This window comes from Leptolyngbya sp. AS-A5 (genome assembly GCF_039962495.1).
Classification (GTDB): domain Bacteria; phylum Cyanobacteriota; class Cyanobacteriia; order Leptolyngbyales; family Leptolyngbyaceae; genus Leptolyngbya.
Genome location: NZ_JAMPLL010000008.1, coordinates 115,344 through 173,014, shown reverse-complemented (window position 1 = coordinate 173,014; position 57,671 = coordinate 115,344). Strand labels below are relative to the sequence as shown.

The 57,671-nt window shown below is 47.7% G+C and carries 42 protein-coding genes (2 of these 42 cut by a window edge); 21 read left to right on the top strand and 21 right to left on the bottom strand.

Going from position 1 to position 57,671, the window contains the following annotated elements; genetic code table 11:
* The 8 genes from NC980_RS12470 to NC980_RS12435 all read left to right on the top strand — a co-directional run.
* On the top strand, positions 1-31 hold the end of the coding sequence (locus tag NC980_RS12470; protein ID WP_190375323.1) for an ATP-binding protein. The gene continues 1,469 nt to the left of window position 1, outside the view; only the last 31 of its 1,500 coding nucleotides appear in the window; its start codon lies beyond the left edge, outside the window; its stop codon occupies positions 29-31.
* Positions 32-107: 76 nt separating this feature from the next.
* Positions 108-482 (top strand): response regulator, encoded by a 375-nt coding sequence (locus NC980_RS12465; RefSeq protein ID WP_190375322.1) that lies wholly within the window; start codon positions 108-110, stop codon positions 480-482.
* A gap of 171 nt (positions 483-653) precedes the next feature.
* On the top strand, positions 654-3,929 hold the full coding sequence (locus NC980_RS12460; protein WP_190375321.1) for a type 2 lanthipeptide synthetase LanM family protein: 3,276 nt from the start codon (positions 654-656) through the stop codon (positions 3,927-3,929).
* 256 nt (positions 3,930-4,185) lie between these two features.
* A complete protein-coding gene (locus tag NC980_RS12455; protein WP_190375320.1) occupies positions 4,186-4,491 on the top strand; it encodes a Nif11 family protein in 306 nt (101 codons plus the stop codon).
* Between the two features lie 105 nt (positions 4,492-4,596).
* A complete protein-coding gene (locus NC980_RS12450) occupies positions 4,597-4,902 on the top strand; it encodes a Nif11 family protein (protein ID WP_190375319.1) in 306 nt (101 codons plus the stop codon).
* A 90-nt stretch (positions 4,903-4,992) separates the two neighbouring features.
* A complete protein-coding gene (locus NC980_RS12445) occupies positions 4,993-6,036 on the top strand; it encodes a hypothetical protein (protein ID WP_190375318.1) in 1,044 nt (347 codons plus the stop codon).
* A gap of 10 nt (positions 6,037-6,046) precedes the next feature.
* Entirely contained in the window at positions 6,047-8,230 is a 2,184-nt protein-coding gene (locus tag NC980_RS12440) for a peptidase domain-containing ABC transporter (RefSeq protein WP_190375317.1), read from the top strand.
* On the top strand, positions 8,227-8,820 hold the full coding sequence (locus tag NC980_RS12435; RefSeq protein WP_190375316.1) for a hypothetical protein: 594 nt from the start codon (positions 8,227-8,229) through the stop codon (positions 8,818-8,820). The genes NC980_RS12440 and NC980_RS12435 overlap by 4 nt, the downstream gene beginning before the upstream one ends.
* A 33-nt stretch (positions 8,821-8,853) precedes the next feature.
* Here the strand turns inward: NC980_RS12435 and crtL are convergent, their stop codons facing one another.
* A complete protein-coding gene (crtL, locus tag NC980_RS12430; RefSeq protein ID WP_190375315.1) occupies positions 8,854-10,083 on the bottom strand; it encodes a lycopene beta cyclase in 1,230 nt (409 codons plus the stop codon).
* Positions 10,084-10,129: 46 nt separating this feature from the next.
* Entirely contained in the window at positions 10,130-11,344 is a 1,215-nt protein-coding gene (gene purT, locus NC980_RS12425; RefSeq protein ID WP_190375314.1) for a formate-dependent phosphoribosylglycinamide formyltransferase, read from the bottom strand.
* Positions 11,345-12,512: 1,168 nt separating this feature from the next.
* Between purT and NC980_RS12420 the strand changes: the two genes are divergently transcribed.
* From NC980_RS12420 to NC980_RS12400, 5 genes are read left to right on the top strand one after another with little or no spacing between them, the layout of a single operon-like run.
* Positions 12,513-13,382, top strand: a complete 870-nt coding sequence (locus tag NC980_RS12420) for an alpha/beta hydrolase (protein WP_190375312.1) — start codon at positions 12,513-12,515, stop codon at positions 13,380-13,382.
* 47 nt (positions 13,383-13,429) lie between these two features.
* A complete protein-coding gene (locus NC980_RS12415) occupies positions 13,430-15,283 on the top strand; it encodes an AMP-binding protein (RefSeq protein ID WP_190375311.1) in 1,854 nt (617 codons plus the stop codon).
* Positions 15,284-15,302: 19 nt separating this feature from the next.
* Positions 15,303-17,549, top strand: coding sequence for a 3-hydroxyacyl-CoA dehydrogenase/enoyl-CoA hydratase family protein (locus tag NC980_RS12410; RefSeq protein ID WP_190375310.1), 2,247 nt, complete (start codon positions 15,303-15,305; stop codon positions 17,547-17,549).
* A 10-nt stretch (positions 17,550-17,559) separates the two neighbouring features.
* Complete coding sequence (locus NC980_RS12405; RefSeq protein WP_190375309.1) at positions 17,560-18,735, top strand: acetyl-CoA C-acyltransferase; 1,176 nt, start codon at positions 17,560-17,562, stop codon at positions 18,733-18,735.
* Positions 18,736-18,759: 24 nt separating this feature from the next.
* Positions 18,760-21,204: an acyl-CoA dehydrogenase gene (locus tag NC980_RS12400; RefSeq protein WP_190375308.1), complete on the top strand. Its 2,445-nt coding sequence runs from the start codon at positions 18,760-18,762 to the stop codon at positions 21,202-21,204.
* Between the two features lie 11 nt (positions 21,205-21,215).
* Here NC980_RS12400 and NC980_RS12395 read toward each other — a convergent pair whose 3' ends face one another.
* Entirely contained in the window at positions 21,216-21,833 is a 618-nt protein-coding gene (locus NC980_RS12395) for a hypothetical protein (protein WP_190375307.1), read from the bottom strand.
* A gap of 554 nt (positions 21,834-22,387) precedes the next feature.
* On the opposite strand from NC980_RS12395, the gene NC980_RS12390 reads away from it, so the two are divergent.
* The 4 genes from NC980_RS12390 (at position 22,388) to NC980_RS12375 (ending at position 26,341) form a co-directional block, all read left to right on the top strand.
* Entirely contained in the window at positions 22,388-22,651 is a 264-nt protein-coding gene (locus NC980_RS12390; RefSeq protein WP_190375306.1) for a hypothetical protein, read from the top strand.
* Positions 22,652-22,794: 143 nt separating this feature from the next.
* Entirely contained in the window at positions 22,795-23,898 is a 1,104-nt protein-coding gene (locus tag NC980_RS12385; RefSeq protein WP_190375305.1) for a catalase family protein, read from the top strand.
* 650 nt (positions 23,899-24,548) lie between these two features.
* A complete protein-coding gene (locus NC980_RS12380; protein ID WP_190375304.1) occupies positions 24,549-25,193 on the top strand; it encodes a hypothetical protein in 645 nt (214 codons plus the stop codon).
* 551 nt (positions 25,194-25,744) lie between these two features.
* Positions 25,745-26,341: a hypothetical protein gene (locus NC980_RS12375; RefSeq protein WP_199298373.1), complete on the top strand. Its 597-nt coding sequence runs from the start codon at positions 25,745-25,747 to the stop codon at positions 26,339-26,341.
* Between the two features lie 261 nt (positions 26,342-26,602).
* Here NC980_RS12375 and NC980_RS12370 read toward each other — a convergent pair whose 3' ends face one another.
* Positions 26,603-27,823, bottom strand: coding sequence for a saccharopine dehydrogenase NADP-binding domain-containing protein (locus tag NC980_RS12370; protein ID WP_190375303.1), 1,221 nt, complete (start codon positions 27,821-27,823; stop codon positions 26,603-26,605).
* A gap of 30 nt (positions 27,824-27,853) precedes the next feature.
* Positions 27,854-28,645, bottom strand: a complete 792-nt coding sequence (locus NC980_RS12365; protein WP_190375302.1) for a peroxiredoxin-like family protein — start codon at positions 28,643-28,645, stop codon at positions 27,854-27,856.
* Between the two features lie 659 nt (positions 28,646-29,304).
* Between NC980_RS12365 and NC980_RS12360 the strand changes: the two genes are divergently transcribed.
* Complete coding sequence (locus NC980_RS12360; RefSeq protein WP_190375301.1) at positions 29,305-29,826, top strand: O-acetyl-ADP-ribose deacetylase; 522 nt, start codon at positions 29,305-29,307, stop codon at positions 29,824-29,826.
* 109 nt (positions 29,827-29,935) lie between these two features.
* Here NC980_RS12360 and NC980_RS12355 read toward each other — a convergent pair whose 3' ends face one another.
* On the bottom strand, positions 29,936-30,256 hold the full coding sequence (locus tag NC980_RS12355; protein WP_190375300.1) for a hypothetical protein: 321 nt from the start codon (positions 30,254-30,256) through the stop codon (positions 29,936-29,938).
* A gap of 283 nt (positions 30,257-30,539) precedes the next feature.
* On the opposite strand from NC980_RS12355, the gene NC980_RS12350 reads away from it, so the two are divergent.
* Positions 30,540-36,374: a HAMP domain-containing protein gene (locus tag NC980_RS12350; RefSeq protein ID WP_190375299.1), complete on the top strand. Its 5,835-nt coding sequence runs from the start codon at positions 30,540-30,542 to the stop codon at positions 36,372-36,374.
* A 104-nt stretch (positions 36,375-36,478) separates the two neighbouring features.
* Here NC980_RS12350 and NC980_RS12345 read toward each other — a convergent pair whose 3' ends face one another.
* The 7 genes from NC980_RS12345 to NC980_RS12315 all read right to left on the bottom strand — a co-directional run bounded on the left by NC980_RS12345 (position 36,479) and on the right by NC980_RS12315 (position 45,927).
* Positions 36,479-36,772: a hypothetical protein gene (locus tag NC980_RS12345; RefSeq protein ID WP_190375298.1), complete on the bottom strand. Its 294-nt coding sequence runs from the start codon at positions 36,770-36,772 to the stop codon at positions 36,479-36,481.
* 145 nt (positions 36,773-36,917) lie between these two features.
* On the bottom strand, positions 36,918-37,145 hold the full coding sequence (locus tag NC980_RS12340) for a hypothetical protein (RefSeq protein WP_190375297.1): 228 nt from the start codon (positions 37,143-37,145) through the stop codon (positions 36,918-36,920).
* A 6-nt stretch (positions 37,146-37,151) separates the two neighbouring features.
* The gene (locus tag NC980_RS12335; RefSeq protein WP_190375296.1) at positions 37,152-37,574 is read right to left on the bottom strand and encodes a hypothetical protein; all 423 of its coding nucleotides are present in this window, start codon (positions 37,572-37,574) and stop codon (positions 37,152-37,154) included.
* Between the two features lie 244 nt (positions 37,575-37,818).
* The gene (locus NC980_RS12330; protein WP_199298372.1) at positions 37,819-40,095 is read right to left on the bottom strand and encodes an adenylate/guanylate cyclase domain-containing protein; all 2,277 of its coding nucleotides are present in this window, start codon (positions 40,093-40,095) and stop codon (positions 37,819-37,821) included.
* A gap of 25 nt (positions 40,096-40,120) precedes the next feature.
* Entirely contained in the window at positions 40,121-40,900 is a 780-nt protein-coding gene (locus tag NC980_RS12325; protein ID WP_190375295.1) for an MBL fold metallo-hydrolase, read from the bottom strand.
* A gap of 212 nt (positions 40,901-41,112) precedes the next feature.
* Positions 41,113-41,883 carry a DUF928 domain-containing protein gene (locus NC980_RS12320; RefSeq protein WP_190375294.1) on the bottom strand — a complete coding sequence of 257 codons (771 nt, stop codon included), beginning with the start codon at positions 41,881-41,883 and terminating at the stop codon, positions 41,113-41,115.
* A gap of 165 nt (positions 41,884-42,048) precedes the next feature.
* Positions 42,049-45,927, bottom strand: a complete 3,879-nt coding sequence (locus NC980_RS12315) for a CHAT domain-containing protein (protein WP_348253930.1) — start codon at positions 45,925-45,927, stop codon at positions 42,049-42,051.
* 346 nt (positions 45,928-46,273) lie between these two features.
* Between NC980_RS12315 and NC980_RS12310 the strand changes: the two genes are divergently transcribed.
* Positions 46,274-48,016 carry a ShlB/FhaC/HecB family hemolysin secretion/activation protein gene (locus tag NC980_RS12310; protein WP_348253929.1) on the top strand — a complete coding sequence of 581 codons (1,743 nt, stop codon included), beginning with the start codon at positions 46,274-46,276 and terminating at the stop codon, positions 48,014-48,016.
* A 182-nt stretch (positions 48,017-48,198) separates the two neighbouring features.
* A complete protein-coding gene (locus tag NC980_RS12305) occupies positions 48,199-49,188 on the top strand; it encodes a cyclic nucleotide-binding domain-containing protein (protein ID WP_190375291.1) in 990 nt (329 codons plus the stop codon).
* A 68-nt stretch (positions 49,189-49,256) separates the two neighbouring features.
* On the opposite strand, the gene NC980_RS12300 is transcribed toward NC980_RS12305, so the two are convergent.
* The 8 genes in view from NC980_RS12300 to NC980_RS12265 are tightly spaced (at most 19 nt apart) and all read right to left on the bottom strand, a layout consistent with a single transcriptional unit that may run on beyond the window.
* Positions 49,257-50,318 (bottom strand): cupin-like domain-containing protein, encoded by a 1,062-nt coding sequence (locus tag NC980_RS12300; protein WP_190375290.1) that lies wholly within the window; start codon positions 50,316-50,318, stop codon positions 49,257-49,259.
* Positions 50,315-51,226, bottom strand: coding sequence for a GNAT family N-acetyltransferase (locus tag NC980_RS12295; protein WP_348253928.1), 912 nt, complete (start codon positions 51,224-51,226; stop codon positions 50,315-50,317). Before NC980_RS12295 ends, NC980_RS12300 begins: the two co-directional genes overlap by 4 nt.
* Positions 51,208-51,984, bottom strand: coding sequence for a hypothetical protein (locus NC980_RS12290; RefSeq protein ID WP_190375289.1), 777 nt, complete (start codon positions 51,982-51,984; stop codon positions 51,208-51,210). The genes NC980_RS12295 and NC980_RS12290 overlap by 19 nt, the downstream gene beginning before the upstream one ends.
* Positions 51,981-52,862 (bottom strand): GNAT family N-acetyltransferase, encoded by an 882-nt coding sequence (locus NC980_RS12285; protein ID WP_190375288.1) that lies wholly within the window; start codon positions 52,860-52,862, stop codon positions 51,981-51,983. Before NC980_RS12285 ends, NC980_RS12290 begins: the two co-directional genes overlap by 4 nt.
* Positions 52,863-52,870: 8 nt before the next feature.
* Positions 52,871-53,416 (bottom strand): aspartyl/asparaginyl beta-hydroxylase domain-containing protein, encoded by a 546-nt coding sequence (locus NC980_RS12280; RefSeq protein ID WP_190375287.1) that lies wholly within the window; start codon positions 53,414-53,416, stop codon positions 52,871-52,873.
* Between the two features lie 19 nt (positions 53,417-53,435).
* Positions 53,436-54,155, bottom strand: coding sequence for a hypothetical protein (locus NC980_RS12275; protein WP_190375286.1), 720 nt, complete (start codon positions 54,153-54,155; stop codon positions 53,436-53,438).
* Complete coding sequence (locus tag NC980_RS12270; RefSeq protein WP_190375285.1) at positions 54,152-57,466, bottom strand: type 2 lanthipeptide synthetase LanM family protein; 3,315 nt, start codon at positions 57,464-57,466, stop codon at positions 54,152-54,154. Before NC980_RS12270 ends, NC980_RS12275 begins: the two co-directional genes overlap by 4 nt.
* 6 nt (positions 57,467-57,472) lie before the next feature.
* Positions 57,473-57,671: the 3' portion of a radical SAM family RiPP maturation amino acid epimerase gene (locus tag NC980_RS12265; RefSeq protein WP_190375284.1), read on the bottom strand. Its footprint extends 995 nt past the window's final position; the window shows 199 of its 1,194 coding nt (coding positions 996-1,194); its start codon lies beyond the right edge, outside the window — the gene reads right to left on this strand; the stop codon is at positions 57,473-57,475.

Below are 57,671 nucleotides of genomic sequence, written 5' to 3'. Positions count from 1 at the left end.
ATTCTATATTGAATTGCCACTCAACATTTAATTAATTCAACCGTGTTTCCCCGACTTCTCCCCGATTCAGCGATACCTTATAAGCATTAGGTTGTTAGAGGATTGCGATGCATAAGCAAATTTTGATTGTGGATGACGAAGAAGATGTGCGAGCGATCGCAACACTCGGTCTCCAAATGGGAGCGGGCTGGGAAGTTCTCACTGCTAGCTCCGGAGCACAAGGAATTGCGATCGCAGCTCAACATCACCCCGATGCAATTCTGCTCGATCTGATGATGCCGAATATGGACGGTCGCGCCACTTTACAGCACCTCAAGCAACAACCTGAAACTCAATCCATTCCTGTAATTCTAATGACCGCTAAAGTGCAAGCCTCGGAGCAGCACAATCTCTATGATTTAGACGTTGCAGCTATTTTTACGAAACCCTTTCGTCCGCTTACCCTTGCCCAACAGATTATTGATGCTTTGACTTGGCGCTAAGTCGTTTGAGTGCCTTCGCATACTAACAGCCCGGTTTCGAGATCAGTCCGAAACGCCGGGCTTTGTCTGTTTAGCCCCAAATTTCAGTCATCACGACCCTAACCAATCACCCCGATTTCTCCCTGATCTAGCGCTAATCTGTCAGCATTTACTTTCTCAAGGAGTACTGTAGTGAACCATGCTGACTTCATGCAAATTGCATTTCAAGCAAGCTCTTTATGGGAGCAATTCAATCATCATTGGGGGCAACCTCCCCTAGAACATCAAACTCAGCAGACCGATGCAATTTTACAACGGTGGTGTGAAACTGCCGCTCAAGGGAATTGGGAAAAGTTTGAGAAACGGTTAGCGTGGGATGGGTTAGACAGCGCAACTGTAAAGGCTGTTTTGGCAGCATCCACAGTCAATCCAAAGGACGAACCAGTAAGCCTCTTACCTGACTCCAGCTGGATAGAAACACTCCAGGCGATCGTTCGAATGGCTTTAGAACAAAGCTTGAACGATCGTAAAACCGTCGCACTTCCTATAGAGCCAGAAAAACCGCTTTCGTTTGAAGACATTTTGCTCCCCGTTCTTTTAGCTGCTCGTCAAAAGCTATGGGCACAGATAAACCCAACCGCCATGCAGGTTCTATCGGAAGGTGCTTATCTTCAGATAGAACGCCAATTTTTGCATCAACTAATCGCACTTTGCACTCCTACCTTGGATGTTGAGTTTTCGCGCTTTCGTCCACTCGGACAGACCTTACTGAATCGATTCATCACGCCTCAAGAACAGCTCAGTACAACCTATTACCGTGCCTTTGTTGAAAAACAGTTATCAGATGGACTGCTCACTCTGTTCCAAACCTACCCAGTTCTAGGGAGATTGATTGCGACAACAGTTGATTTTTGGGTGAGTGCGACCGCGGATTTTCTTCAGCACCTCAATACCGATTGGGCTGATTTGCAACATACCTTCGCAGAATCATTACCCCTCGGACAAGTGACGCAAGTGGAATCGTCGCTTTCTGATGCCCACCATCAAATGCGAACAGTGATCGCGCTGACCTTTGATTCAGGATTAAAACTAATCTATAAACCGAGAGATCTAGGATTGGAAGTTGCCTATCAATACCTCCTCGCTTGGTGCAATGAACAGAGTGAATTACTTCCGTTCAAAGTGTTGCGCGTTCTCGATCGCACCACTCATGGTTGGGTCGAATATGTAGAGCAGTTACCGTGTCAGGATGAACTTGCTGCCCAGCGTTTTTATCAGCGATCGGGAATGTTGCTCTGTCTGCTCTACGTCTTGCGAACGACCGATTGTCACTATGGTAATTTGATCGCGAGCGGAGAGCATCTCGTCTTAGTTGACATGGAAGCATTGATGCATCCTACTGCTGATCCCTTGGTTGAAAGCTGGAACTCAACCAATGCTCAGAATGGCAGTGATCAACAATTTTGGGATTCGGTGCTGCGAACAGGACTTTTGCCTCAATGGGAACTCAATAAGCAAAATCGAGTTGCCTTTGATATTAGCGGTTTGGGCAGTGTTGATCCTCAACAAGCACCACGAAAGATGCCTTGCTGGAAAGCAATTAATACCGATGATATGCGGCTAGTATATGAATCCGTGACCTTGCCGCTAGAAGCAAATGTGCCAGTCTTAAATGGGACACCGCTCTCCCCTAACAATTATCTTCCCCAATTGCTCGAAGGGTTTGAGGAAATGTATCGTTTCTTGCTACAGCAACGCGCCTCATTGCTGGATAGTAATTCGCCTTTAAGCAACTTAAAGCACCAACGGGTAAGATTTGTCTTCCGCGCGACTCAAATTTACGATGCGATTAAGCAAAAGTCGCTATCTCCTCAGTTTCTCCGCAACGGCATCGATCGTAGTATTGAACTAGATGTTCTTAGCCGTGCTTTTTTAGTATCACCGACTAAGCCAAAAGCATGGGCGATTCTACAGGCAGAACGGAAATCATTAGAACAGCTTGATATTCCTCATTTTGAAGTCAGGGCAGAAGACGTTGCGTTAATGTCGGGTTCGCAAACTGTTGTAGAACAATACTTTCAGCATTCTAGCTTTAGCGAGGTAGAAGCGCAGCTTCAGCAACTGAGCGAGGGTGATCTAGCGCGGCAAGTAACATTGATTCGGGGTGCCTTTTGTGCGCGAATTGCCCGTGTTCCAAACCGCGATCGCACGTCTCCGATCCAGACGATCAACAATATTGCATCTCCTACGGCTGAATTGTTTTTACGCGAGGCAGAAGCGATCGCAGCGGAAATCGAGAATGCTGCGCTGCTCGAACCAGATGGCAGTGCCAGTTGGATTGCCCTAACCTATTTGCCTGAAGTCGAGCGATTCCAGTTCCGTCCTCTGGGAGACACACTGTACGATGGCAGGAGCGGAATTGCCTTATTTTTGGCGGCAATGAGTATGATAACAGGACGATCGCAGTATCGTTCCTTGGCACTCAGCGCACTAGGATCCCTGCGATCGTGGATGCATCATTCCGATATTGAGCTTTCTCAAAAAGTTGCAAACAGCTTGGGAATCGGCGGTGCAACAGGTTTAGGGTCTTTAATCTACGCCTTAGTTCGGATCAATCAATTCTTGCAAGAACCGACGCTGTTAGAAGATGCAGAGCGGATTGCGCGCTATATCACTCCAGAACTGATCGCAACAGATCATCAACTAGACATTCTTGGAGGTGCGGCTGGTGCAATTTTGGGATTGCTCACACTATACGAGATCAGTAGCGATCCAAAAGTCTTAGCAGCAGCAGAATACTGTGGTCATCACCTCCTCACGCATCAAGTTAGCATCAATGGTTTGCCCAAAAGCTGGAAAACAATTAGTGAGACACCGTTGACTGGCTTTTCTCATGGAGCAGCAGGCATCGCCTATGCTCTGTTAAAACTTTATCGCGTAACCCGAAATCGCTGCTATTTTGAGGCTGCCCAAGAAGGGATAGCATACGAGCGGCATCACTTCTCCACAGAGGTGAGAAACTGGGCAGATCTGCGGCACAAGCAGCCCAGCTTCATGACGAGTTGGTGTCATGGCGCTCCAGGAATTGGATTGGCTCGGATGGGAAGCTTATTGATGCTAGAAACCGATTCAGAACGGAATGAGGCACAGCAAGAGATTAGAATTGCACTAGAAACGACAATGAACTATCCACAGGCGATCGATCATCTTTGCTGTGGCAATTTTGGTCGAGTTGAGGCACTATTGCTAGCTGAACAACTTGATGCCCGATCAGGCTGGAAAGAGAAAGCTAAGCAACAGGCAGCTTGGACAATCTCAAAATCAGAGCAAGCTGGCGGATATCAGCTATTTTTAGATTTGCCAACGATGTTTAATCCTGGTTTCTTCCAGGGAACGGCTGGGATTGGCTACCAGTTGTTGCGCTTAGCGAATCCAGAAGCATTGCCATCAGTGCTACTGTGGCAGTGAACTCAACCAAGTAGCATTTCTTCAAATGACCCGAATAGCAAAGCTATTCGGGTTTTCTATTGCGGTAGTGCTTTCGGAGCTTATTGCCTCCCCCAGAACTACTCTTTTTAACTGAATTATCTCCTCTAGTTCTTCCCTTTCCTTCTCTATTGTTAAAAGCATCGAAGCCAAGAGGTTACGCAACAGACAAAAACCATCTGCAACTCAAACGTTTCGATATTCACTTACACACACATTCTGTACAAGGAGTTTCATCATGGCAAAGAGCCTAGAACAATTCAATCAAGTTCTTCTGAACGACTCGACGATTCAAGAGCAACTGAAGGTTTCAATTGACCAAGCAGGGTTTGCAAAGCTGATGGTTAAGCTAGGAGCAGAAAAAGGCTATAGTTTCACCACTGCTGATGTAGAAAAACAGATTTCTGCGGGTCAAGCGCTAGGAGTACGAGATCTCTGCAACGAGGAGTTAGAAGCAGTTGCCGGAGGACTGCAAGCTGCCTATACCGGAGGCTGTGATGGTCGGGGCTGGACAAGTTTGTTTGGTTGGTGCCGCGAAAACTAATCGATCGAAGATCGAGCAGTAGATATCCCTCGATCTTTCCTTTCTCCCCAAGAAGCTTGTTTATCTAATTGACTGACATACCCATTCTGTACAAGGAGTTTCATCATGGCAAAGAGCCTAGAACAATTCAATCAAGTTCTTCTGAACGACTCGACGATTCAAGAGCAACTAAAATTTACGGCTGATCAAGCAGGATTTGCAAAACTCATGGTTGAGCTAGGAGCAGAAAAAGGCTATAGCTTCACCACTGCTGATGTAGAAAAACAGATTTCTGCGGGTCAAACGGTAGAAGTGCGAGATCTCTGCAACGAAGAGTTAGAAGCAGTTGCCGGAGGATTGCAAGCTGCCTATACCGGAGGCTGTGATGGTCGGGGCTGGACAAGTTTGTTTGGTTGGTGCCGCGAAAACTAATCGATCGAAGATCGAGGGGTATCTACTCCTCGTTCTCTTCCCAAGAAACCTGCCTATCTATTGGAGACTTAATCGAAGAGGATCTGACCTATGCCCTGCTCTATGGAAGACTATTTAAATGTTGTCGTTCCTTATCTCCCGTCGGAGTTGGTTTCTGACTCAGCACTCTCTAATATTCGAGCATTATCCAAAGTGCTTCCACCCTTTTCCCTTGCGGGATTTGAGTCACGTTTAGGAACTGCCCAACCTGTTGTAGATCTATTAGTCAGATTTCCTCGATTGAAGTTGCCGCTACCGCAAGCGTTTCTAGCTCATTCTGCTTGGCGATCGCTGCACAATCTCTGTCAAGCCTGGGTGCAACCCAGCTCTGAACTCTACGATCAACTGCAACACATTTGGTTAGAATTTGACCTTGATCGCCCTCCTGCATCAGTTCCCATTCCCTGCCTATTTCTATCTCTCAGCGATACTGTTAAAGATGCGCGATCGCTCGTTAAGTTAGCTCACCGCCTTCCAGAACACACTATTTCCGCTAGCATTGCTGCAAATCTCACCCGATGCGCTCATGCCTTGCCCGCCAATGCCCGAATTGAACATTTAGGAGCAATGTTATCTCGTCCCAACCAGGCAATTCGCGTTGTTGTAAGCGGAATTCGGCTCCAGCAAATCCCAGAGTATCTCACCAAGATTGGCTGGCATGATTCTACAAACCGTCTTACAGCATTAATTTCAAATCTACTGGAACGAGTCGATTCTGTTGCAATCCTTGATCTCGATGTAGGTGAACAAATCTTGCCAAAAATTGGTATTGAGTGTTTTAATCGTCAACCCTCGCCGCACCCTAGACAACAACAATTTCTAGACTATCTGGTTGGACAAGAACTATGCACCCTGGAGAAACAAGCTGCGATCGCACAATGGACTGGTCTCTCTCAAAACATTCCTCAAAACGATGCTGCACCCACCAACCTCATGTGGGGAGATTTATTCTTGCGGGGTAAAGCACACAGCATTTTCTGGCGCAGCGTTAGCCATATTAAATTGAGCTATCAACCTGAACAGCCACTAGATGCCAAGGCATATCTTGCTTTTGGTCACAATTGGTTCGATGCTAGCGTCCCCCTCTCTGCCTGAGCTTCAATCTATGAAATACTATAACGTTCGTCAGCATAGCCAGGAAGACTGTGGAGCCGCTTGTCTTGCCTCGATCACCAAAGTCTACGGCAAAACTTTCACTCTTGCACATGTGCGGGAAGCGGTTGGGACAGGACAGTTGGGAACAACGCTCTTGGGCTTAAAACGGGGTGCTGAAACGCTAGGATTCAAAGCACGAGCTGTTCAAGTCCAACCCGAATCGCTCCGCTCGATCGCAACATTTCCCTTGCCTGCGATCGTGCATTGGAAGGGGTGTCATTGGGTGGTGCTGTACCAGCAGCGCGGCAAGCGATTTGTCATTGCCGATCCTGCGGTAGGCATTCGCTATCTTTCCCAATCCGAACTCAGATCGGGCTGGACTGATGGAGTGATGTTACTGCTAGAGCCAGATTTAGAACTTTTCTTGGCGCAGTCCGATGATGCAACAGGGGGCTGGAATCGTTTTCTCAAAAATACTTGGGAACATCGCCAGTTGATTGCAACAGTGCTAGTGACGAATCTCTTTTTAGGCATTCTCTCGCTCTCGGCTCCGTTCCTGATGCAGATTCTTACTGATGATGTGTTGATGCGAGGGGACTTGAAACTGCTCGCGATCGTCGCGATCGCAGTCATTGTTCTCAACTGTATTAGCAGCAGTTTAGGATACATTCAGTCCTTGCTGATTGCTCACTTTACTCAGCGGCTAGAACTGGGGCTAGTGCTAGATTTTAGTCGGCAACTGTTGCGGTTACCTTTGCAGTATTTTGAAACTCGGCGGAGTGGAGAAATTGTGAGCCGCTTGCGCGATATTCAAGAGATTAATCAACTCGTGGGTCAAATTGTTGTGGGGTTGCCAAGCCAGTTATTTATTGCGATCGTCTCTCTGGGATTAATGTTGCTCTATAGTGCAAAACTGACAGCCGTTGCCTTGGGTCTTGCGGTAGTCATGATTCTTTCAACGGTGATGTTAGTTCCACTGTTACAGGAGAAAACGCGCAGTCTATTGGTGCTGGAAGCAGAAAATCAAGGGATTCTTGTCGAAACGTTCAAAGGGGCACTGACCCTGAGAACGCTCAATGCTGCTCCTCAATTTTGGGATGAATTGCAAAGCCGATTCGGGCGACTCGCAAATCTAACATTTCGGACACTTCAAATTGGAATAATTAATCGCGCACTCTCTGGTTTTGTCTCTGCTGTAAGTAGCATCATCTTACTCTGGTTTGGCAGTTCATTTGTAATTGCGAATGAACTAACTATTGGGCAACTCATTGCTTTTAATAGCATGAACACTAATTTCCTCGCATTTATTGCTGCATTGCTTGGAGTCATTCATGCTTTGGTTCAGGCACAAACAGGTGTGCAGCGCTTAACCGAAGTCATTGCAGCCACTCCTGAAGATTTTGATGCGTCTAAAAAACCTGCTGCAACGCTCTCGCCCACAGCAGATATTGTTTGTAGCCATCTCACATTTAACTATCCGGGTCGGCTAGAGCTATTAGAAGATTTCTCACTGACTATCCCAGGCGGGCAAACGATCGCGCTCATCGGCAAATCAGGTTGCGGCAAGAGTACGCTTGCAAAACTGATTGCCGGACTCTATCCAGTGCAATCGGGCAACTTACGCATCGGCTTATACAATCTGCAAGATCTATCGCTCGCCTGTGTGCGGCAACAGATTGTTTTAGTGCCTCAAGATGCCCATTTCTGGAGTCGCTCTATCTTAGAAAATTTCCGCCTTGCGGCTCCTCAGGCGACCTTTGAGCAGATTGTGCAAGCTTGCCGCATTACCGAAGCCGATCAATTTATCAGTCAACTTCCGGATAAATACCAAACGGTGTTGGGTGAGTTTGGTGCCAATCTTTCTGGAGGGCAACGGCAACGACTCGCGATCGCACGCGCCTTGTTAAGTGATCCGCCGATTTTGATTCTAGATGAATCAACCTCTGGACTCGATCCAGTCAGTGAGTCGCAAGTATTAGATCGCCTCCTGCTGCATCGAACTGGTAAGACGACTATCTTAATTAGCCATCGTTCCAAGGTCATCGATCGCTCAACCTGGATTGTGTTTTTAGAGCAAGGCAAGCTCAAACTGCAAGGCTCACTCAATCGCTTGCGATCCACACCAGGCAGTCATCTAGAGTTTTTATCTCCTGCTGAAAAAAGTATCGAATTGATGAATGGAGTCCTCCGATGACCCAGGAACAATTAAATGAAAAATACAATGGGTTACGACCTGCTTACAGTGACGAATTTCTTCCTCCCATTGCACGATCGCTGAAATTCGGTGCATTCATATTGCTGGGACTGTTGAGTGTTGCGATCGCTCTAGCAGCAACCGTTAAGTACAGCGTTGCGATCAAAGCTGAGGGAACAGTTGTGCAGCAGAAAACGCGGAGCGCAGGTCAGAGGCCCTCTCCTGTAAGAATCAAAGCTTATATTGCAGCCCAAGATCGCTATGGCGTGGCGGTGGGTCAGGCGGTACAACTGCGGGTGGATGCCTGTCCTTACTCCGACTATGGACTGCTAAAAGGAACAGTTCAGTCGCTATCCTCTGATGAAGTTTCGATCGCACCTCGCAATGCTGAAAAAACTGCTCAACCTAGCTATTTTGAAGTTACGATTCGACCGTCAGCAACTTCTTTGACGCGGCGCAACTCCGTCAAAGTTGTGCAAGCTGCTAGTCGAGCTTGTTCAATTCGATCAGGCATGAAGGTAAAAGCGAGCATTCTAGCTCGTGAGGAAACAATCTTAGAATATGTGATGCGTCGAAATGGGTGGTTCTGAATCTGGTATAGAGTCAGAACCTACACCTCATTCTTACCCAACCAATACTTTCCAAAGCAACGCTCGATCGCTCCAGGCAGAGCGCATTAAATTCCAGCGAACTTCATGGGTGGTGTGACCAAATAAGTTCATCATCGTTTGCAACATTTCAGGCGTAGAAAGGGTATTTGCCAGAAAAGCGCTCCACTGCGATCGTGGCAACTGAAAGAAGGAAGCAAAGAAAGCCTGTAGCGTTTGCTCATCAAATCGCATCAAATTCTCTAAGCCAAATAAATAAAGGGTGCGTTTACGCGTCTCATCGCTTGACCACAGCGTTTGCCATGCAGATGTAGCAATTCTCGCGGGAGGATTGTTCAGATTTTCAACAGCGTGGGCGATTGTGTTCGCGACCCCCGGCGCACGTCGGAGCAACGCACCCACCATGTACCCGGATGCAGGATGCACCATACTCGCTGCCCCACCGAACCCGATTACTGACTGTTCGAGAGACGGTAACGGCAAATTCATGGGAAACAAACAGTATTCAACGTGCTGTATCTCTTTCACCTGCACATCCCGAAAGGCAAGCCGCTTCTCTAACCGCTGCTGCAACACCTCAAACGTCACAGCAGGACTGTTTGCCAATGAAGTCTCTTCTACAAAAAAGACATCATTTCCCAGATCCATCGCATAAAGGAAGGTAGGAGGCGCTTTTCGTTCATCAGATGACAGGTGATCTGCCCGATAGTCCATCAAGACAAACTGCTGGGATTCGATCGGCGGCGAGGAGAATCTGCCGACGATGCCGTAGGCTGCCTGGTAAGCGATGCGGTCGCTTTTGGGTCTTTTTAATAGGGCAGGTTTGTGCCCACTGGCATCAACCACAATTCTGGCGGATAAAGCAATTCCTTCTGGGGTTGTGACACAAGAGCGATCGGCGAAATGCTCCAGGGCGGCAGCAGTACCCTGATGCCAAACCATCTTGCCGTGATCGCAGCGTTCCAACCAGTAGTTTTGAAGTTTGACGTTATCGAATAAGCCATATTCTCGCCCAAGCGCGATTTTTTGTTGAGCTGCATAAGCCACACTATTTTGCCAACGGTGGCTCAAAAGATGCGTTAAGTTCATCGGCTCTAATTCATCGCACCAAATCCCATAGGTGTTTGACCACGCAACCGGAGGCGGGACGGGCGCTAAACCTGCAACGTTTAACCCTTCATCACAAAGCGCGGCAGCGATCGCCAGTCCTGCGGGTCCAGAGCCAATCACTAAAGCATCAAACACCAAAATCTAACCTCCACTTCCCGGAACAGAGCTACTTCAATATAATTCAGGCCTGCGATACTAAAACTGTGACAGCCGCCGCGCTTGCTTTCGCTCGCTCTCTAGCCTGCTCCACAGTATTGCCCAGCGCCAAAGCAACCCCCATCCGACGATTCCGATAGGCGCGAGGCTTGCCGAACAGACGGACTTTACTGGTTGGGATCTGCAGTGCTTCGCTAATTCCGCTAAACCGGGGATTATCGCCCGCTGTATTGGCTAGAATCACAGCCGATGCCGCCGGTTGGATCAGGGTAATCTCGCCGATCGGAAGCCCGGTGATGGCTCGCACGTGCAACTCAAACTCAGACATATTCTGGCTTATCAGAGTCACCATCCCGGTATCGTGGGGACGGGGACTGACTTCACTGAAGTATACGGTTTGTGCTGTTTCGCTAGTTCCTTGAATGAAGAGTTCAACGCCAAAGAGGCCCCATCCTCCAAGGGCGGTCGTAATCTTCTCGGCAATCTCCTGACACCGTTCTAGAGTCTGGGGGTGCAGAGCGCAGGGTTGCCAAGATTCTCGGTAGTCACCACCCATCTGAATATGACCAATGGGTGGACAGAAGTGAGTCCCAGAAGCCGAACGAACCGTCAGCAAGGTAATCTCGGTGTCAAAGGGGACAAATCCTTCGACAATGACTCGCCCGCCTTTGGTGCGTCCCCCGGCTTGGGCATACTCCCAGGCAGGTTGAATTTCTGCCTCAGTGCGGACGGTACTCTGACCTTTGCCGGAGGAACTCATAACAGGTTTAACGACACAGGGTAAGCCCAACTCTACGATCGCCTGCTGGTATTCGACTTCTGTTTCAGCAAAGCGATAGGGCGAGGTTTTCAGCCCTAGCTCCTCGGCGGCTAGACACCGAATCCCCTCTCGATTCATGGTGAGCTGAGTCGCCTTCGCAGTGGGAATGACTCGCCAGCCTTCCTGTTCCAGCTCAACTAGGGTCGCTGTAGCGATCGCCTCGACTTCCGGCACAATCAGCCCCGGTTTTTCCTGCTCAACAATCCGCCGCACCTGCGCTCCGTCCAGCATATTGATCACATGCGATCGGTGGGCGACCTGCATCGCGGGCGCATTTGCATAGGCATCGACCGCAATGACTTCTAACCCCAGACGCTGGGCTTCAATTGCAACTTCTTTGCCCAGTTCGCCGGAGCCAAGCAAAAGAAGCCGTTGAGCAGTGGGGGTCAGGGATGTACCCCAAGACGACAGATCGGTCATGATGAAACACTGAAGAAGGTTTGCTTTCTCTTCATTATCTAGTAAAGGGGGAGGTCAGTGGACAATCGCCGCATACGGTTTGAGCAGAATTAGATCGGTGCTGAGGTTTGCTACGCTTTCCGAGCGCGATCGACAATGGCTGGAGACACTCTTAAATTGCAGGCTGTCAGGCTAATCTAAGAGATGGGACTGCCTTTTGTGAGACTGCCTTTTGTGGGCGAAATAGCGACTTAAATCTTTGCTCCTGATTATATAAATCACAATCATTGCGCTAAGAGCAGACAGGATCAAACTCCCAATTAGCAGAGCAGTAGAAAGCTTTGAACTCAGTGCCACCACCATTGCAATTAGAAGCACAACCAGCACACTACAAATTCCAATCAGCAACCACTTTGCCCATTTTCGTCCTTGTAGAACAAAGTACATCACGACAAGCGTAAATAAGATGCGACCAATCGCCCATCGATCCTTTGCCAGGATCACTAAGGCACTATCCAGAACGCAGAGCAGTACGAACATTACGAGTAATCGATTGCGAGCTTGCAGTGCAGGTTGATCAAGCTGGAGCATGGTTTTAGTAACCAAAGTGAGGACATTGATCGTTACTGTACGACAGGATGAGTCTCCTGATCGTGCTGCCGATCAAAAATGATCCTTCAGGTGAGTAAAGCGATCGAAATAGCTCAAAAGGGATCATCTTGAACATTATGGAATGTGGAGTAGAGGAACATCAGCTCACACAGCTTTACAGCAGTCGGAGTTTAACAGTGCATCCGATCGTTAATTAGTTTTTAGCAAGTTAAATTATGATTCAATTCACCACGCATTTCTAAGCATTCCGTTTGAGCAATGGTCTGAGGCGTGTTGCAGAATTCAAACAGTCTTAGAACACCACTACCTGCCACCGTTGACGGTTGATTTAGGCTATATCAAAGGGTAAATCCGATGACAATTGTTAAAAATTAACTCAGAAACTTGATGGTGACTGTCTAATTAACTAAAGTGAAGTTAACGATTCTATGAGCGATTTTGGAGATATGTAAAGTTGTACTGAATACGATAACAAGTAATATTGTTCTCAATTTGAATTAGTTTAACCCGATCGCCTCAGGATCATTGCTTCGCGCTTCACCTACAAAAGTGACCTGTGAGATAAGGATTAAATGCTATGAAACATCGAGAAGGAACTCTTGCCGGATGGCAGGGGGTGAATCTCTATTATCAAAGTTGGCATCCTGACAAACCGAGTCAGGCAGTTGTAACGTTAGTTCATGGATTGGGTGGACACAGTAATGTGTTTCAGACTGCGGTGGAGTATTTACTCCCTCAAGGCTATGAAGTCTATGCTTTCGATTTACGTGGGCATGGACGATCGGCGGAACAACGAGGACATATCAATGCTTGGGCGGAGTTTCGAGAAGACTTACGCATCTTTCTGCGCTTTGTGCGATCGCAGCGTACAAGTTGCCCGCTCATTCTATGGGGACATAGCTTGGGGGGAACGATCGTGCTGGATTATGTCCTGCGCTCTCCCGACGAAATTCAAGGCTTGATTGTGACGGCTCCTGCATTGAGCAAAGTCAGCGTTTCTCGCACGAAACTCGCGATCGGGCGATTGATGTCGCGATTTGTGCCGAGATTTAGCTTACGGCTTGGGATTCACCACTATGTTGGATCACGCAATCCAAAAGTCGTCGAAGCTTATCGACAAGACCCGTTGCGGCATGAGTATGGCAGCGCTCGACTTGCAACCGAGTATTTCTCAACGGTTCGCTGGATTTATCGTCATGCGTCTGAATTGAAAATTCCGCTGTTGATTCTGCATGGAAGTAGCGATCGGGTCACTTTGCCTGAAGGCAGTCGTCTCTTTTTCCAAGAGGTGATTTTTCCAGATAAAGAACATCGGGAATATCCGGGCAGTTATCACGATCTATTCGTGGATACGGACTATGAACTGGTGTTTTTAGATCTCGAAAACTGGTTGAAACGGCATTTGATTGGGGCAAAGACTTGTCAACCGTTTTTAACTGAAGCTTGAGCGTGATTCACTGATGGAGGAGAAGAATTATTTTCTTCTTGGAGACGATGATTGATGCTGAGAAACTTAATCCAGAAACCGCTCTGTTAGGACATACTTTACCATCATTGTTATCAGATGCCTGCAATCTGCGCCCGAATGCAACTGCATTGAATCAATGGACAGATGCAGGATGGCGATCGCTCTCGAATCGAGCTTTTCAAATGCAGGCGGAAGCCCTCGCGCTAGGCTTGCTCGATCTCGGATTGATGCGGGGCGATCGAGTGGCGTTGTTAATGTCGAGTGATGTGAACTTTGCGATCGCAGATATGGCATGTGCGATCGCCGGATTGATTGATGTCCCGATTGATCTGACTCAAACCCCGGAAACGATTGTTTTAATTTTGAAACAAAGCGGCTCAAGGGCGTTGATCGTTTCAAATCTAGATTTGCTTCAGCAGGTGCTACCTTACCTTGATCCGCTGAAATATATTCTTTTAGCTGAAGTTCCCGAAAACTGGCGATCCAATGATCCACAGCGCCTCTACTCGTTTGATCAAATCAGTTGCGTGACGCATTCGATTGATCGAGTCAATATGCTGTATCGATTGCTTTCTCCGCAAGACTTAGCAACGATCGTGTATGTCCCTGGAGCCGATGGAGAATGGCTCGGAGTCATGCTCACGCATGAAAGCCTTGCTGGAAATGCCTTGGCTGCGTTCGCAGCTTTATCGCGGCTGCAATGGGGAACAGCAGAAATTTCTCTTTCATTTCTGCCCCTAACTCATGTGTTCGCTCGATGCCTGATTTATGGTCATTTTTACTATGGACATACGATTTATTTCTCGACTGCCAATCGCGTGTTTAAACATCTGCAAGAAGTCAAGCCCACGATTCTGGCAACTGTTCCTTTATTGCTAGAGCGGCTTTATAGCAAAACGTTGGAACAGTCGGAGAAATTGACTTCTAAGCGGGAACGAATTGCATTTAAGCTGGCATTGCAGCTAGCAAAACGACATCAGCTTGGACAGTCAAGAATTGATCCGCTATTGCAGAAATTTGTAGCTCGGTTTGGGTTGTCACGGTGGCGATCGCTGTTTGGAAATCGATTAAAGTATGTGCTTTGTGGTGGGGCAGCGTTGAAGCCAGAGCTAGCGACCGTGTTTGCGGCAGCGGGCATTGATATCTATCAGGGGTATGGGTTGACACAGGCAAGTGCAGTCGTGAGTTGTAATCGCGATCGTGCGAATCGTGCTGGAACAGTCGGGAAAGTGATTCAAGGCGTGGAAGTCGCGATCGCGCCTGATCACGAGATTCTAGTGCGGGGAGCTTATCTGATGCGCGGGTATTATCAAAATCCTAAAGCAACTGAAGCAGCGATCGATCCTGAAGGTTGGCTACATACGGGAGATTTAGGAACGTTGTCAACCGATGGATTTTTGCAAGTGACCGGACAGAAAAAAGCGCTGTTTAAGTTAGCGAATGGAAAGTATGTTGCACCGCATCCGATTCAGGCACGATTAAAACGATCGCCGTTGGTGAAAGATGCGATCGTGGTTGGAGCAGGACAAAAGGTGTGTGGAGTGCTGATTGTTCCAAACATTGAAGCATTGCAGCATCAGAAATTAGTAGGCGATCCAGCAACATTACTTAAGCATCCTTGTGTGCAGCGATTGATGAGCGCGATCGTCGATGAAGCGAACTGCCATCAGCCTTATTGGGCAGCCGTGAAGCGGTTTCGATTAATCAGTGATGCGACGAATTTAACTGAACTGACCAAAGAAATTCGATTGTTGTACAGTGAAGATAAGACTCAAGACGCTTCAGACTTCAATCTTCAAGAGTTAGACTGTCCGATCCTTGCGGTTGAAGCTTGTCCAACCTTTGCTCGATCGCTGAATCCTCGATTTACAACCTCTTAATCGGGAGAATTTTAATCTTATGTTTCAACCATTCCGAACAGTCGCAGTATTAGGCGCAGGTGTGATGGGAAGTCAGATCGCAGCACATCTGGCAAATATTGGATTATCTGTGCATCTTTTAGATATTGCTGCTCCGACTGGAGCGAAAAATGATGTCCTTGAAGGTGCGTTTAAGAAGGCATTGAAACTATCGCCACCGATTTTATTTACGGAAAAGACTGCAAGAAAAATTACACTGGGTAACTTTGATGAGCATTTCGATCGACTGCGTTCGGTTGATTGGGTCATCGAAGCAGTGGTTGAGGATTTGCAAATCAAGCAACAGTTAATGGAACGCTTAGAATCAATTATTCAGCCCGAAACGATTGTTTCGACAAATACCAGTGGATTGCCGATTCGCTGGATTGCTAAAGGACGCTCAGAAGCATTTCGCAAGCGATTTTTAGGAACCCACTTTTTTAATCCACCGCGCTATCTAAAACTGCTAGAACTAATTCCAACTCACGACACGGATGCGGCAGTCCTTGATCGCATGAAATGGTTTGCTGAGTTGTACTTAGGAAAAGGCGTGGTGATTGCCAAAGATACACCGAACTTTATTGCAAATCGGATTGGCATCTTTGTCACGCTATTGGGATTGAAGGCTTGGACTGAGCAAGGTTATTCGATCGAAGAAATCGACACGTTAACCGGAACCCTGATTGGTAGACCTAAATCAGCCACATTTCGGACAGCAGATTTAGTTGGGCTAGATACCTTAGTCGCAGTTGCCGATCATCTCTACCAAGCTGCACCGAAGGATGAGCATCGCGAGATGTTCCGTGTGCCGGATGTGTTGAGAAAAATGGTTGCAACTGGGACATTAGGCGCGAAAAGTGGACAGGGATTTTATAAAAAGCAGCAGGGACAGATTTTATCGATCAATCCGAAAACGTTTGCTTATGAACCTGCTCAGCCATTGAATTTGGGTGAATTGGATCAGATTAACGCTTTACCTTTGCACGATCGCATCCGCAGGCTTTACACCAGTCCGGGACGCGCTGGAGACTTCTTCCGACAAAGCACATTAGAGATGCTGAACTATGGCGCACATCGGATTCCTGAGATTGCCGATGATCCGCATGAAGTCGATCGAGCTATGCGCTGGGGGTTTGGTTGGGAGATCGGGCTGTTTGAACTTTGGGATTTGCTCGAATTTGAACCGGTGTTAGCAGATATGCAAGCTGCACAAATGACAGTGCCTGATTGGGTTAAACCCTCTTTTTATCCAAACGTTGTGATTGAGGAGAAACAACCCGTTTGGCAGAATGCGGAAGCTGCTTTGTTAGACATGGGCGATCGAGTGCTATTGTACGAATTTCGATCGAAAGGAAATACACTAAGCAACAAAGTGCTCGAAGGCTTTGCAGTGGCGCTATCAATGCTAGAGACTACCGACTACAAAGGATTAGTGATCGGGAACAATAGCGATCATTTCTCAGGCGGAGCAAATCTCGTAGAGATGGCAACGATCGCACAAACCGGAAACTGGAGCGCGATCGAAACTTTAATCTCAGGGTTCCAAGGATTACTTCAGCGAATTCACTACTCACCGAAGCCGATCGTCGCAGCAATTCAGGGGCGCGTGTTAGGAGGTGGCTGTGAGTTAGTTATGGCTTGCCCGATCGTTGTTGCAGCGGCTGAAACCTACATTGGACTGGTGGAAGTTGGAGTGGGATTGATTCCGGGGGCGGGGGGACTGATGCGAATGGTCAGTCGAGCCGCAGAACGGTCTGCAACAGAAACGCCAAGCCAGGTTCTACCTTTTTTGAGAACTGCGTTTGAAACGATCGCTACAGCTAAAGTTTCCACCAGTGCCGCAGAAGCACAAATGCTAGGTTTCTTGCCGTGTGATGCACGAATTTTAATCAATGGAGAACATCGATTAGAAGTTGCAAAAGCAGAAGTCCTACATCTCGATCGTATTGGCTATGTTCCACCTGCTCAGAACTGTTCAATTTTCGTACTTGGACAAGCCGGACGAGCTGCGTTAGAACATACGGCTTATGTGTTTGAACAAGCTGGATATGCGAGTGAATACGATCGCTATTTAGCCTCTCGATTAGCGTTTGTGATGACAGGCGGAGAACTAACTGCACCTGCCTTTGTGTCTGAGGATTATCTATTACAACTCGAACGTGAATCATTTGTGCCGCTGCTGCATCAAGCAAAAACTCAGGCACGAATTGCACATTTGCTCAAAACGAAAAAGCCGCTCCGCAATTGAGGAGAACATTATGCAACCTGCTTATATTGTTAGTAGTGTAAGAACTGCGATCGCCAAAGCACCCCGCGGAAAGCTGCGGAACATGCGATCCGATGACTTGGGCGCGATCGTTCTCAAAGCCGCACTCGAAAAAGTTCCTGATCTCGATCTCAGTCAGATTGAAGATGTGGTTTTTGGGTGTGCCTTTCCCGAAGCAGAACAAGGATTCAATCTAGGGCGAGTGATTGCTCAACGGGCTGGATTACCTGACTCTGTAGCAGGAGCAACCGTAAATCGATTTTGTGCATCGGGACTGCAAGCGATCGCACTGGCACATCAAGCAATTGTGACCGAACAAGCAGCGGTAATGGTTGCGGGTGGTGCAGAGTCGATGAGCTTAATTCCGATGGGCGGGCATGATTTGTTACCGAATCCAGCTTTGATGTCAGAACTCCCTCAGGTGTATTGCACCATGGGAGCGACCGCAGAGAACGTCAGACAGCAGTATGATGTTTCTCGCGCCGATCAAGATGCGTTTGCACTGCGATCGCATCAACGCGCCATTCAAGCGACGCAAGCAGGGCGATTTCACGATGAGTTGATTCCGGTTCCCATCCACGAAACGGTTTACCAGGATGGTAAGCCTGAAGTTGTGGAAAGTATTCTGCAAACCGATGAAGGGCCGAGACCAGATACCAGTCTAGAAGCGCTCTCAAAGTTACCTGCGGTGTTTCGGGTAGAAGGAACAGTCACAGCCGGAAATGCTTCTCAAACTTCGGATGGTGCAGCAGCGACGATTTTAGTCAGTGAAGCGAAGCTGAAAGAATTCAAGCTTCAGCCTTTAGGACGAATGTTAGGATTTGCTGTTGCAGGTGTTCCGCCTGAAGTCATGGGCATGGGGCCGGTTTTGGCAATTCCTAAGGTTTTACAGCAAGTCGGTCTGGGATTAGAAGACATCGGATTGATTGAGTTAAATGAAGCATTTGCCGCACAATCCTTAGCCGTGATTCGCAAGTTAGGGCTGAACGAGGAGATTGTGAATGTGAATGGAGGCGCGATCGCATTAGGACATCCTTTGGGATGTACGGGAGCGAGGGTGACAGCAACCTTACTACATGAGATGAAACGCCGAGGTGTTCGTTACGGATTGGCTTCGATGTGTGTCGGTGGTGGAATGGGCGCGGCGGCAGTATTTGAAAGTCTGTAGCGCCTCTGATTCGGAGAATAAACTATGCTTCTCTTACAATTTGCACTCCTGATTGTCTTGCTACTGACGCTCGGATTTATCGGTGTGCCGCTTTGGATGTGGTTAGGATATGGCGCGATCGCGCTTTTTATCTTCAATGCATCCCTTTGGCTCTGGGGCATTTATGCTGCGATCGGGCTAATTCTAGCAGTGCCTCAAATTCGGCGACGAGTGCTAACAACACCAATCATGAAAGTAATGCGTGTCCCTAAAATTTCGGACACGGAACGTGCCGCGATCGAGGCTGGAACCGTCTGGATTGAAAGAGAATTCTTTTCAGGCGCGCCGGATTTTGAACGCATGAATCAGGCTATTTATCCTGAAGTCACACCCGAATTGCAGACATTCTTGGATACGCACGTTGAGCAAGTTTGTCAAATGGCAACAGATTGGGACATTCATCAGCGCAAGGATTTACCTGTCGCAGTGTGGGACTATCTCAAGCAGGAGCGATTCTTTGGCATGATGATCCCGATCGAATATGGCGGCTTGGGATTCTCGAACTTTGCCTATAGCAGTGTGATGGCAAAACTTGCTTCTCGATCGTTTATCTATACTGCAACGGTTGGTGTCACGAACTCTCTCGGTCCCGCTAAGCTATTGCTAAATTATGGAACTTCAGCCCAAAAAGATTACTACCTCCCTCGACTTGCAAAGGGTGACGAAATTCCTTGTTTTGCTTTAACCGAACCCACTGCTGGATCAGATGCCGCAAGTATCACTGCTAAAGGCATTGTATTTCGAGGAGATGAGGGTCAATTGTGGGTGCGATTGAACTTCCGCAAGCGCTATATTACCTTGGGCACGATCGCAACTTTAATCGGACTCGCCTTTAAGCTCTATGACCCAGACAATCTACTCGGCAAAGGGGAAGAGGTCGGAATTACCTGCATTCTGATTCCAGCGAATACAGAGGGCATGATTCTAGGCAAACGACACGATCCGATGGGCGTTCCGTTCTACAATTCCCCGGTTGAAGGTCGAGATGTGATTGTTTCAATTGATCAAATCATTGGAGGTGTAGAGCAAGCTGGACAAGGCTGGAAGATGCTCATGCAAACCCTAGCGGCAGGGCGAGGCATTAGCTTTCCGGCAAGCTGTACGGGAGTTGCGAAGTTAGTTACTCGCGTCACAGGTGATTATGCCAAAGTCAGACAGCAATTTGGTCGATCGATTGGTCAATTTGAAGGCATCGAAGAACCGCTCGCGAGAATTGGCGGACTGACTTATCTACTAGATGCGACTCGAAGCTATACAGCGGGTGCGGTTGATGCGGGTGAAAAGCCAGCGGTTGTTTCTGCGATCGCGAAGTATCAATTCACCGAAATCACGCGCAAATTAGTCAACGACGGCATGGACATTCTTGGCGGCTCAGGTATTTGTCGCGGGTCAAGAAATCTCCTAGCAAACTTCTACATTGCGATGCCGATTCCGATCACGGTTGAAGGCTCGAACATTCTCACACGCACCTTGATGATCTTTGGACAAGGTGTGATTCGCTGTCATCCTTATCTCTATGCGGAAGTGATAGCAATTGAAGCGGGAGATGCGATCGCATTTGATCAAGTCTTGTGGAAACACATCGGTTCGATCGTTCGGAATAAAGCTCGATCAATTCTACTCAGTTTATCTCGTGGCTATCTTGCTCTAGTACCCGGAACCAAATTCACAAAGCGCTACTATCAAAAGCTGGCTTGGTCTTCTGCTATGTTTGCGTTTCTCACTGATCTTTTGTTAATCGGTTTGGGGGGTTCGCTCAAACGCCATGAGAAACTGACCGGAAGGCTGGCGGATTGGCTATCGTGGATGTATCTTAGCATGGCAGCATTAAGACGATTTGCAGCCGAAGGAGAGCAGCCAGCAGATTTGATCTTTGTACAATGGGCAATGAACTATAGCTTTGCTCAAATGCAACAAGCTTTAGAAGGGATTCTAGCGAACTTGCCAATTCCGACGATCGCCCGATCAATTCTCCTGAGCTTCGTTAGAATCAATCCGCTCAGCACCATTCCGACTGATACACTCGGAAGTCAAGTTGCACAAGCATTACAAACGACCGGAGAAAGTCGTGACCGGCTCACGGCTGGCGTTTACATTCCCACGCATTCTGATGAAGCATTGGGACGATTAGAGCAAGCATTTCGGCTTTGTGAGCAGGCTGAAGCCGTGATCAAGAAGGTCAAGCAAGCAAGCCGCTCAGGACAGTTATCCCAAGAAAAAGGAGAAACATTAGTCGAGACAGCGCTGAAAATCGGAGTGATCACGCAAGCAGAAGCAGACTTAATGCGTTTGGCAGAATCTGCACGATTCGATGCCATTCAGGTCGATGCTTTTACCCTGCCGGAATATCAGGGAAATGGTGCAGCATTCGCAAGCAGTTTCTCTTCGCACATGAAGACCGCAGATTCCGCTAAACTTTCACTCATGTAAGCAGCTGCCGTCTAGCTTCCAAGGCGCTTAGGTTTTACCCAGGCTACATAGCCCAAAATCAAAAGTCCAATTGCAGAAGCAGGTCCCACAAACATATGGAGTGCTTGCTGACCGGTCGCGATCAAAGCAACGCCAAATCCTAGGGCAAACACATTGGAGAAGAGTAGAAACAAAAAGACCCGCCAATCTCGCATCACTACGTACCAGTTGTAGACAAAGATGATTGTAGGAATGAGCGAAATGAGTAGCATGAGACTTTTGCTGTCGTTCACCCCATAGCTCAAAGGTACAGCAATCAGGCTAGCAATGAGTAGGACATCCAGGAGCCGAGATTTTCTCAGTCCCAGTGCAATCAGACATATTCCTGCTGTAGTAAATGTGTAGAACAGGTGGTTAAGCGGAGAAATGTGGCTTTTGTAGAGCCAGTCATCGCCAATGTGTTCAGCAATTTCGTAGGACGTAGAGATCGCAAAGCAGGCAAACCCGCAGTAGATCAGCGGTAGTGATCTCAACTTAACGACGGTTCTATAAAATTCGCTGCGTCGAGAAAAGATCCAAATATTGATGGCAGCCACCAAATAGATAAAAAAATGCGCCGCAATGATGGCGACTTTTAAGGCTGTGGACATGGGTTGGCCTCCTAACCTCGCAAAATTCTCCCAAAAATGCACATGATAAAGCCCCAACTAGAGATATTTACAAAAGGCTTCTGATAATCAGTGTGAAGAACAGTGATGTTCTGAGTTAATACAGCTAAAGCAGAGGAGATGCAAAGCTATCCATCATTGTAAAGGACTTTTAGGAACCGCAAGATTAATTTATGCCCTTCATTGAAGTTGGTATGTCACTATCGTTGCTCGGAGGGATAACGCAAGCAGAAGCAGACTTGCAGACTTAATGCGATCGTCAGAATCGGCGCGATTCGATGGCATTTAGGTCGATGCTTTTACACTGCCGGAATATCAAGGAAATGGTGCAGCATTCGCAAGCGATTTCTTGCCAATTAAAAATCGCTGGTGTAGCTGTTCTCAGTATCGTTTTGCACTTAGTTCATGTCGCTATCGCTAACGGTTTTTAGACTCAATTCTACCGATCGACAACAATAGCTCTGCCCAATTACAGACCAAGCTGCTAAATCAAGTGCGTTAGGCTTTACAAAAGTTTATATAACGCCTTTCATTTTATGAATCCGAATTTGTTAGAAGCAACGCATGAGTACTGGCACAAACTGAATGAACTCGAAGCCGCTTACCAACGAGGGGAAGTCCCGATTGAAGAAGTCGATGCCAAAGTTAAAGGATTGATGACAGAGTTGGGGCAATCGCGACGAGCAGCGTTCAGCCATTTTTTCAGCGGAGTTCGTCGGCTGTGGGATGAGCAGCGAGAGACGATCGTGGGCGTTTTGGGATTGGGCGTTTTGACTTACGGGTGGATTGTTGCGCGCTAAAAGGCTGGCGATATCGAATTGCAGACATCAGACATCTGATGTCTGATGTCTGATGTCTGACATAAGGGGGATGAAGAAAGTGAGCCTAGTTGCGAATGATTAGACGGCTACCGTTTGAATTCACCTCCCAGGCTCTTTGCTGAATGACCAACTCAAATCAATACGTTCGCTACTCCCACGATGTAGAAGTCAAGCAATCGGATGAAGATAAACTCATCCGCCAAATTATGGACTCCGTTGCTCGGCAAGGACAAAAGGTGTTCGACAAACATCGTCATGCCATGCGCGGCGCTCATGCGAAAAGCCATGGCGGACTGAAGGGGGAACTGCAAGTTTACGACAACTTACCTACTCATCTTGCTCAAGGGTTGTTCCGCGAACCCCGCACTTATCCAGTGATGATTCGCTTCTCAAGTGTTCCGGGTGATATTCTACCGGATAGCCTTTCGACCTTTCGGGGCATGGCAATTAAGGTGATTGGTGTAGAAGAGCCGAAGCTTCTTGCTACTGAACCCGATGCTGTGACTCAAGATTTTCTGATGCTCAGCAGTCCGGTTTTTCCGTCAGGGAATCTTGCTCGCTTTCTCCCTGAACAGTTGCTTCAGGAAAAGGTAGTGGTCAGTGCTCCAGAGGAGGCGCAACAACTGTTAGGACTGACTGCCCGCATAGTGAATGCAGTCACTCAGAAAGTAGGCATCAACCTTTATCCGACTGCATTGGGAATTACGCAACCTGAAACTCATATTTTAGGAGAGACGTACTATACCTCTGCTGCCCTGCGCTATGGAGACTACGTTGCTAAGTTAAGCGCAGTTCCCCTCTCTGCAAGTCTCCAGATGCTGATCGACAAAAGAATTGAGATGCAGAGTGCTTCTACTCTGCGCGATTTGATTGTGGAGTTCTTTCGAGAACAGTCGGCTGAGTATGAGTTGCGTGTCCAGCTTTGCACTAATTTGAAGACCATGCCGATCGAGGATACTTCGGTTCGCTGGTTAGAGCAGGATAGTCCTTATCAAGCGATCGCTAAAATCACGATTGGGATGCAGGAAGCTTATAGTCCAGCCCGTCAAGTGTATGTGGATGAGGTACTGTCTTTCAGCCCCTGGCATACCATTGCCGAGCATCAACCGCTAGGAGCAATTCAGCGCCTTCGTAAGGAGGTGTATGAAGCTTCGAGTCGTTACCGCCATGAGATGAACCAACAGCCGAAGGGAGAGCCACGTAGTATTGAGGAGATGCCCGATTAGAAAGGATGCCTTCGAGGGATTACTTTGATTGGCGATCGCATCTGGACTTTCTTGTAACAGCAATCCTGCAAACTCCGACGACCTTGAAAAGAACACATTCAAAGTTAGGAAACTGCAAAAGCGAGTGATGCGATCGACAGCTAAGATAGGAGGTGCCGTGAGTTGAGCTTTGGAACTCAGGTATCAGCTTTGGGAGTCCGTGAATCAGCTTTAGCGGATCAAGGGTGGCTTTGGAAGGGTATTGAAAGAGTGCAATGGGTTACTTCAGGGTTAAACATGAAGGTTTTCTAAAGGAATAAGAATGACCTTTGGGGGCAGGGATATCATACGGACGTCAATCTGTATATCTTGCTGCACGGATGCTTTATACAGAAGATACTCTGCCTAATCTCTAACTTGAGGGTGTAATGTAGAAGTCAATCCGTCTAATCTATCAACTTGAGGCATTAGATGGAGCTTTTTTCTGTCTAATCCATCTAATTGGGAGAGATAGACAGAATGGAGGAGAGTACATTCCGTCCAATAACAAGTTATGCCGCCAGTTCCTTCTAGATCCCACCCTATAGCGGGTTATTAGTGTTAGGAAGTAAAATGGCACGAAAAACTGCTTGGTAAGCGACATTTACATTTTTGAGGTTAGTGTTTGATCAATGAATAAAATTAAGCAAGCCTTTATAACTAAACAAGCTTTTATTTTGTTTATTTATATAATTCTTGTTCTTGATGTGGCGTATAGAATTTTTAATAAAAGTAACGCAATTTTAGACTGGCAACTTGTAGCGATTTTAGGGCTATTAACTTTTGCGACATTAGGAGATCGGATAAGCGAGTTAATCATAGGTAAGGAAGGTATAACTTTGAAACAGAGTATTGATATTCAGGTTCTTGAGGTCAAGAAGGATGCAGAAGACATTCAACTGATTAACGAGACTGGCAATGCTAGATACATAGAGGGGCTACTCAAGAGAGCAGAAAGCCCAGAGCGGGATGTTTGGTCAAAACTCATAATTTACAGGTTATCCTTGAGAGCTTTAACTCGGCAAATATGTAAAGCTCAAGGAATGCAACTTGGAGACGCTCCATCACTCACTAGCATGATTGACTTCATGGGTGACAGGGGTTTGATTACTGCTCAATTTAAGAATGATCTTAACTTTATAAGATCTTCGACGTTCTTCTTTGAGTGGGGTACAGGAAATCCACCAACCATAGAAGAAATAAAGCGAGTTTTAGAGATAACACCACAAGTACTGAAATACTTGGAGTACATGATTGAGAGAAGCCAAACGGCATAACAACGGCGCTACACCGGAACGTTCCAAATTTGTTGGTTGAGTTACGAATGTTATTTGCGTCCGGTGAGCGAGAGCGTATTAACGATCGCACCCCACCTTTCTAAAAATCCACTTTCCACTGAGTGAATGTCACTTCGAGAATGAGGTCACTTTGCTCCTAGAGTCAGTGAGGTTCACTGCTGAAGTGAACTGTGTTCACCGCTGAACTGAATTAAGATCGCTTCTGGAAAAAAGGTCAGTTTGCCTCCCGCATCAGCAAAGTTCAATGCTGGAACTAACTCAGTTCACCCCTGTCCTAAATCCGGTTTATTGCTGAAGTCAAACCAGTTCACTTCCAACATGCGTCCAGTTCACTGCCGAGGTGAGTGAGAGTGATCTCTAAAGTGAGTAGAGTTTACTTCCAATGGGAGCCCAGTTCACTGGCAAAGCCTTTCTGATCAAAGTCGCACCAAAGCCTCGCCCTTTGTAAACCCTGCAATCTGCTAAGCAATGTTCTTTCCGCAATCGCACCTGGGCAAGCTGAAAGCAGTCTCGCAATCAACTTCTACAGTATGTCCACGAGAAAAAGCACCAATGGTACAAGTAATGGCAATGGGTCTGCAGTTCCTGCGAAGTTGCGCTCTGCGCTAACCACATCCACCCCAGTCACCTTTCTATCTGAAACCTCTCTGTCTGCTGACATGAGTTCCTTGAGTCAAATCAACCGCGATGAAATTCTGCAACTGCTCACACTACTGCGGGACAAGTTACCCCCCTTGCGCGATCTCACCGCAGAAGAACGTCGATCGCTCTCCGGCATGGGCGACAAAAACCGCAGCTTTGCGGGCAAAGTCCTAGAAGTGATTCTGCAAGACCCAGAATTCTTGCCGCGCTCCTTTGATGTGAACCAGTATCAACGCGATTTGGCAACCTTCGATGATCTCTCTACGATCGCGCTTGCCCTCACCCGATTGCTCGATCTGGTCAACGCGACTGCGACCGCAATCGGTTCAGAAGTCTACGACGATGCCCTGTCTGCCTATCGCTATGCCAAAGCCAGTGGTCAAGGGGCAAGCCTAGAAGCCATGATGACCGAGATGAAGCAACGGTTTGCCCAACAAGGCAAGAAGAAAGACAAAGAAGCTGAAAAACCAAAAGTCAAAGAGTGAGCGCGAACACCCAGAGCACCGCGATCGCACACTTACATTATTTAGAGGAGCCAGAAACTGATCCCTGGCTCCTTTTTGTTGGAACTGCGATTACCCGAAGGGGAACTTGCTTCGCAAACGCGATAGATCATACTCAAAGTCCCCCATTCTGGGGGATTTAGGGGGCGAGAATCTGTCGCATCCACAAATCAATCTGGTATCAAATTGTGGGATGTACCCATGCCAAGCTAATTCATCTTTTCATTCAGTAACACCGCAAAATTAGATAGGAATGGCGATCGTCATCCCAGCGCGGCGCAATCGTTCTGCTAAAACATTCCCTAAACCTGTCACTGGCGTGAGAATGCCTCCTCTCGACAAACCGCCAGGTAACTCATCGATTTGAAGCACCAGGCTCAAAGCAGCTTCACAGACGAATTTGACAGTCGCTCGATTGCCAGGGTCGCCTTGATCTCGAATGATGCCTCGCACTTTGCGTCCATCAGATGCAGTGCCGACTAATTCACAAGAAAACCATCCCTCGTTCATCGTTTGCTCAGAGGGCCCACTTCCCGGCTGAGGCAAAATCGGTTGGATCAGCGATCGTAGAGCAGATTGCTGCAATGCTCCCATCAATAGCGCAAACCCTGTCGTCAAACCAACTGCTTTCAGCCCTGCCAGGGGTTCATCCAGTTTGAGATACTCTTGATAGGCGAAATCGGCACCATAAGGTTCTTGCCACTCCTCAAGCAAAGCGCAACTCCGACGAACAATGCGGGTGTTGACAGGTGCCATAAAGAAGGGAGCAATCCAAGTGTTGAGATCTGGATCAAAAGAGGGAAGTTGTGGGTCACGATTGCGCTCGATCTGAGGTTGAGTCTGATTTTGAGATGGATTCAGCAAGAAGGGTTCATTCATTTGTGTTAGCCCTCGTGAATCATAGAGGTTGAACGCAGACGCTAGTGTGCCTCCATTGAAGCCTCCAAACGCCTGAAAGTAAGCGTTCACCTGCTGACAGGGCAGATGCAATACCTGTTGGATGTAGCGAACAATCAAGTAAGTGCCCAAATCGGATGGGACAGAATCAAAGCCACAGCAGGGAATAATGCGGGTGCCATCGAGTGCGGCTTGAGCATGGTAGCGATCGATGAGCGTTCTCACCCAAGGCGTTTCTCCGGTAATGTCAACATAGTGCGTTTTGAGTCGCACACACGCATCCACCAGGGCATTCCCGTAAAGTGCAAAGGGGCCAGCCGTGGTAAGAACGACCCGTGTTTGAGATGCGATCGCATCAATTGCCTGCTGATCGTGACTGTCAGCAACTAGCACATCCACAGTTACGCCGATTTCACCTCGAACTGCTTCTAACTTTTGACGATTTCGCCCTGCGATCGCCCAGCGTACCGATTCAGAAGTGGCATACCTGGCAAAATATTGCACGGTCTGTTTGCCAACAAATCCACTTGCACCATACAGAACAACATCATAGGAACGTTCAGACATCACAAAAACCCTCAGCAGCAGGACTTCAAACTATAAAGGTGGCGCTAGATCAGGCAGCGACTCAAGAAACGAGAGCGGTTGACTCATCTGCTTCGCAAACCCCAGAATTGCCTGATCTCGATGTTCATAAAGCAACTGACCCTGAGTATCAAACAAAAACGTTGCACCGCGCTGCGTGAGATATGCCGAGTTAGGGACATAAGTTTTCCAATGGCTCAGCACTTCTGTCATATTTCGCAGTCGCAAAGTGGCGAGTTCAAACGGACGCTGGAAACCGCTACCCCCCGCCCATCGAAAGGTAGAGCCTTTAAGCGGTGGGAGCGGTGGCGCTTTGACAGTCTCTTCATCTGCGATCAATTGTGGGGCTTGTCGATCGCCTCGATAGCCTCGAAAGACTTCCGCTAGGGTTCCAGGGCTACCTATGCCAGCACACATCAGCCATAGATTGAGCCAAGCGTTTTGTGATGGAGAGAGCCAGGAAAGCTTGAGCGACAATCCAGGAGATAGCTCAAGTTGCTGATGTAGTTCCGCTGTCGGATCGACAAAGAGGCAATCGGGAGAAAAACCTGTATATGCACAGAACTTCTCGCCGGATTTAAGATCGCCGATTCCAACGGCGCGAACCACAATTCCGGCTGTTTGGAGTAATTGCACCTCTCGCTGTATCCACCAAGCGTATTCGAGACTGTCGAAATCCCCCAGTTGTGACCAGAGCAACACAAGTGTTCGAGGAGTGGAATCACATCCCTCTAGGATCGGAACAGTAGCTCCATCACTGATGCGTTGGCGTTTGGTTTGGCTCAAGCGATCGTATAAGTCCATAGTGAGCAAATATACAAATAACAGTGCGTTAAGTCGTCAGAGAAACCTCTTCACTCGCCTAATCTTGGCACTTAGGCAACTAGGGAGACTTTTTTAATCGGTAGATCGGCAAGTGGAACTTTAATTGCTTCTGAAAAAATTGCCCACTGATCCAGCATCATCGACGGTTCTGCATCTCCTCGCTCCCATTAACGTAACGATGGTCGGACTCATGAGCAGTATTATCGCCTGTCTCACCCAGTTCGGTCTTCCTCTTTCTGTTAATTCCGCCTCCTTGCCCAGCGGAATTTAGAGCAGTCGCTAGAATTCTTGACTAGAATTCTTGAGATAAGGGAAGGTGAGAGATTGTCAACCTACGATCGTGCTAAGGCAGTTCGCTGAAGAATTTGATCCAGCCCAATATGTAGATATAGCAATCCTAAATGAATTATAAATGAGGCTTTGTCGCTCCGTTTCAGTATGCTTCTGCCCCCTAAATCCCCCATTCTGGGGGACTTTGAAACTCAACGCCTCTTGCTCAAAGTCCCTCACTCGTGGGGGATTTAGGGGGCGCGATCAACTACGCATCTCACAAATGACTTAGGATTGCTATATATAGTAAATCGGTAAGTTCTAATGCAGGCGAAGCCTCTATATCGCCGCGTTGAGAGGAAATCAAGATGGCTGTGATCGACAAACTTGAAATCAGGATTGCGGATATCACTAAACTCGAAGTTGATGCGATCGTGAATGCTGCAAATAGCTCTCTTTTGGGCGGCGGTGGCGTTGATGGAGCGATTCACCGCGCCGCAGGTTCACAATTGGTTAAAGAATGTCGGATGCTGAGGGGCTGTCAAACTGGGCAAGCTAAGATCACCAAAGGCTATCAACTGCCTGCAAAGTTTGTGATTCATGCAGTCGGCCCTGTTTGGCAAGATGGCAGAAAGGGTGAACCAGAACTCCTAGCCTCTTGCTATCGTGAAAGCCTGAAATTGGCAATTCAACATGAAGTGAGAACGATCGCATTTTCGGCGATTAGTTGTGGCGTTTATGGCTATCCGATCGAGCAAGCTTGTGAGATTGCGCTCCGAGAAACAATCAGCTTTCTGCATGAGAATGACGCGATCGAAAAAGTAGTTTTCGCTTGCTTCAGCTCCGAAGTCTACAGCGCGTATCAAACTGCTTTGACTACGATCGAGTAACTGGTCTATCTTTTCAGTTTTACAAAACGACCGCAAGTATAACAAAGCATCCTTGCTTCTCAAAGCACTTGTCAGAAACATCACAATTAAAGCAGAAAGAGCCAGAGAACTAGCTCGATTGCAGATCCGCCAATAGGAGGTTTATTCGCTCTGCTACATCTGCTCTACCTTCTGCTGGAGCATCGCGCAGAAAAACATCAATAATAAACCAGCGACATAAGAGCGGATCGACGGACACGAGATGTAGCATCACCTGATTGAGAACTTCGGTGAGTAGTGCATCCGGCAGACGACGCAGTTCATTGCGAATTACGATCGCTTCTTCCAGGTTTTGGCTCTGACCCACTTTCAGCACAGCTTTGACGACAGAATCGACTAAGCGATTGAAATCTTCGGCGTTGGGTTCTTGGTTGAGCGACTGACCTTTCAAAAGCTGATTCCTTTCTTCGTTAAATTAGCGGGATCTAGGCTATCGATTTAGCGGAATGCTGAGCGAGACGTTATAACCCTCCCTGGCAAAACCTTAGCTGATAGCAGGAAGTTATCCTCTATCTAAAGATAGAGAATAAGATAGAAAGCAGCGAAAACTACCTCTATTGGTAGAGGTCATTTATAGACATGGAAGATGGATAATGAGTTCGGAATACGTCTCTGGTATCGAATTGGGGCAGAGAAAATTCTGATTTTGGCTTAAACTACCTGCCTACCTTGCCATGACAACTGCACCTCTCACCAGCGAACCGGATAATCTTGACCTTCAGCAGCTTCTCAGAACGCTGGTTGAAGTGAAAAAGGGCAATTTCTCCGTCCGAATGCCGATCGAGCAAACCGGAATTGCAGGGAAAATTGCCGATACGCTCAATGACATCATCGAGATGAATGAGCAAATGGCAACCGAGCTAGACCACATCAGCACCGTGGTTGGCAAAGAAGGCAAAATTAGCGAACGTGCTGCGATCGACAATGCGCGGGGGGCATGGAAGGCATCGATCGGCTCTGTGAATACGCTGATTACAGACTTAGTACAGCCCATGACCGAGACAACGCGGGTGATTCGGGCAGTAGCAACCGGAAATTTGACTCAAACGATCGCGACTGAGATTGAGGGCAGACCCCTACAAGGGGAATTTCTGCAAACGGCTCAAATCGTCAACACCATGGTCGATCAGCTTAATTCCTTTGCTTCGGAAGTGACGCGGGTGGCGCGGGAAGTGGGAACCGAAGGAATGTTGGGGGTGCAGGCAGATGTGCCCGGAGTCGCGGGTACATGGAAGGATTTGACCGATAGCGTGAACTCGATGGCGGGCAATCTCACGGCTCAAGTACGGAATATTGCTGAAGTGACGACTGCGGTTGCAAATGGCGACCTATCCAAAAAGATTACGGTCGATGTCAAAGGTGAAATCCTAGAGTTGAAAAACACGATCAATACGATGGTGGATCAACTTAACTCGTTCGCTTCGGAAGTGACACGAGTTGCCCGCGAAGTGGGAACCGAAGGAAAGTTGGGCGTGCAAGCAGATGTCCGAGGGGTTGCTGGGACGTGGAAGGATTTGACCGATAGCGTGAACTCGATGGCAGGCAATCTCACGGCTCAAGTGCGGAATATTGCAGAAGTGACGACTGCGGTTGCAAATGGCGACCTATCGAAGAAAATTACGGTCGATGTCAAAGGTGAAATCCTAGAGTTGAAAAACACCGTTAATACAATGGTGGATCAGCTTAATTCTTTTGCTTCGGAAGTGACGCGAGTGGCGCGAGAAGTGGGAGCAGAAGGAAAGCTTGGCGGTCAAGCGCAGGTCAAGGGCGTTGCCGGGACGTGGAAGGATCTCACTGATAGCGTGAACTTTATGGCGGGGAGTTTAACCGCACAAGTGAGAAACATCGCTGAAGTGACGACTGCGGTTGCAAATGGCGACCTATCGAAGAAAATCACGGTCGATGTCAAAGGCGAAATTCTTGAACTGAAGAATACCATCAACATCATGGTGGATCAGCTCAATTCTTTTGCTTCGGAAGTGACGCGGGTAGCGCGGGAAGTGGGAACTGAAGGGAAGTTAGGGGTGCAAGCTCAAGTGCGTGGCGTTGCCGGAACTTGGAAGGATCTGACCGACAGCGTGAACTTCATGGCAGGTAATTTGACCGCACAGGTAAGGAACATTGCTGAAGTAACCACAGCCGTTGCAAATGGAGATCTGTCCAAAAAGATTACGGTCGATGTCAAAGGCGAAATTCTCGAACTCAAGAACACGATTAACACAATGGTGGATCAACTTAGTTCATTTGCCTCAGAAGTAACGCGGGTGGCGCGGGAAGTGGGTTCCGAAGGAAAACTTGGTGTCCAGGCAGATGTACGTGGCGTTGCCGGGACGTGGAAAGATCTCACCGACAGTGTGAACTTCATGGCAGGGAGTTTAACCGCACAAGTGAGAAATATTGCAGCCGTGACGACTGCGGTTGCAAATGGCGACCTATCCAAAAAGATCACCGTCGATGTCAAAGGTGAAATCCTAGAGTTGAAGAACACTGTTAACACAATGGTGGATCAACTCAATTCTTTTGCTTCAGAAGTCACCCGCGTGGCGCGTGAAGTGGGATCAGAAGGAAAACTAGGCGTACAAGCAGAAGTCAAGGGCGTTGCCGGGACGTGGAAGGATCTCACCGATAGTGTGAACTTTATGGCGGGGAGTTTAACCGCACAAGTGAGAAACATCGCTGAAGTGACCACTGCGGTTGCAAATGGTGACCTATCGAAGAAAATCACGGTCGATGTCAAAGGTGAAATCCTAGAGTTGAAAAACACCATCAATACGATGGTGGATCAACTTAACTCGTTTGCTTCTGAGGTCACCCGCGTGGCGCGCGAAGTGGGAACCGAAGGAAAGTTGGGCGTGCAAGCCTATGTCCGAGGTGTGGGTGGCACCTGGAAGGATTTGACCGATAACGTCAATTTGATGGCGGGCAATCTCACAGCACAGGTACGGAACATTGCAGAAGTAGCAACTGCGATCGCGAATGGCGATCTATCCAAAAAGATCACCGTCGATGTCAAAGGTGAAATCCTCGACCTGAAAAACACAATCAACACAATGGTCGATCAGTTGAGTTCCTTTGCCTCGGAGGTGACACGGGTCGCTCGTGAAGTAGGGACTGAAGGGAAGTTAGGCGGTCAAGCGCAAGTCGTTGGAGTCGCTGGAACCTGGAAGGATCTCACAGATAACGTGAACTCGATGGCAAGCAATCTCACAGCTCAAGTGCGAGGCATTGCAAGAGTGGTCACTGCGGTTGCTAACGGAAACTTGAAACTCAAGTTAATGCTCGATGCTAAAGGTGAAATCGAAACGTTAGCCGACACGATCAACGAAATGATTGATACGTTGGCAACGTTTGCAGAACAAGTTACCACCGTAGCGCGAGAAGTAGGAAGCGAAGGCAAACTGGGAGGACAAGCGAAAGTTCCGGGGGCATCGGGGACGTGGCGCGATTTGACTGACAACGTGAATGAACTCGCAGCGAATTTGACAACGCAAGTAAGAGCGATCGCTGAAGTCGCAACGGCGGTTACGAAGGGAGATTTAACGCGATCGATTTCCGTTGAAGCAAAAGGAGAAGTCGCGGTTCTCAAAGACAACATCAACCAGATGATCGCTAACCTGCGTGAAACGACGCAAAAGAACACTGAACAAGACTGGCTCAAAACCAACTTGGCGAAGTTCACTCGAATGCTGCAAGGTCAGCGCGATCTGGAGACAGTCTCCAAACTGATTCTGTCGGAATTAGCCCCCTTGGTTTCGGCGCAACACGGGGTCTTTTATCTGATGGAAGCGAGCGAGAATCATGCGCCTTATCTCAAGCTACTTAGCACCTATGCTTATCGAGAACGCAAGCACTTAGGAAACCGCTTCCAACTGGGAGAAGGACTCATCGGACAATGTGCTTTAGAAAAAGAGCGCATTTTGCTCACCGAAGTCCCGCCCGAATACATCAAAATTAGTTCGGGGCTGGGCGAAGCGACTCCATTCAATGCAGTTGCGCTACCTGTGTTATTTGAAGGGCAGGTGACGGCTGTGATCGAGCTTGCCTCGTTCTCTCGGTTTAGCGATATTCACTTGACCTTCTTCGACCAGTTAACTGAGAGTATTGCGATCGTACTCAATACGATCGCGGCTAGTATGCGAACCGAAGAACTCCTCAAACAGTCGCAATCTTTGGCAGAAGAACTCCAAAGCCAACAGAAAGAACTCACAGAAACCAATCAACGATTAGAACAACAAGCACAATCGCTGAAAGCTTCTGAAGAACTCCTCAAGAATCAACAGGAGCAACTCCAACAAACCAATGAAGAACTTCAGGAAAAAGCAGAACTGTTAGCGGTACAAAACCGAGAAGTTGAGCGCAAAAATCAAGAGATTGAGCAGGCGCGTGGATCGTTGGAAGAAAAAGCCGAACAGCTCGCCTTGAGCTCTAAATACAAGTCTGAGTTTCTAGCGAATATGTCACATGAGTTGCGAACGCCGCTCAACAGTCTATTAATTCTTGCCCGTCTCTTTGCCGATAACACTGAGGGCAATCTAACGGATAAGCAGATCGAGTATGCCCGAACCATTCATTCTTCTGGAAACGATTTGCTGGGGCTAATTAATGACATTCTGGATCTAGCGAAAATCGAATCGGGAACAATGTCGCTCGATCCAGAACCAATGACATTTACTGACCTGCGTAACCATCTCGATCGCACCTTCCGGCAAGTTGCCCAAGATCGCAGTCTTGATTTCCAGATGCACTTTGATCCGCAGTTGCCGCGCAGTTTGTACACCGATGCGAAACGGCTGCAACAAGTGCTGAAAAACTTGCTCTCGAATGCCTTCAAGTTTACTGAACAAGGTCAAGTGAGCTTCAGAGTAAGTCTTGCGTCTGGGGGCTGGAGTTTTGATCAAGACACCCTGAACCGTGCCGATCGTGTGATTGCCTTTGCCGTTTCTGACACTGGAATTGGCATCGCTCCGAACAAACAACAGGTGATTTTTGAAGCATTTCAGCAGGCAGATGGGACGACCAGCCGTAAGTACGGCGGTACAGGCTTAGGCTTATCGATCAGTCGGGAAATTGCTCGATTGTTAGGTGGCGAAATTCGATTGCAAAGCGAACTAGGGCGGGGGAGTACTTTTACACTATATCTACCCCAAAGTGATAGCGGACGTTGGGATTCATCCAGGTCTGAGTCAGCACTCTCCGCTTCCCAACCTTCGGTAGCTCGGTCTACGGCAATGCGCTCAGCCTCCGAAGCTCCAACCCCTACCAGCAATCAGTCAGAAACAGCGATTACGGTGTTTGAGCGTGCGATCGAAGATGACCGAGACAGCATTCAGCCGGAAGACCTGACCCTGCTGATTATCGAAGACGATGTGAATTTTGCTCGAATTCTACTGGATTTAGCACGGCAGCAAGGCTTCAAAGGTATCGTTGCAACACGCGGCAATGTTGGTCTAGAACTAGCACAACAGTTCAAACCTACGGCAATCATGCTCGACATTCGCCTGCCCGTTCTTGATGGATGGATGGTGTTAGATCGGCTGAAGCACCACAATGACACTCGCCATATTCCCGTTCACATCATGTCCGTTGAGGAGGGCTTACAACGGAGTTTACGGCAGGGTGCGATCGCTTACCTGCAAAAGCCAGTGAACAGTGAATCTCTACTCAATGCTTTGGCAAGCATCAAAGAATTCGTCGAGCGACCAATGAAGAGTTTGCTCGTTGTGGAAGATGATGACGTGCAACGTCGAAGCATTGTTGAGTTGATTGGCAGTACGGATGTAGTCAGTACTGCTGTAGCAACTGGGGCAGAAGCGCTAGAAATGCTGCGATCGCAACGCTTTGATTGTCTTGTTCTAGATCTAGGGTTGCCCGATATGGATGGATTTGCCTTCCTGGAGCAAGTCAAGCAAGAGCAGGGCCTCATCCATTTACCCATTATCATCTACACCGGAAAGGAGCTTACCGCTCAAGAAGAACGAGAACTGCGGCGCATTTCAGACACAATTATTCTCAAGGATGTACGATCGCCAGAACGCTTGCTTGATGAAACTGCCTTGTTCCTGCACCGCGTGCAAGCGAACTTACCGGAAATGCAGCGACAGATGCTAGAGCGATCTCAACAGCAGGATACTACACTTGCAGGCAAGAAAATTCTCATCGTGGATGATGATATACGGAATATCTTTGCCTTGACGAGTGTACTAGAGCGTTATCAGATGGAGATTCTCTATGCAGGAAATGGTCGAGAAGGCATTACGATGCTGCAAGAGCATCCAAATGTTGATTTAGTGTTGATGGATGTAATGATGCCGGAAATGGATGGCTATGAAACAACCCGAGCGATTCGACAAGTCAACCAGTTTTTAGACTTGCCGATCATTGCACTGACTGCAAAAGCGATGCGGGGCGATCGAGAAAAATGTATGGAAGCCGGAGCATCAGACTACATCACTAAGCCTGTCGAAACTGATCAACTCCTCTCTGTACTTCGAGTTTGGCTTCAGCGCTAGTTCTATTCTTTCCATGAAACTCCCCTATGCCTCCTGCACTCATGCAATTTTCCGAACTCGAAGACCCAGAAATTCAACGGGAGCATCCCAAATGTAAAAGAGCGCTATGCAGCTAAGGTTCGCTTGAGATAAGCACAACGTAACCTCAACATCTGATTGACATTCTCTCGCTTCCACTGAGCGGTAGAGAGATTCAATCGACTGTCAATCTGTTTAACCGTAGGCTCTACTGCTCCTGAGCCAATCGAGCAGAGTGGGTCAGACTGAAACTGCTGATAGTCAATCAACTGATGGCGAGAGATGGCGAGAGTCTGAAGGTAAGCGCAAAAGTTGAGTGCGGATTTGTCTGTTGCTTGAGCCAACAATGCCAGTGCTGCCTCAATTTGTCCTTGCCACAAGTAAGTTTCAGCCTGCTCTAGCTGGAAGCGAGCGTGATCGCACTAAACACCAGCAGCAGAACTTGCCGAACTTGTCAGGCAAAATAAAGACAGACAATAAAAATAACTAAAGAGATCGCTTGTCCTGTTCTCATAATGGTTTTTCCTATTTGGGTTGTTCTTTTCGAGCAGGACAGGTAGGGGTTAGGGGCTGATCGATCGACCAAATCGGCAATTGATTAACCTGTTCTATTGTGTGTTTAAGATAAGAGGTCTGGTTAAATACAATGGCTTTTCCGAAGTATTCTTCAGATCCAGAGTGTTCTTGATTACTAACATTGCAAACCGTATAGCGTCCCTGCTGTCTCGCTTGGTTCACCGGAGGACCGCTCACCAAACCTCAGCGTGCAAGAAAGACAACGCGGGGAAGCTGTGTAATCCAATCACGATCGCCCCAAAGGTGATAGAGGTGATCGACATCATTAAATCCGGCTCTGCCTTCAAAGGCGCCACCGAGTGATATCACTGTGACACGCGCATTGATCCAGTACTTGAGATGAGATGCAGCACCTAAAGCAACCTGAGTTCCACCACTGGTACTCAGCAGAATTAAGTTAATCGGTCGGTCGGAACGAGTAATTCGATGAGCAGCATTCATCCGATCAATGATCGGATGAGCAATACTTAAGTTGTAAACTGGGCCATAGTGATCGTCGGCTGAGATAGCAAAGCGCCAAAGATTGCGGATTTGCACCAGCACATATGCGATTGATTCGCTATCTTTTGCGGCTTGCCACAGTGGAGAAGATTTAGAAGATGCCACTGGTCTTGTACATTTGGCGTGTGAGCAGCAAACGAGGGCTTCATCATCTATTCAAGGAAAAACTTTGAATTCATGGTATCCGAGGTGTTGATTGTTAAATACAAATTTTTTACCCCACTTCCTTTGCACTGATCAAGTGGTTATTGGAGTTTGTCCTGCATCAACAGGTGTTTAGTTTCCCCAAGCTTCAACTGTATGGCATTTTTTCACGAGTCAATTAGGATTGCTATAGCAATCGCGACGGTTAACAGGTGTAGCTTTGTTGCAGACTCAGAGTAAAGAGTTGTTCTAGGTGAAGCCTCACATAAGGACTCCTTGCTGTGAAATAAACCTGAATTAGTCCTGTGTCCACTGAAACTTTCAGGACTTTCACATAAATATCTTCCTCAGCAAAAGCTGGCTCATCTGGTAGAAAAAGATTAAGCTTGAGATTGGTTTGCACTGAGGGAAATGTTTCCGGATTGAGGTCGGCGATCTGAATTTCTCCACCTCGCTCAGAAAGCTTGATCAAAGCTCCCTTAAACCAAGTGCCATTAATCTGTTTACCGTCTAAAACGGCATATTGAAGCGGAATCGATCGGGGCAGTGAAACTAGGGACTCTTGGCGTTCTGGCAGAGCTAAGTTGTAAGTTCCCCGAATTGCACTCACATCATAAACTGTAATTGGATGCTTAATGCCTTTCGCTTGCACCTGCTGCATTTCTCGAAACACGAGAGCATCGCTGACTTCCTGTGCAGTTGATTCTGAAATCAGAATCTGTCCGCCGATCGTAAAAGATTCAATCCGATAGGTTAAATTCACATGGCTCCCAATCACGCTGTACTTTGTGCGCTTTTCTGAGCCGATATTACCAACCACAACCTCTCCGGTATGAATTCCAATGCCCATTTCTAAAGCTGACCAGCCCAGTTTTTGAAGTTTTTCGTTCACCGAAATCAAGGCTTGCTGCATCGCAATTGCACAAGCGATTGCTCTTTCGCTATCATCGGCTCGGAGCGTTGGCGCACCAAACAAAACTAAGATGCCATCCCCCATAAACTCATCGATCGTGCCTTGGTAAGCTGTGATCACATCGGTCATTGCAGCGAGATAAATGTTTAGAATCTTCACGACCTCTTCGGGTGGAAGTTGTTCTGCGGTCGCCGTGAAGCCGCGTAAGTCCGAGGTCAAAATCGTAATCTTTCGCCGTTCTCCACCGATTTTCAGCCCCTCCGGATTTTCGAGCAAACTGGCAACGACTTGATCGGTTAAGTAGCGCCCAAAGGTTTTACGAATCTCTGCCGCAGTTCTAGCAATATAAGAAGTCACAAACATTGCTGAACCCGTCAAAGCTATCAAAGGCGGTACCACTGGAATCCAGAGTCCCTGTAAAAATGCAGCATAGCCCACCAAGACTAACCCGCCTCCAGCCGTGAGAATGCTTGCGATAATCAAACTTAGACGATATCGATCGCTCAGTTTAGAGGATTGATTGGTCGATCGATTGCACCAGATCAAAAGCGCCCCTAGACCCGCCCAACTAATGATCCAAGCGATCTCAAGTAGCTCGTTCCAAGTGTGAATCAGCGATCGCTTTTCCAGTGCAGCACTCAGAATTTGGCTAATTGCGTTAGCATGAATCACCACACCTGGCGTGCGTTTGGGTGCAGTGAGCAAACTGCTACTATAAGGCGTGTAGAACAAATCCTTGAGACTCTCAGCCGTACTGCCGATTAATACAATGCGATCGTGCATCAACTTAGTCGGGATGCGATTCCGTAATACCTCAGTCAACGAAATCGTTGGAAACTGCTGAATCTGCCCGCGATAGTTGAGCAAAACTTGATATCCTCCCGCTTCTGCTCGTTGATATCCACCATCATCTGAAGCGAAACTGGGAAAAATTGCCTGACCTAGCTTGACTTTCTCATCTGGAGTCAGTTCGGGCTGGATACCTTGCTTTTCCAAATAGAGCAAAGCCAGCTTAAAGCTAAAACTAAACACCGTATTGCCTGCTGGATCATCCAAATAAAGCAAACTGCGGCGAATCTTGCCATCTCCATCGATCGGTAAGTCATTCGCGCCGACTTGATCGCGCTGCTTCAGAATCTGCGGTGGTGCCACCGCAGAACTATCGACGCTTTCAGCAACCTTCTGAACTCCAACTAGATTTGGAGTGGTTAAGAACACTTGATTGAGCTTCTGTAGCCCTTGTTCAACAGGCAGATCCCGATAGATATCTAAGCCGATCGCTCGCGGCTTCTGATTCCGAATGTTGGCCAAGACTTGAGCAAGCATTGCATCTGAGAGTTGCGTCCGCTTGATGTTGCGTAAATCCTGCTCTGTGATTTCGACAATTACAATCCGAGACTCTCTTGACTCGGACGGACGCATCAAGAAGAACTGATCTAGCATTGCAAGTTCTAACATTTGCAGTGCGCCCAGAAACCGCAATCCAAGCACTAGAGCCGTTACGCTGGGGACTGCAATCACTACACCGCGCCAATGCCAAAGTTGTCGTTTTAATCTCGTCCAAATCATCGCGTTTGCTCCTAGTGCTTTGGTGCTAAGCCGTGATTAGAGATAACTCAAATTGTTGTCCTCGTCGAACAAACCCTAATAATCCATCTTTTTGAGCATCAGGTAAGAGTCCAGGCTGATAACCATACAGCCACATTTTGCGGCGAAAACGTTCTGGTAATGTGATCAGTTTGCTGTAATGAGCATGAACCGGAGTTCGGACGATCGCAGTTTCACAATCATGAAAAATCAGATCAGCTTGCTCATAAAATGGATAGTTCTGCTGTAAACAAAGCTGTGAATCTCCTGAGATAAAGACTTTTACGCCCTGAACTTCAAAGAATAAACCGTAGCTCGGCATGACATAGAATCCTGTATCGACATGAATCATGCGTACGAGTTCAAATCGAATTCCTTCCCACATGAACCCTTCTCCTTTACCAATGCGATGAACTGTAAAGTAAGTGTCCAGTGTTGCAATATCTTGATCAATCGATCTCATTCCACCGGATAAGGTTCTGTCCCAAAGTTCACTCGCGATATCTTTGCTTAGATAAAGATTGGCACGATCGCAGCGTGGATCAAATCGCCGCGTCATGCCGATAAACTCTAGTCCGCCTGCGTGATCAGCGTGCAGATGGCTAATAAAAATATCAGTAATCTCTAGATAAGACAGTCCCGCCGCATAGAGTGAAAAGCGAATATCAGAGCCGCAGTCAATTAAAAGTTTTCGTCCGCGATCGCTGGTTAAGAGCATGTTGGAGTGAAAGTTATCTTCTCCAACCGTGAACGCTGATCCCGATCCTAGAAACAGTAAGTTTGGCATAGTAAAAGCAACAAGGGCATCTGAAATTCCGGTGACGATCAGCGTTGCAGACTTGAATGTTGTTATACCAAATTGATTTATGGATGCGACAGATTCTCGCCCCCTAAATCCCCTATTCTGGGAGACTTTGAGCATGATCTGTCGCGTTCTATGTTTAATCCAGTATTAGTCTTGAGCATCAGAAAAACAACATTCAAGCGCTGAAAACCGCGTTAAGGTCGGGTAGATTGACGACTGTTAACCATAGATTGACAAGTATTAACCAAGGGTTCAGACATCACAGCAGAAAGATCGACAGATCGCAGCAACTCTCTCCAACTCATGTTCAGCCTTAGATCGCTCGGTTGCCTCAAGCGTAATGCGGCGAGTATCGTTACGGCTTCGTGCCAAATTCCTGCTTCTGCATAGAGCCTGACTTGTTCTCTCGGAGTTGCTGTTTTCAGCGCTTGGGTGAGTTCTGGAGTGAGTGCAATTCGCTCGATCCAGCCATCGACGCTGATTTCATTGCCTGTACCGTCGGCCTTACAGTTGATACTCAGATACCAGCGATACTGCTGACCCACTTCGAGCGCAGGAGCATCCGGCGGCAGGGTGAATTGAAAAATACCTGCCGTTTTTGGGAGTGCGATCGTCGTTTCATATACTACACGGCTTTCTTTGTCACCCAGAATCGTGAGTTGAGCAGTGCCGCTCACCGCTTGAGGTAGTGACCAAAACAGCGTGGGACGGTCTGAAACCGTTAAGCCAAACTTATCTTTGGGCAGTAAGGGAGTCAGGCTCTTGCGGCTTGCATCACACTGTCCTCGCGTCGCTCCACCTGCCGTAGTCTTTGGTGCACCGCGTCTTGGAGGTCTAAACGCTTGAGCAATCAGAGTTGGCGTGGAAAGTTGGGACGATCGCGTCTGAGTTGGAGCGGCAACGGTTGGAACCGAGAATGCTCCAAGCGCCAAGGGAATCATTAAGAGAGATTGAAACAGTTTCATAGATTTGTTTAGTGACGATTTGCGAACAAGTAGAGCGCTGCTGTCATCCTAGAAAGGACAGCAATCAAAGGTCATCGCGAAGGCTACTCAGGTTAGAACTTCAGTAAGCCCAAGACTGTGGAAATCTCGCAGGACGATCGAAGCGATCGTGCGCTATGGCATCCTTCACCAAGGACTCCCAATCATCGTGAAACTCGACCAGTAGTAGGGATGAGAGAATGTTTGTTTCGTTGCCGACTCATCAGAACGTAAGCTGTCTTTTCCTTTTAGAAGTTGAAGCTGTGCTTGTCGGAGTGCTTCTGCTTTGATCGGTGAGGTCTTTAAAGCTTGGTAAAACTTTGTCATTAACTCTAATGTTCCTTGATCATCGACCGACCAAAGACTTGCCATTGCTGTTTTGACCCCAGATTTAACAGCGAGACCTGCGAAACCCAGTTCTGCGTCTTCATCGCCTAACGCCGTTTGGCAAGCACTCAAGACCAGCAGTTCAACGGGTGGCTTGTTCCAACCGAGTTGTCGGATTTGATCGAGCCGGAGCTTTGTGTCCGAGAGTTGGATATAAGAATTTTTTAGTGTGCCGGGTTGAAATTCGGCATGAGTTGCAAGATGAATAATTCCATAAGGATTGCTGTTTCGTTGAGATTTCAGGTTTTCTAGCGTGAATGCAGTGTTCAAAAAGCCTCTTCCGCGCCACAGCGTCGTTACGGTGTTAATTTCGAGCGGGACAGCAGGCAAAGGAGCTTGATCGGTTTGAGGAAACTGCGATGCCCCCATCGCCAGAATTTCAGATTTTCTAATATCGCCATAGCGAGTATCGGTGAGACTGATACTCGGCATCAATCCCAAACTGTAACGCTCGATCAAGAAGCCCGTGCCATCATGCAAGGCAGCAAAGGGCAGCGATCGCAGTCCTGCATCGGTGATGAACACTAAGCTTTGGATGTCGCGGTGCTTAAACTCAGCTTCTAGCGGTGCAATCAACCATTGGTAAAGCTGTTGTGCTGGAGCAAGATAAGTTGTCGTGCGGACTCGATTGCGGTCGGAGACTTCTTTTTGAAGCTGTCGAGCGAGTTTCACCACTGTGCTGCGCGTTGCTCCAGGAATCCGTTTGCGAATCGGAGCGCCCTTTGCTGTGACGATAAACAGTTCTAGCTGGTCGCGATCGCGATCAGCCTGAGAGCGGCTTGTTGATTCCGCTTGAGAAATATCGCTGGGTACAAACAAGGCGTAAACTAATGCAGGCTTAATGCCAGTATTGGTTTCTACATCTGAGAGATCCGATCGGACATCTGGTAGCTCTTTCGGTTCAACTTCATCGAGTTCTAAATAATCCTCAAACCCTTGTGAAACCTCCTCATCAATTTCACTCATGAAGGGATCAACTTCTAACGAGTCTGAACTACTCACCGTGGGAATTGCATCTAAACTCTCCTCTGATTCCTGTTCAAACTCATCCGGATCAATATTGGGTTTTGGGGCTTCTTGTGGTGGATTGCTCGGCTCAGTTGGAGTATCCGGTTGAGGAATCGGTGCGGCTATAACCGTCGCTTGCACAGTCACAGGGTTAGAGGTCGCGACAGCATCAGATGCAGTAAGCGTAAAGGCTGAAAAGCTGCCTGTTGTTCCAGACGGAGGAGTGTATTCAAAGGTTTGAGGAGTTTGAGGATCTGCGGAGATTTGCACGGTTGACCCTTGGACTGGAACGCCATTGATTCTCAAAGTTGCTCCGGGCAGAAGGTTCAGAAACAATGTTGTTGCATCACGATCGACATCTGTGACTAGGGGAGCGAGATCGCGAGTTGTAAAGGTAATTGACTGTCCTGATTCAACCGGGGACAATGTTGTGTTTGCGCTGAGAGTCGGTGCATCATTTTTAAACGTGAATGTCGCATTGCTTTGAGTGACTGATCCAACTGTTCCGAAGGCAGTTGTCGGCGGGATTGTAGTATCGGTTGTGATTGCTCCTGCGGTTCCATTTGTTGCAGCATCTCCAACCACAAACGGAGCATTGGAAATGCCACCATCATGACGAATTTCGACGATTCCACTCGACGCATTGGACTGTGTGTGAATTGTGTCTGCTGGAAACAGGGGCACGAATTTAGTTCCTCGAACAGTACCATTTAGCGCAAAGAGTTGAACACTGCCTCCAATTCCTGATGTCGGTGGTTCCCCTTCTATTGGTGATTCCCCTTCTATCGGTAGTTCCCCTTCTGTTGGTAGTTCCCCTTCTATCGGTGGTCGCTCCCCGCCTCCAAAGAACCCGTCTCCAGATATTGCACGAGTATTAATACTTTCAAAGGTGATGTTTCCGCCAGTTGAGGTCAAGCTTACGGCTCCACCGACCGTAATGTCGCTGTAGAAAACACTAACTGCAGAAGTGTCGATCGCACCTGTCACAATGTCCCCGCCTGCGCTAATATTCACCCCGCCACCAAGTGCATCGATCGTGGTATTTGCAGAGGTATCGATCGCCCCTGTAGTGACCGTGCCGGGAGCTTGAATGATCACCGTATCTAGAGAAGTAGAGCTAAAAAACAGTCCTGTTCTAATATTGCCAACGCTGACATTCGCAGGAGTGGTTGGCGCGTTCTGCTCGAAAGTTGAGGTTTCCGCTGTCACCGGGAAACTACTAACCGGATTCGCAAGTGTGCTTAAGCCTGCTCGAAGAATGACAGCAGGACGAGTGCTAAGAATTTCAATATCTGGATCAGATCCAGTAAGCCCCACATCGGGCTGAGTGATCGTAATGTTGCCGCCTCTAATGCTGCCTGTCGCTTCGACTTTGAGAGAGGCTCCGGTGTAATCTCCGAAAGAGACATCTCCATTTGCACTAATGATCGGATCGTACAAGCTCACAAATGTTCCTGGATTGCCGTTCAGAGTTTGCAGCGTGAAGTTACCCCGACTGGCAAAATGAGCATCTCCAGAGATGATGCCATCACTCATCAGAGTCAGATTGCCACCACTGACAAAAGGCGTTTGTTGAAGATGATTGAGCGCCAGAATATCAATTCCTTGGTTGCCGCGAAGCCAGAGATCACCTTGTGATCGGATCAGTACCGGATTGGTCACGCTGTCTCGCACTCTGACAGTATCATTTGCAAAGAGGCTGAAATTTCCAGTGGTTTGAAACTGGCTCTCAAACAGGGTAAGCGTTTGAGCGGCGGATAGGGTTGCTGCTTTAGCGGTAAGAGTTCTCACTGCAACATCACCATTCCCAATCCGTAATCCTGATCCGGTTAGTTCAACTTCCCCGTTTTGATTAAGCGTCAAGCGAGTTGCATTCGTGCCCGTTCCGCCAGTGAGCAGTTGCGGAAGTGTGGCAACCGATGGAGCAGCAAAGGCCAGAGATGGAGCAACTTCCAGGCTGAGAGAACTTCCAGTTGGATTGAGGCGAACCAGCGATCGTTCTGGAACTGTGGCGGCTAACAATTGTCCATTCGGAGCCGCGAGCGTGCCAGTGCTAACGACAGTTCCCCCAAGCAGCGTCAGATTTCCATTGGGAACCGTGAGATTTCCGGTGTTGACGATCGCGCCACTCAACGCAAAGGGAAAGGCGAAAGCATCAGGATTGCCGTTTAAGGCTGAATAGTTCGTGGTGGTTGCACTGAGCCAGTTTCCCCCAAACCCAATACCTGGAGCAGTCGTCGCAGTAAAAGAACCCGGAACATTGAGAGAAGCCGTATTGCCAAAGAGAATACCAGACGGATTCATCAAAAAGAGATTAGAGTTGCCACCTGTTACTTGAATCAATCCATTAATGATGGATGGATTGCTCCCGTTCACACGCGCCAAAATATTCTGAATCGTGAGATCAGAGAGAAAGTTGGCAATCTGGTTCTGATTCAACCCAAACTGGGTGAAACTGTGAAACAGGTTCGCGCCATCCGTCGATCGCGCTCCCCCAGTAATATCAAATCGATTGCCGTTGAGTGTTGAAATTGTTCCTCCAGTTGGAACAATTTGAGCAGTTGCAGTCTGGCTTAGACCCGCTACACCAATGAGTGCGATCGCGAACGGAAGTTTTTTCAGGACAGTCATCAGGAAGCTGGAGTAATAAGCAATCATCGGCTTTATCGATAATCAGGACAAGCAACTCTGGGCAGGCAATCAAACTGCGATCGCAACTGTCGCTCAGTGTTCCTGTAGAGCTAGAGTTGTTTCACAGCGAAGCTAGATACAGCTTTCGTGTGTAGCGAGAACCATAATGACAGATATTAAGGAGGGTTAGCAGATGGGAGAGCAACCGTAGAAACGCTTAGAACTAAGACGCAGAGTTAAAGGAGTTCTGGATATTTTACTGTTGAATACCATTGAAATTGCAGTCGATCGCTGCCCCTCCTGAGAATCAAGGAAAAGTGCGCCAATTATCAGTTTTCCGAGTATCTTGAAAGCCGAATCCAACAATCCCGGTGTGTTTCTCTGGATTATATATGAGGCTTCTATGGTACGGTGTCAGCTTTTCTTGTTTAGTACGCTGTTGAACTTATGGTCGCTTCGTCCTGCTTCAGCAGAATCTATCCCAAGTCATCTTCTAGCACAGGCACTACCAGCAACAAACCCGTTACCACAAGCTTTACCTAACAATCAGCAACCCGCACCCACTCCAACGAACGAAACAACTCCAGAATCGTCTAAAGTTCTGGTGCGTCGAATTGAAGTGCAAGGTAGCACAGTGCTTAAGCCTGAGGAGATACAGCGCATTACTCAGCCGATCGAGGGCAAATCCGCCACAGTAGAAGACTTGCAATCAGTTGCAGATGGGATCACACAGCTTTATCTAGAGCGTGGATTCATTACCTCTAGAGCAATTCTTGTTGATCAGACCGTCAAAGAAGGCGTTGTTCAGATTCGAGTCATTGAAGGATCGATCAAGACCATTGAGATTCGAGGTTTACAGCATTTGCGTGAACAGTATGTCCGCGATCGCTTACAAATTGGAACAAAGCCACCATTCAACAAAAATTATTTAGAAGATCAACTGCAATTACTCAAAGCTGATCCATTATTTGAAACTGTAGAAGCGAGCCTCAAACCTGGCGAGAACCTTGGACAAAGCATCTTAACAATACAAATCAAAGAAGCAGCACAACTTCAAGCCTTTATTGGTGCAGACAACTTTTCTCCAGCAAGTGTCGGATCTGAACGATTCAGTACGACTGTAAGCTGTCGAAACTTAGCTCGCTCTGGTGACGAATTGAGTGCATCTTACTATCGCACAGCGCAAGGCGGCTCAAATTCGTTCGACTTTAGCTATCAACTGCCTGTGAATGCAATGAATGGTGTTGTTCAGTTGAGAATTGCACCAAGTCGAGGCAGGATTATTGCTCCCAACTTCTCTGCATTTGGTATTCGCAGCAACACGGCTCTCCATGGAATTAGCTATCGACAGCCCTTGATCCGATCGCCGCGTGAGGAACTAGCGCTCTCAATCGGCTTCACTGTTCAGAATGGTCAAACCTTCTTGTTTCAAGATACGCCTTTTCCATTTGGGATTGGTGCAGATGCAGAAGGCAACAGTCGGGCTAGAGTTTTGCAGTTCGGGCAGGACTATGTGCGGCGCGATCCGCAAGGGGCTTGGGTGCTGCGATCTCAATTCAACTTCGGTCTAAATGTTTTTAACGCGACCGTAAACGACTCCCCGATTCCAGACGGGCGATTTTTTAGCTGGCTCGGACAAGTTCAACGCGTTCAGCGATTGAGCAATGAGCATTTTTTGATTGCTCAAGCAGCAATTCAACTATCACCAGATAGTTTGCTACCTTCACAGCAATTTATCATCGGGGGCGGACAAACGATTCGCGGCTTTCGCCAGAATGCGCGATCGGGAGATAATGGGTTTCGAGTTTCAGTTGAAGACCGCATCACAGTCCAACGGAATGCAGCAGGACTTCCAGTTCTACAACTCGTTCCATTTGTGGATTTTGGCACAGTTTGGAATCGCTCAGACAATCCAAATCTGTTGCCAAGTCAACGTTTTTTATCATCAGGCGGAGTTGGGCTGATTCTGGAGCCGATTCCGCGTTTAACGATGCGAGCAGATTATGCAGTGCCCTTTGTCAGGCTCAGCGATCGTGGAAACAATGCTCAAGACCGAGGATTTACCTTTAGTGTGGGTTATCGTTTCTGACTTAAATTGAGCAGGTTTATCGTTGACGAGATGCAAGAAAAGCGGAATATCAGCTTCAGATACATTGGAATTGCCTTGAGCCAAATCAAGCGATTCAAAATTTACCAATCTGGGTATTATGAAGACCTCAGAAGCCTGAAAACCAACATTATTCGCCCAAAAACTTACTGCTCTAGATCATCGTGAACCAACTCACTTCATCTCTCCCAGTGCTTCGTATCCTGCACGATCAGGATTTAGAAGCCTTGATCCAGTTCTCGCATCGAACGACTTATGCGCCTAACACGCTGTTGATTCAAAGCGGTAAAGAGATCGATGACATCTTTCTGCGTCTGACAGGTCAACTCGCTGCATCTTGGTCGAACTATGAGCATTCTGAATTATTTTCAGTCGGCGAACTTGCAGGAGCAACAAGCTTACTGAGCGATCAACCTGCGCTGATCAGCATTCTTGCAGAGCAATCGTCAGAGGTGTTAGCCATTCCAAAAGCAAGACTCAAGACGGAGTTGAGCCGCGATCGTGGATTTGCTGCCCGTTTTTATCAACTTCTCGCCATCAACTTGTCTGAGTACCTGCGGGATTTGAGTACATCTTTGGTCAATCGGCAGATCCGAGAAGGGGAGCCGCTCCGCAAAGTTCTGATGTTTTTTGCAACGCTGAATGATGCGGATATTGCTTGGATGTTGGCAAATGGCAGTGCTGAAAAATCAACAGCAGCTACAATCTTGATTCAGCAAGGTCAGCCTGTTCCAGCCGTGTACTTACTGCTCGATGGTACTGTAGGCATTGATATTTCGATCGCAGGTCAAACACGAGAACTGGCGAAGCGGGGGAAAGGCGATATTTTGGGAGAGATATCGTTTGTCGATGGCGGAGTTGCTTCAGCGAGCGTTAGAGCGGTAGATGAGACTTGGGTGCTCCGGATCTCGCAGGCTCAACTTGCCATGAAACTTCAAGAAGATGCAGCGTTTGCAGGACGGTTCTATCGGGCAACCGCACAAGTTCTGTCGAGCCGTTGTCAAGATCTGCTGATTCGGAGCGGCATTGCATCTGCCGCGATCGCACAAGATGCTGAAGAACTCGAAGAAGACGAACTCGATTTGGATATTCTTGAGGGCACTGCGATCGCAGGGACTCGCTTTGACTGGATTATTCAGCAACTCCGTCGGTGAGAAGTGAGGGATGGTAGAGCCGTCTCTACCGCCATGCTCACATTCTTTCACGTTAACGATCAATGAGCTTAGAAACCACTCCAACCCATCAGCAAAGATTGAATGGAGACGGGAGAAGGATACAAACGCTGTGCTTCCGCTTGTAAAAGGCTTTCATTAATTGCATCGAAATTCGTGAACGCATATGTCTTTTGAATACTCGTTGAGCACAAGCGACGGTAAATCGATTCAAACACGGCTTGTAGGGCTTGTGCTTTAGCAATAGATGTTGGGTAGGACTTGTGGTAAGCAGACTGAATTTTCTCGAAGATTTCTGGGTGCTGTTGAGCGATGAAATGAGTTGCAATGTTCTGCAAGTAAAAATTAGCGTGAAGTTTATCTCCAAAAAATCGAAGTTGCTCGGTTCGACCAAAGCGCATGCTAAACGACATTCCAGTCTCGCAGTATTCTAAGTAATGCCAAATGCCAGCAGGCATAAACACGGTTTCACCCGGATAAAGTAGAAAATCATAGCCGTTTGCATAGTGAACAAAAGCAGTTTTGTCGGATTCAGAGAAGTTTTCTAGAAAAACATTACTAAAATTGCCGATGGGACTAAGCTTCTGCGCTTGGTTCGCAGGAATCAGAATCACCCGCTTTGTGCCAAATACTTGATGAAGCAACACCTGACGATAATCCCCGTCAAAGTGGAGATGAGCATAGTTACCCGCATTCCCAAGAAACAGCAGCGATGCAACATCAGAGAAAGTCTCATCTCCATTGATTCGAGCATAGTCCGGGAAATCGAAGCGTTGTCGGATCTCAGGCGGAGTCAGTCCTTCTGTCGCCATTAAGCGAGTGTCTGGATTAGCTTCAATATAGTCAAGATACTGTTGAAATGACCAAAGCTTCTTTTCACGCTGATCCAGCAAAATCGAGGTTTTGAGAACTGACGAAGTAAACTCTTCCTGGACTTCTAACGGCATTGAGCTTAGGTGGATTTTGGCACTCTCGATCGTTCTCAATTCATTCATTGCATCCGATGCAAACAAATCGGTGAGAACGACAGGTTTCTGTTTGAGAAGATAGTCTTGCTCAAACACTTGCACTGAAGGCGCAGAAATTCGTTCAATGTTGTCTAGCGTTTTCATCCTGACTGCTCCGAACTGAGTGATTTTTTAGCTCCTTTTGTTAGTGCGATCGAGGTCATATAAGGAGCCATCCGATTTTGCACAAAATTAAACATGGCAGTATGACGAAGCGGAACTGTCCAAATTCCGTTGCGAATTCCTGCTTGCGCTTGTCGTCGAATCGCTTCAACATAAAGCGGAATGATTCGCCCTCGCCGCTGAAAATCTGCCCGAATAAAGCTACAAGTGTAGCGGATTGTATCTAGGTTTAAGCGATGCGTGATGACCCAGCCCACGATAGTTCCTTGATAACGGACTCCTAAGCTATTGAGCGATTCGATCGGTTCTTGTTCTAAAGGGGCGAGATCGGAGGGAATCCAATCAGCGGTAATTTGTTGGTGCTGCAAGTACGATCGCTCTTCATGCGTGAGTTGATCCCAGGGAAAAATTGTGAAGGTTGCAGGCAGATGAGATTGAGCCATCCAGGGTGCTTGAGCCATTCGATCAATCGTTGATCGCCCCACAAGCATTCGAGTTTGCGGGACTGTCCAACAATATTTCTCTAACAATCGTTCCAGAATCGAAGCCGAAGGTTTTCCGGTCATGTAGACAAGCTGAACTTCAGCACAACCTTGATCGGCTAGAGATTGTTCCAGCGCTCCGAGCAGTGCGGTTCCAATGCCTTGATTTCGAGCAGATTGCGTCACAAAAATCGATCGCACTTCTGCTCGCTTTAAGTCTGCTGAAAGTTCTGCCAGAATTAACCCGACCGGACAACCATCTTTTACCGCTCCGATGGCAATGCAGGAAGTTCCTAAGCATTGGAGGTGTGATCGAAATGTAGGAAAGGTAAAGGCTTGATAAGGAAGGGCTGTGATCGAATTCAGGCGCTCTAGAGTCAGCATATCAATCACCAATACAGTTGCCAAATGCCGCGACACTTTAAGCCGTGTCCTTGCAGCGTGATTCTGACATCATTCGGTTGAGCCTGCCAAAAGGGTGCAACTTGGTGATAGTAATATCCAGAATGCACAGCCGCATCACCAATCTGATACCGATAGAGCTGTTTATCTCGTGTGTCTAAAAGGTTGCGAACTTTCTCTTGAGACAGACCCAGCGTTTCGCTGCGATGCAAATCCCAAACATACATTCCAGCACCGTTTTGGGGAAGTGCGATCGCTAGGGTAAACGAAATCGGATGATTGAAGTCAATGTCACTATAGGACGCACCCCAGTTAAACAATAAATGCGGCGTATCACAGTGAATCGGCGTAGCAATCACATTAGGATTATATCGTTGCTGAAACCATTCGTCATGCAGCAATGCTTGCGGTTGCTCAAATCCAGGAAACGATTCAAAAATGTGAAACCCTGGAAGGGCAAAGCTCTCCGGATAGCAAACTGGGGCTTGTAGCACCTGAGAAAGTGTCTGGGCGAGTTGGTCGTAGAGCCAGCCTAAATGATTCTGTAAAACAGGATTCGCTTCAGCCGCAATGCGACCATAAGGACACTCTGGATTGTTGGCAATGTCGTAATAGTTGGATGCCCCAAGTGTATAAAACGGCGCGACCGGATGGCGTTGAATCCAATGTGATCGGAGTGCTACGATCGTTTGCCTCACCCGCGCACAGTCTGATGCTGTCAGAATGTTGATCGATTGAACAACTTCGGAATTCAGTGTGATCATATAGCAACGAGTGCGGGGAAGGTTTTTGTCGATCGGCGATATTCATCCATTGAGGTGATATAGTCCGCCATGCGATGTCTTACAAACTGCACCATTCCTTCATGGATATAAGGCACAACCCAAGACGCATTAGGAATATCAGGTCGAGTGCAATGACGGTTAATGGCTTCAGCATAAAGAGGAATGATTCGCCCGCGTTGCTGCAAATCAGGGCGAATGTAGCTACAGCTATAGCAAAGTGTATCGGAGCAAAGTCGCTGAGTAATCATCCAACCGACGACTTCGCCTTGATAGCGCAACCCTAAACTATTGAGGGGTTCCATTGAGGCTTCATACTCAAACGGACTCAGGCTAGAAGGATACCAATTCGCGTTTAGCAATGCAGCCCGATCTGCTAGAGTCAGTTCCGTCCAAGGAAAAATCTCAAACGATCGTGGTAAAACCGCTCGTTGTACCCAAGATGCTTGCTGCATAGCTTGAGGAGTACAACGACAAATCAGCATTCGAGGTTCAGGATCAGCCCAACCACATTTTTCTAAAACTCGTTCTAGTGCTTTAGCCGTTTGCTTACCCGCTGCATAAACTAAGTAAGTTTCCTGACAACCGAGGCTGATTAAGGCTTGCTCGATGCGATCGATTAATCGAGTGGCAATACCTTGATTGCGATACTCAGCTTTGACAAACAGAGAAAGAATTTTTGCGGACTGTGCTTGAATCTCTGCAAGAATCAGTCCAACAGGTTGATTATTCTCGCTGGCACCGATCGCGATCATCTGACGACCTAAGCCGACGCTTTGCAGCATTGCCTGGAACTTCGGGAAAGTCATCGTCCGAAACGGAGGTGCAGAAAACAAGTTTAATGATTCAAAGGTAATCATGGTTAAACCTAGAGAGATGAAATCATTTGAGCAACGCTATTCGGCACGGTTAGATCAATCGGTTGCACTATCTCAGGCTTCTTAAAATCAAGCAGCAAAACAATCCGATTTGTGTTGCCGCGATGCCAGACTTCATGTTCGATCGTGTCATTGAAGACCAGACATTTCCCTTCTTGCCACTGTCGAGTTTCAGTTCCAACGCGCATCGAACAGCCTTCAGGCACCACTAACCCCAGATGACAGCGCAGAACCGCACTGGTATAGCCTGTATGCGGCAGAATGTGGGTTCCTGGCTGCAAACAAGAAAATCCTGCGGTGGTCAGGTTGGGAACTTGCTCAAGGATCGCTGTGGTTTGAGGGCAACGCTGGCAATTCTCATCGAGTCTGCGCCCGAACGCATAAAAGCCGAAGACCTCCCAAGCCCCTTGATACAAAAATCGTTCTGCCCACGGCATGAACTGAGCCGATTGGAGTTGCTCAAGCTCCTGACGAATGATCAACCAATTCGCTTCGAACAAAGCAGTAAATGGAAAGTGAGCGGGGTCAAAAAACATAACAGTGTACCTTTGCGAATCACCAATACAGTTGCCAGCATCCACGACTGAATAATCCGTGTCCTTGTAACGTAATTCGATCGTCATCTGGTTTTAAGTTAGAACCCGGTGCCGCCTGATGTAATGTCGATCCAGAATGCACAACCAATGATCCGATCTCATACGGGTAAAAGCGCTGCTCACGAGATTGAATGAGTTGCTGCAATGATGCTGAATCAGGCATTTCTGATTGCTCAACATTCCAAACATTCAACCCTCCACCTGACTGCGGGAGTGAGATGGGTAAGGTGAAGGAGATTGGATTGGTAAAATCCGTATCCTCTGCATCCCACTGCAATTGTTGATACTGTAAATCGATGTGAATCGAAGCGATCGGGAACTCAAAAAGAACGCACGATAGATAGATATGAAACCCAGGTAGTGCAAACGAGTGATTGTAGTTGATTGGTGCTCCTAAATGTTGAGCAAGAACAGTTCCTAAGCGTTGATACAACCCAGCAAATCGACTAGAGAGTAATGGATTCGATCGCTGTGCAGATTGCAGATATTGCTCATTTTCAGCAGCATCGAGATAGCTTGCCGCTCCCAGCGTGTAAGACGGTAGAAACGGATTGCGCCGTGTCCAATCCTGCTTCAATTCATAAATCACTGAGCGAATCGTTTGACATTCGGATTCACTCAACATCGGAATGCTGTGAAACGCTTGAAAGGCATCTATTTGTGTCGAGGGTTTCATCATGCCAACATCCAAGCTTGAGAAGTTGATTTTGGATCAAGTAACCAGAGCAACATCAACCCGATACCAGCAACGCCATCGAGTAAGCCAGGAATGATTCTGCGTTCTGAAAACTCGTGCAATCGCCAGTAACCGCGCCGCTCATAAAATGTCATAGTTGCAACTGCGGCTTGGATTGCAGTTTCCCACAATTCCGGGCGATTTAATTGCTGTGCTGCTTTTGCCAGAAACACAATTCGCCCCGCTTCACCACAGCATAAATGATGTTGTGCTTTGCCAAGATGCTTCTGGGTTGCTGCGATCGCTCGTTCAATATCAATCCAAATCTCCGCTTCATCTTCCAGCATTCCCAAGCTTCCCAGCCGAGCTAAACCAATTCCCGGAGCGCCTGCACACCAGCCTGTCATAAACTGAGTGTGTCCAATCGGCTGACGAAAATCCGCCCAGTCTTGCTGCTCGATCGCAAAGTTCTGCTGCTCGAATGCGATTCCGCGCTGAGCCGACTCCTTAAAGCGTGAATCACCTGTTATTGCATAAAGCTGCAACAACGCATAACTAATCCCTGCCGCGCCATGTCCCATTCCCATCAACGGACGCTCAAACTCAGGAATAAACCATCCGGCTGCTGCTCCCGAAGCTTGGGACTTGAGAATCGGAGTGGCAAGATCAATGGCTCGATCGACTAATCTTTGATCTGGATGCAGTCGGTGTAGATGCAGCAAGGTGAGCAATCCGCCAGCCGCGCCACACAGAATATCTGGATTAGTTTCTCGCAGTAGCTTCTCTGAGGTTAGTTTAAGAGCGATCGACAACGCTTGATCAATCAAGCTGCGATCGTTGAGGCATCGCCCGGTTTCCGTCAAAGCATAGATGCCTAACCCAATTCCGTGATATCCCGAAACGGAAAGATCATTCCACAATCCCGCTTGGCTGAATTGCTCTAGCATTGAGAAAGTAAATTTCATTCCCCCTCGCGCTAAACGGGCGTATTGTTCGTTTCCGGTGTGTCGAGCGAGATTGGCAAACAACAAGCTTGTTCCTGCTGCTCCCGCTGCGTGCCACGGATAATGATGCACCGGAGCGACCATTGCAGAGTTGTTAGTTCGTCCTAAACTAAGCCAACTACTACCCTCCATATGATTTAGGGCTAGATTTGTCAGAACTTCTGCGATCGCGCTTAGGTGCGTCTCTAACTTCAGCATCGGATCAGTGGCTTCTGTTTCGGCTACCGCAGCATTTAATGGAACCCAACCATTGAGTTGTAACCATTCAGCATTCAATGATTGATTCAACCAAGCGGGTTTTGAGGTTTGATTCGGGGCTGCTTCTAGATTCAGTGCCATGGCTAATGAAACCCGCAAAAGTTCCGCTTGCCAAATTAAGTCTTCTTCAGAAGCATCTTCTAGGCGCTGCTGCATCTGTTGAAAGCTTGGCTGCTGAACAAAGGCAGGATAGAGAGTGCCCTCACTAGAATAAATGTCGATCGAAGCAGGCGATCCATAAAAACTAGGAATGTCGAGCCAGCGTAAGCACTGCCGTTCTTCATCGACGATCGCTTGAGTCGGAGCTAGACTGGCACAGGTCGGACTCAGTTCACTCAAAGACTCTAATGCCACAAAAAAGGCTGCACCACTGGTAAGCTGATCGGGTGCTACACTCCAGGCTAGTAATCCAGAATAATCGCTCGTGTCGCGCACTAAAACACGAGTTTGCACCGAGTAGAATGCCTGCAATGGGCTTTCTTCTGAAAGTAAATACTTGCGATGCTGAAGTAACGTTCGATAAACCGCAGCAAACCCTTGTACAACGTCAGGTAAAAAGCGATCGACCGAAATTCGCTGATCATTCAATCGCGGTAAGCTCTGATCAAAATGCAGAGGTTGAGCAGTGCGTTTGAGTGTTAGTCGATCGGTATTGATGTTGCTCCAAGCTGAAACCGCAGTATGCCAGGGGCGATCTCCACTGCCATTGATCCCACTGGCAGCAAAAAGAATCTGATCAAAATCTCCAGACCGCCAATAGGTTGACATTCCGGTTGATAGCATCGAAAACAAACTCGAAGGTAAAAGATACTTCGGCAGATGTTTCCATTCACGTGCGGGAACATGAACTCCACTCGTCAGTAGCGCTTCTAAGTCGATCGGAACTGGATATTCACCACATGGAATAAAGTTTTCATAGTGAAAATCCACGCCACACAGGAAGTAAGCCAGCGCAACATGCCCGCCTTGACGTTGATAGTATCGAGCGATCGCTGCTTCAGAATCACAAGATTGAGTCGCAACAAATTCTGTCCAGCCATATTCAACACGATCAAGAATTTTGAGTGTCTTAAATGTCGGTGTGCTTCCGGTTTGATTTAACCAATCGATCAAGTGATAGAAGGCATGATCGATCGCTAAGCTCCGAGGCTTATAAATTAGTTTAGTTTGATCGCTCACTTGAACAAGACAGACTGTTCGCCCTCCTTGATGGGAATCAGACAATCCGGGAAACAATGCTGCGATCGACGAAGTACGATCACAGCCAAAGACTTGAGCCAGATCGACTATATCCTGCTTAAATCGTGTTAGTAATTCGATGATTGAACTGGCAACTTGTTGAGTTGCAACGGCTAAAAGCCGCCCTAATACTGGATATTGCAGCAATAGCTCTGCGAGTCCTGCTGAATTTCCTAAAACTTGCTCAGCAAAATATTGATACCGTAGCTCTGGAGTGTCACCCAGCAGTTTGCCTTTGAAGCTGTGTTGCTTGACTTCATAAGCAATAGTGCGTGCTGATAGCTCCGACAATCGCCAAACTAGATATCGTCCGATCGTTTCGATCGCATTCCAACTTAATAAGTCCGGTTGCTGTGACTGAATTTCCCGCAGTGCCCATGTTACAAAAGGATGTAGAAACTCTGGGAACAGTGGCACTGCACCAAGATTGATGTCATACTGTTGCACTTCTGCCTCTGTCCAGGCTTGCAGTTGTGCAATGCTAAGAATCGGTTGCTTAAAGTTGTCAACTTGTAGAATGGCTTCTAACACGATCGCCCAGTCTGGAAGGGATGTGTCCTCAGGAAGCTTACGTGGTGTCAGAAACGCGATCGCACTGTCTTGATCCAGTTTTAACTGCTGTAAACGTTTCTCGAACGCATTTGGATCAGCCTGTCGCATCCCTAACCGTTTCTGCCAGCGAAGGAACAACTGTTCAGCACCCTGCCGATCGCTCGATAAACGGGTATCACAAATCGTTGACCATTCATCGGGAAGTAAGGCTTTTTCCGTCAGCGATCGAGCAATAGAAATTTGCAGGGGTTGGGCAATCATGGGCAGCTAGGACATATGTTGATCGATCATGCGATCGCAAATCGATCGCAAACTGGCACTATTTGTGAAGGTTTCTTCGTCATAGACAATGTAGCCACGAGGAACTTCTGGTGTTGCTTTACAAGGACTGATTAATTGAATCGATCGCGTGACGAGATTGATCAAAAATCCACTCACACAAGCGATCGTGCCGTCGATCACAGGT

Coding starts and splice junctions, on each gene's coding strand:
- NC980_RS12465 (WP_190375322.1), top strand. CDS start 108: ATGCATAAGCAAATTTTGATTGTGGATGACGAAGAAGATGTGCGAGCG.
- NC980_RS12455 (WP_190375320.1), top strand. CDS start 4,186: ATGGCAAAGAGCCTAGAACAATTCAATCAAGTTCTTCTGAACGACTCG.
- NC980_RS12450 (WP_190375319.1), top strand. CDS start 4,597: ATGGCAAAGAGCCTAGAACAATTCAATCAAGTTCTTCTGAACGACTCG.
- NC980_RS12445 (WP_190375318.1), top strand. CDS start 4,993: ATGCCCTGCTCTATGGAAGACTATTTAAATGTTGTCGTTCCTTATCTC.
- NC980_RS12440 (WP_190375317.1), top strand. CDS start 6,047: ATGAAATACTATAACGTTCGTCAGCATAGCCAGGAAGACTGTGGAGCC.
- NC980_RS12435 (WP_190375316.1), top strand. CDS start 8,227: ATGACCCAGGAACAATTAAATGAAAAATACAATGGGTTACGACCTGCT.
- purT (WP_190375314.1), bottom strand. CDS start 11,344: ATGACCGATCTGTCGTCTTGGGGTACATCCCTGACCCCCACTGCTCAA.
- NC980_RS12420 (WP_190375312.1), top strand. CDS start 12,513: ATGAAACATCGAGAAGGAACTCTTGCCGGATGGCAGGGGGTGAATCTC.
- NC980_RS12415 (WP_190375311.1), top strand. CDS start 13,430: ATGATTGATGCTGAGAAACTTAATCCAGAAACCGCTCTGTTAGGACAT.
- NC980_RS12410 (WP_190375310.1), top strand. CDS start 15,303: ATGTTTCAACCATTCCGAACAGTCGCAGTATTAGGCGCAGGTGTGATG.
- NC980_RS12405 (WP_190375309.1), top strand. CDS start 17,560: ATGCAACCTGCTTATATTGTTAGTAGTGTAAGAACTGCGATCGCCAAA.
- NC980_RS12400 (WP_190375308.1), top strand. CDS start 18,760: ATGCTTCTCTTACAATTTGCACTCCTGATTGTCTTGCTACTGACGCTC.
- NC980_RS12395 (WP_190375307.1), bottom strand. CDS start 21,833: ATGTCCACAGCCTTAAAAGTCGCCATCATTGCGGCGCATTTTTTTATC.
- NC980_RS12390 (WP_190375306.1), top strand. CDS start 22,388: ATGAATCCGAATTTGTTAGAAGCAACGCATGAGTACTGGCACAAACTG.
- NC980_RS12385 (WP_190375305.1), top strand. CDS start 22,795: ATGACCAACTCAAATCAATACGTTCGCTACTCCCACGATGTAGAAGTC.
- NC980_RS12380 (WP_190375304.1), top strand. CDS start 24,549: ATGAATAAAATTAAGCAAGCCTTTATAACTAAACAAGCTTTTATTTTG.
- NC980_RS12375 (WP_199298373.1), top strand. CDS start 25,745: ATGTCCACGAGAAAAAGCACCAATGGTACAAGTAATGGCAATGGGTCT.
- NC980_RS12370 (WP_190375303.1), bottom strand. CDS start 27,823: ATGTCTGAACGTTCCTATGATGTTGTTCTGTATGGTGCAAGTGGATTT.
- NC980_RS12365 (WP_190375302.1), bottom strand. CDS start 28,645: ATGGACTTATACGATCGCTTGAGCCAAACCAAACGCCAACGCATCAGT.
- NC980_RS12360 (WP_190375301.1), top strand. CDS start 29,305: ATGGCTGTGATCGACAAACTTGAAATCAGGATTGCGGATATCACTAAA.
- NC980_RS12350 (WP_190375299.1), top strand. CDS start 30,540: ATGACAACTGCACCTCTCACCAGCGAACCGGATAATCTTGACCTTCAG.
- NC980_RS12330 (WP_199298372.1), bottom strand. CDS start 40,095: ATGATTTGGACGAGATTAAAACGACAACTTTGGCATTGGCGCGGTGTA.
- NC980_RS12325 (WP_190375295.1), bottom strand. CDS start 40,900: ATGCCAAACTTACTGTTTCTAGGATCGGGATCAGCGTTCACGGTTGGA.
- NC980_RS12320 (WP_190375294.1), bottom strand. CDS start 41,883: ATGAAACTGTTTCAATCTCTCTTAATGATTCCCTTGGCGCTTGGAGCA.
- NC980_RS12315 (WP_348253930.1), bottom strand. CDS start 45,927: ATGACTGTCCTGAAAAAACTTCCGTTCGCGATCGCACTCATTGGTGTA.
- NC980_RS12300 (WP_190375290.1), bottom strand. CDS start 50,318: ATGAAAACGCTAGACAACATTGAACGAATTTCTGCGCCTTCAGTGCAA.
- NC980_RS12290 (WP_190375289.1), bottom strand. CDS start 51,984: ATGATCACACTGAATTCCGAAGTTGTTCAATCGATCAACATTCTGACA.
- NC980_RS12285 (WP_190375288.1), bottom strand. CDS start 52,862: ATGATTACCTTTGAATCATTAAACTTGTTTTCTGCACCTCCGTTTCGG.
- NC980_RS12280 (WP_190375287.1), bottom strand. CDS start 53,416: ATGTTTTTTGACCCCGCTCACTTTCCATTTACTGCTTTGTTCGAAGCG.
- NC980_RS12275 (WP_190375286.1), bottom strand. CDS start 54,155: ATGATGAAACCCTCGACACAAATAGATGCCTTTCAAGCGTTTCACAGC.
- NC980_RS12270 (WP_190375285.1), bottom strand. CDS start 57,466: ATGATTGCCCAACCCCTGCAAATTTCTATTGCTCGATCGCTGACGGAA.